Here is a 51,033-nt window from a genome sequence, read left to right as displayed (position 1 = left end):
TGTAGTGTTTTGTTTCGGGTTGGTTTATAGATTGTGTTTTGGTCAACTACATGTTGTGAATGAGTATGTTTATGGCGTGGTGTTATTCTAGGGGCGCGGCGGCCACCGACAGCTACACGCGGAAGGTCGTCGGCCGCGGCAGATGGGTATAAGAGACCGGCACGAGCGTGACGCTCGCGCTAGCGGGGCATCTAACTAAATTAAATCAGTTTCTTCTTTCTCAAAAATATGAAGAGTTCCACCTGCTGTTAACACAGCAATCATACTATCATTTACCTTAATTTTATCTATATGATACCAGTTATCTTCATTAGAAATTTTTTTGTAATATTTTTAGTCATCAATAAAAATTTTTTAAAAATTATTATTTGTAAATTCTATCACAGCATTTATCATTTTATTTTTTTGAAAGTTTGTGATATCATTCAAATCTGTACGGTTTAAGAGAGAGAGTTTACTTTATCTGCACCTAATTCTTCTATTGCTTTTCTTGTAGACAGTATATTTTTTAATTCCCAACGTTAGCGCAAGCATCTTGCTTGTGCTGTTAAACGCATCTAACTAAATTAAATTACTTTCTCTTTTTCAAAAATGTGCAACGTATAATCATAATCGTGAATAAAAAGCTTGTCTTTATAAAACTGAAAAGAAAATATACCAGTTTTAATACCTAAACTTTCTAAAGGAATAACTTTTTTAAAGTAAGCAGTTTCTTTATCAATACAAACTAAAGATAAGGTGCCAAATTTAGTATAAGCCCATAGCTCATTTTTAAATACGGTCAATTCTTCTATGCCATAAAGAGTTATTAATTTTTTTAGCTGATATTCTTCTTGAAATCTTATGGCATACTCAACTTTACCAGATGCAATAGCTATTTTAGTAAGACTTGTGTTAGATGCTGTGTATAAATATTCGCCAGAAATAACTCCCATTCTTTTAGCTATCTCACTATTAAGAGACCAAACTACTTTACCTGTTTCAATATTTAAGCATATAACAGATGTGCCTTTTAAAATTAGTAAAAGTTGATCTTTAATAATTATTTCATATAGTGTTGTATTCTCAATAGTATCACTCCAAGTAATAAAAGGGATATTTTCATATGATTTTTGCTTGTGATTTATAATTAAATCGATATCAAAAATGAATATTTTGTTGCCTTCATTGCCGTAAAATATTAGCTTTGAATCTGTAATCGCTTTAAAAATTAGCTCTTTGTAAAATGTAAACTCTTTTATAGTGCTTTCAATTTTGTCATATATAAGTAAATTATTTATTGAATTTATAATTATATATCCTTGATTTTCATATGTTAATGCGAATGAGAGTTTTTCCTCAATTTTTACTTTATTATTAGTTTTCAAATTTATTATTTCCGTATATCCATTTTTAAATGATATCAATAAATAATTTCCAGTAAATTTATACCTATGAATTTCGTTAAAATTTAAAATAGTTGAATCTCTTAAGTCTTTGCTTAAAGAAATAATTTTAGATTCTCCATTTACTTTACTATGGTAATAACATTTACTTTCTTCGGAAATTGAAATTTTTCCGGTTTTTTTTATTTTATTTATAAGCTTATATCCTAAATTTCTATCAAACATAAAGCCTATCTCTAATACTTAGCAGCTTTACCATTAGCAGCACTTTTTTTAATAAATGCTCTTATGTCTTGGTTAGCAGATTGTAAATCTTCTTTACGCAAGTACATCATATGTCCGCTTCTGTAGCCTTTAAAAGTAAACCTGTCTTTTAGTTTTCCGCTTGGGTCTGTTTGCCACATACTATATTTAGAGGTAAAGTAGGTTGTAGCACCATCATAATACCCTGTTTGGTACAATACTTTTAGGTATGGGTTTTCTGCCATTGCTTTGCGTAAACCTTCTCTAACATTATTGTTGCTATTATCCCAAGGGTGTACACTACCAAACATATTGTATTTAAGGTCTGTTTTAAAGTTTAAGTGTTCTCTAAGGTAAAAGTTAATTGCAGGTGTAAAAGAGTGTAACCAAGAGGTTAGCTCTGCATTATAGTCGGGCTTTGTACCAGCAGCCATCTTGTCTATACCTAAATATCTAGAGTCTAAACGGCCAATAGTATGTCCGCTTTTATTGCGTAGTAAATCTTTCCAGAAAAAAGAAGTAGGCACCATTAAATTATGGTCTAAAATTGCTTTTTTAGACATACCAGAGTAGTACGCCATTTTTTCTGCAACTTCTTGCTTCTCGGCATCTGTTATAAATCCGCCTCTAGCAATGGCAGGCATAAGCTTGTCTATGGTGTATTGTTCTACTTCTGGTAATACCTCTAACAAGTCTTTTTGTTGTAAAGCAGCAGGTAACATTTTATGGTGCCAAGCAGCAGCAGCATAATAAGGTAAGTTTATACCAGAAGATAAAGGTCCGTCTGCGTTGTATATTTTATAATCTGCTGGTGATACCATAATAACACCATTTAAATACATCCATTGTGACTCTTGCAGTTCTAATGCTAAACCAGATACGCGCGTACCACCATAACTTTCACCAATAATATATTTAGGAGATTGCCACCTGTTGTTACGTGTAACAAAAGTATTTACCCAAGCTGCCAAGTATTTAATATCTGCATTAATACCAAAAAACTGTTTGCGGTCTGGCATTTTTCCGTCTTTTTGTGCTACCATTCTAGAGTAACCTGTATTAACAGGGTTTACGTAAACAATATCTGCTACGTCTAAAATAGAATACGGATTGTCTTTAATACCATAAGGTTGCACAGGGTAACCCTCGTCATCAATATTTAAAATTTTAGGTCCAGTATAAGCAATGTGCATCCAAACCGATGCCGAGCCAGGACCACCATTAAAAGAGATTACCAATGGGCGTTCTTCTCCTTTACTAACATTTGTTCTTTTATAATAGGTATAAAACAAAGTTGCAACTATATTATCTTGTTTATCCCAAACAGGTTGTGTACCAGTAGTGGCAGAATAGGTAAGCTTAGTGTTGTTAATTGTAGCAGTGTGGTTTGTTACTACCGTAGTATCTACAGCAATTTTTAAATCTTGAGCTTTTGTTTGTGTAGTAAAACTAAATACCGCTATAACGGTAACGACTTTTAGGTAAGCTAATTTTTTCATTTTTAAGTTGTAGTTGAGTTCAGATCTAAAAGTATAGAATTACAATAAAGTATAAAAATGTATTCTCTTTTTAACTTTTTTTAAAGGGATAAAAATGCTGTTAACCCTAGATAATCTGCACGTTTTTGGGATGAAATTTTTTGACTACTTTTTTTTAAAATGATTTAAAGGCACTTTTCTGCAGTTCACCGTTTAAAATAGTGCGTTCATTTGATAATTTTAAAAAAGGGTTTTAAGGCGTGGTAACTTTGTCTCAGATTTAACCTACAAATGTTTATTACTATGTCAAAATTTAAATTTTTACCATTAGGACTTTTAGCTTTATTTATTACTATGACATCTTGTACTGCAGAGAGCATTGAGCAAGAAGATGCTATTTATGCACAGGTAGATACGTCTAGTGAATTAGAGAAAGAAGTAATAGAATTGGTAAATGAGTACAGAGCTTCTCAGGGCTTAAATACTTTAGAATATGGTAAAGTAGCATATGGTTATGCTGCACAGCATAATGATTATATGATTGAGGCTGGAAAAATTAGCCACGATAATTTTGATTTACGTGCATCTAATTTAGCAGTAGAGGCAAAAGCAGATTTTGTTTCAGAAAACTTAGCTAAAGATTTTAAAACAGCAAACGGTGTAGTTAAAGCTTGGATTAATAGTCCAACTCACAAAAAAGTAATGGAAGGAGATTTTACATACACAGCTATAAATATTAAAGCTGATGAAAATGGAAAATTATACTTTACACAGTTATATTATAAGTAAGATATTTTTAGGTTAAAATTATCTTTTTTAATAACACTTTTAAGACAATTTAGATTGTTTTAAAAGTGTTTTTTTTGTTACAGTATTTTACAAATAGTTAATTTTTAGTAAATTGAGTTATTTTTAAAAATTACTGCAAACGTTTGCGTAATCTTCAATTTCTTAAAATTTTATGTATTTCATCGAAATGGGGTGTATTTCATCGAGTAAATACAATAAGTGGAGAATACATATACGCAAGGTTACGTTATGATTGTACCAAATTGAAACTTAACCAAAAACTTACTAAATGAAATTAATTTTACCCCAAAAAATTAGACTCATTTTTGTAACACTATTACTCACTAGTATTACAAATCTTAAATCACAAACAAAAAATTACGCTACAACAATTCCTATACAAGATAGGGTAGATAATGCCAATAACGCTGTGGATGGCAATTTGTTAACCAAAGCAGACATTAATGCCGGTTCTGGTGTATTAGTTGGTATTGGCGCTTACTCTGGTTATTTAGAACTTCAGTACCCAAGTAACTTACCAGCAAATACTACAAGTTTCACCAAAATAGAAACTCAAGACGATTTATTGCCTAGTTTGTTAGGAGGTAGCTTAGGAGGCTTATTATCAGATATTACAGGTGTTTTACTTATTGGTAATCAAGAGTTTACTGTAAAAGCGCAAAACAATGCTGTTACAGTATTAGAAAAACAATCTACAGAAGCAAACGGATTCTCTACAGAAGATTTACGTGTTGTAGTAGATAAAGATAACGACTACTTTTTGGCTGTTACACCAGACCAAGAGTACAATAGAATACGTATTGAAAATAGTATAGGATCTCTAATAGGGCTAAACAATACCAGACAGTTAGGTGTGTATGAATCTTATTACACAACAGGAACAGGAGATTGCGGATTACCAAGTTACACTTCTTTTAGCGGTAATGGTATTTCTTTAGACTTACTAAATTTAGGAGGCGCAGGAGTAACAAATCCAAATTTTGCTATAGACGGTGATACATCTACCTACGCAGAGTTAGGCTTAGGAGTTTTAGATGTTGCTGCAAGTATAGAGCAAACCATTTATTTTGACACAGATTCTGGTACAGATGATGTAATATATGTGCGTTTGGCAGTAGATCCTTCTCTAGTTAGCTTAGGGTTACTAAATAATATTAATATTACAGCAAACAATGGAGTACAAGAAGTGTACTCATCTAACATATCTAGTTTATTATCTTTAGATTTATTAGGACTCTTGCAAAATGGTAATAGTACAGTAGTAGCGTTTAAGCCTAGTGCTTCTGTTAATAGAGTTACTCTTAGTTTAGCTTCTTTGTTAAACGTTGCAGTTAGTCAGCAAATTAGACTTTATGACATTTACAGAGCACCAGAACAACCAGTATTTACAGACTCATCTACAAATATTAGTATATGTAGTGGTTCTACAGCAGAAATAACTGCAACCGCAAGTGGCACAGCTGTAGAATTACGTTGGTATGATGCAGAAACTGGTGGTAATTTGTTAGCAACAACCAATTCTGGAGATACATTTACTACACCAGTTTTAAATACAAGTACCACTTATTATGTAGCTTCTGCATATGTAGGTTGTACAGAAGAGTCTCCAAGAGTAGAGGTTCCGGTAACTGTAATGGAAATACCTACTGCAGCAGATATTACTGTAATTGGTAATGAAAACCCTATTTGCTCACAAAGTAGTGTGGTATTAGTACCTTCTAGTGCTATAGATGCAACATACAATTGGTTTTTAGACAGTGCAGAAACAATGCCAATTACTAACGGTATGGTTGTAAACGGAGCAACATACAATATAGATGAAAACGGAGTTTTAACCATTACAGGCTTAACAGATGTTAATAGTCCGTATACCTACTTTGTAGGTAGTACAGATAATATTGCAGGTTGTAAAAATCTAGATGGCGATTTAAAACCTGTAGAAGTAACTATTGTAGATTCTGCAAGTACAGCAGTAGATGTAACTTTAGATACAGATATTAGCTTAGCTAACTTAATTACTATTTTTCAGGTAAACCCAACCACAGACATTACAGGTTCTGTAACAGGAGACGTTAATGTAGGAGATGAAGTTACTGTAGCTATAAATGGTACAACTTATACAGGTATATTAGACGCTAACTTAGATTTTAGTATTACAGTAGACGGTACAGATCTTTTATCAGATATAGATAATTTATTAGAGATTTTTATATCTGGCGGTTTGTGTAGCATTACAGATGATGTTACCGTAACTATACCAGAGTTTATACTAGATAATTTAAATCAGGTTTTTTGTGCATCAGATAATGCAACTTTATTAGATTTAGATGTAAACGGCAACAATGTTGTATTTTTTGATAGTCTTTTAGGTAGTGCTACAGTAGATGCTAATGCAGCTCTAACAGATGGTGGCACATACTATGTAGGACTTTTAGATGTTCCTTTATCTGTATTACCACGTGTACAAATAACGGTTTCAATTTTAGATACTCCTGCACCAACCACAACAAGCACTACACAAGTTTTTTGTGAGGCAAATAATCCGGTAGTTGGAGATATTCAGGTAAATGAAACCGCTGTTGTTTTTTATGATGCGGAAACCGGAGGCACAATGTTAGACCCTTCTACAGCTTTAGTTGATGGTGCAACATACTATGTTGCTAATACAGAAAACGGTTGTGAAAGTAGCACAAGATTAGCAATAACAACTAATATTGAAGAAGCAGAGCAAGCTACGCTTACAGGTATTTTTGAAGATGCTTGTTTAGAAGATAGTTATATGTATACTACAGAAACAGATAAGCAAAATTATGTGTGGACAGTTACAGGAGGTACAATTACAGATGGCGGTACAAGTACAGATAGTTTTGTTACTGTTACTTGGGACGATTTAGATAACACAGAAATTACAGTTACTTATGATAGCGCAAGTGGTTGCACCTCAGAAGAAGCTATATTAAGCGTAGGTGTTATTAGTTGTGGTGAGGTTTTAGGTGAAGAGTTTTGCTTGTTTGTTTATAACGAGTTTTCACCAAACAACGATGGTTATAACGATTTCTTTAAAGTACAGTGTTTAGAAGATTATAGTTCTAATACATTACAAGTATTTAACAGAAACGGAAACCAAGTTTTTGAAGCAGTTAATTATAGTAATAACTGGGATGGTGTAGCAAATGTTAATGGTGTTTTACGTAAAGGAGAACATTTACCGTCTGGTACATACTACTATATTCTTTCTATTCCAGAATTAAACAGAACATTAAAAGGCTGGCTACAATTAGCAAGATAAAACCAAACCTACACAACAACCCCAAAAGAATACCAAAATGATATTAACCAAAAATATAAAATATACATTACTGCTAGCGTTTAGCTTTTTAGGAATATATATATCTAGTGCACAACAGGCACCGCAGTATACACAATATATGCATAATACAATGGCACTTAACTCTGGTTACACTGGTACAAGTGGCAAGCTAGAGGCTACCTTTTTACATCGTTCCCAATGGGTAGGTTTAGAAGGCGCACCAAGTAACCAGTCTTTTTCCATACAAGGTAAGTTTGGAGAAAAAGTTGGTTTAGGACTAAGTGCAATTAATGATAAACTAGGGGCATCTAACAACATTACTGTAAATGGTAACTTTGCTTATGAACTGCCTTTAGGTTACGTAACCAAATTATCATTAGGTATAAACGCTGGTGTAGACATTTTAAACATAGATTGGTCTAAAGGATCTTATGAAGATAATCTGGATCCTGTTTTTAATGAAAATAATAAAGATGTACGTCCTGTTCTTGGAGTAGGAGCATTTATGTACGGTACAAAATGGTACGCAGGTGTATCTACCCAAAACCTTTTTAATTCATCTGTTTTAAAAGATAATGATGAGGTTGTTACAGACCGTAAAAGTCAGTACTACGTAATGGGTGGTTATGTGTTTGATTTGTCTGGTAACTTAAAATTTAAACCAACAGTTTTAACAAAACACGTATCTGGAGCACCAATAACTGTAGATGTATCTGGTAACTTTTTAATAAATGAAAAATTTAGCATAGGAGCAGCATACCGTTATGATGATGCCGTTAGTGCATTAGCAGGCTTTAACATAACAAAAGAGTTATTTGTTGGTTATGCGTATGATTATACGTTAACAGATTTAGGTGATTATAATAATGGTTCTCATGAAGTTATTTTAAAGTACAGTGTTTTTAATTCTAAAAAGAGAGCATTATCACCAAGATTCTTTTAAAAATATAGATATGAAAAAAAGTTTATTCATTTTAAGTATACTTTTTGCTTCATTATCTGTAGCACAAAGTAAAGAAGATAGAGCAGATGTATATTTTGAAGATTTTAAGTTTAGTGAAGCTATAAAATTATATTCAAGTGTAGCATCAGAAAAAAGAAAACCATCGTTACACGTTATACAACGTTTGGCAGATAGTTATTTTAATATAAACGATTACCAAAATGCAAAAAATTGGTATAGTAAGTTATATAGCATAAAAGGGAAAGAAGTAGGAGAGAGTAACTTGATAAAATTGGTACAAAGTTTAAAAGCTAGTATGCATATAGATAGGGCAGATGAACTTTTAAAAGAGTATTACACCAATCCTACCAAATTAAAAATGATTTTATTACAAAAGGCGTATTTAGATAGTATTTCTAAGACAAAACCAAAATACACTATTAAAAATATGCCTTTTAATAGCTCAAAGTCAGATTTTGCACCTGCTATGTACTCAAGAGGATTGGTATTTGCATCTGCCAGAGACACTGCTAAGTCTAATAAACTTTATCCTTGGAACAAACAACCGTATTTAGATTTGTATTTTACAAACCCTAAACAAGAAGATTTTGTGCCAGAAAAGTTTTTAGAAAATATGGAGTCTAGTTTTCATGACGCAACCATAGCAATTTCTAATAATGGAAGAACAGTATATTTTACGCGTAATTTTATTAAAAAAAATAAACTTAATGCCAATGCAGATGGGTTGTCTAATATGCAAATATTAAAGGGTACAATTGCAGATAATAAGTTGGTAAACGTCATGTCTTTAAGTTTTAATAGTAAAAAATATTCTTGTGGCCACCCAGCATTAAGTGCAGATGGGCAGCACTTGTATTTTACATCTAATATGGAAGGCGGTTATGGTTCTAGTGATATTTATGTTGTAGAGCTATCTGCATCTGGAGACGTAGTTGGTAAACCTGTTAATTTAGGGCCAACTATAAATACAAGGGGTAGAGAAATGTTTCCTTTTGTAGATAAGGATGAGTTGTATTTTTCATCAGACGGGCATTATGGTTTAGGCGGCTTAGATATTTTTGCGTCTAAAATACTACCAAATAGTGAGTACTCACTACCTTTAAATATGGGGAAACCTATAAACAGTAATATGGACGATTTTTCTTTTATTAGAGAAATGGCTTCAAACAGCGGCTACATAGCATCTAACCGGTATGGAGGTATGGGAGACGATGATGTTTATCATTTTGAAGGTGCAAAACCTATAAACTGTTTAGAGTATTCTGGCAATGTATATAATAAGCTAACCAAACAACCATTAGAGCGGGTATCAGTTGCTATTTATGATGAAGATGACAGGCTACTACAAAATAGTAAAACAGATGTTAATGGGTATTATAATTTTATTTTACCTTGCAACCAAACAAGTAAAATTGTATTTGCAAAGGATAAGTATTCTAAAAAAACAATAACAATAGAAACTCAAGAAAACCCAGAAGAACCATCATTAAATAATAAAGTATATTTAACACCTTTTGAGAGCTTAGTAGTTAAAGAAGATAATGTAGAAAAAATAAAAGTTGATCCTATTTATTTTGATTACGATAAGTATGATATTACGCCAAGAGCAGAAATAGAATTACAAAAAGTACTTTTTGTATTAAATGAATTTCCAAAAACTAAAATAAAAATAGAATCGCATACAGACTCTAGAGGTAAGGATGCTTATAACTTAGAGTTGTCGGACAACAGAGCAAAATCTACCCGAAGATATTTAGTATCTAAAGGAATAGATATAGACCGAATAGAAAGTGCCAATGGTTTTGGCGAATTAAAACTTAAAAATAAATGTAGCAACGGTGTAAAATGTTCAGAGCAAGAGCATTTAACAAACAGAAGGTCTGACTTTATAATTGTAGCTAAATAACAATACGACTAGTTTTCCCCAAATCTTGAACAAAAGCACCGTTTTTACGGTGCTTTTGTTTTTTGTTAAAGTATATTTAAAATACTGGCTTAATATTGCGTCATTAATTATTTTTAGGGTTAAAAATTAAGAAATATGAAAAAAGTTATAACATTAGTAATGAGTTTGTGTTTGGTTGTAGCGTTACACGCAAACACAACACCTTTAAATTCAGAGATTAAAGTAGGAACAGAACTTAAAATAGGAGCGGCATCATCTGGCACCTATCAGCATTTAGTTTTACCAAGAAAAAACTTTATTATTAAACGTGGTGGACTTGCAAATTACAAAAGCCTAAAAAACCTTAATGTTGTGGTTACTGCTGTAACTACCAACAAAAATGGTGATGTTGAGGTTACATTAAAACGTAAAAACAGTAAAAAGTTTTTTAATAGTCACCCAACAATAAAAGCAAATTATACTAAAGCAATAGCAGAAGAAGAGCTAATAAAGTAGTATAATATATAGTACACTGCCTAAATTATTGGTAAATTTGTATTGTTTTTTAATATTTATTAATAATTTAATTACACTTAATGAGGTTTAAGAGTCTGTTGTTTGTTTTTTATTTGTGTTTTGTAACCGCAACCGGACAAATATCAGATTTTGCTAGATTAGAATATAAGGTTTTACCAAGAGGAAACTCTAATTTTGGGTATAGCAGAGCGCGTGCAGCTGTTAATTACCCAATAGAACTTAAAAATAGCAATTACCTTTTATTGGGGTTAGATTATAGCAATATAGAAATGTCTTTTGACCCTGAAATTGCCAAGTTTAATAGAGATATTATTCAGGATTTTCAGATGTTAGAGTTTAACCTAGCTTATATTAAAAAACTAAAGAATGATTGGCGTTTGGGTGTGCGTTTTACACCCGGATTTAGCTCTAATTTAGGCAGTAAAATAACTTTTGAAGACGCTGTTTTTGCTGGTGACGTTGTTTTTATTAATGACAAAAGAGACGACACAACAATTGATAAGCCTTACCGATTAATTGTAGGAGTATCTTATTCTCAAAACAGAGGTATTTCTTTTCCTTTACCATTTATTAGTTATTACCGTAAATTTCACCCAAAATGGTCTTATAATTTAGGTGTGCCTAAGTCTAATATACAATACCATATCTCTAAAAAATCTAGGCTTAAGTTAGTAACAGAATTAGACGGTTTTACAGCCAACATACAAGAAGGCTTACCTGTTAATAACGAAGAAGATTTGGCAAAAAAAATAAACGTATCTCTTATTTTAGGTGGTTTACGCTACGAGTTTAAAATAAAAGAACACCTAGAACTTTTTTGTAATTTTTCTGGCGTTCTTATGGAAACAGCTGAGTTAAGAAATAAAGACAACGATAAGGTTTCTACTGTAGATAAAAAAAACACCATCTATTTTGGTACGGGAATACGCATAAAAAAATAGCTTAAGATATATCTTTAATTTATCCCTATAAACCGTGACAATTTTATTGTAATGGTTTACTACTTTTACTTTTATGATTAAAGAAATTGCATCTGTAATTATTGTGCTATTAGTGGTTATATTTTTTATAACAAAATCTAAGTATATGCTGTCTAAGAAAAGGGCAGCCAAAAATTTAAATGCTTTTTTAAAGGCAAATTATGGTACTACTTTAAAACACACAGATTTACACAGGTTTTTTAATACGGCAACAATGAATCCTAATTGTTTTAAAGCTGTAATTTATGAAGTTGAAAATCCAAAAATAGAAATGTATTTAACTTTTGATGCAAGTAAAATTGCAGATCAAAAAGATGTTAAATCTATGTATCCAGACGGGTTATCTTTTCATCAATCTTATATACAAAAACAAGAAGTAGTAGCATCACAAGCTATAATAGATGATAAAATGATAGCTCTAGGAGTAAGTTTAGAGTGGGGTTATGATGTTATTAAACTAACTTTTAACAAAGAATATACAGAAACAGAGATAGCACAAAAAGAGCAGTTTTTTTTGGACTTGTTTTGTAAAGAAGACACCGATAAATTTGGTTATTATCACAGTTTTAAATTAGAACTAATTTTTTGTGAAACCCAATATCCAAGCCTATTACATTTTGTAGAAAAAGACAACGGTGTTTGGTTTTTAAAAGACATTAGTTTAAATGAAAATGATGCAACTTTTAAAGAAACTAGAGATGCTATTATTCTTAAAACTCAACATTATTTAAAAACATTAAATCCTAAATTAAAATTACACAACTACTATGGTACATATGTAAATAAAACAGATTTTAACAGGGTTATTTATGTAGAATATACAGAGAATATTAGAACCGAAAAAGAACTTAAAGAAGCAGAAAAAGGAGTCTACATATCACCAGTAAATGGCTATGTTGTTGTGTATTGGAACTTATTTAAAAAGCAAGCACAGCATATTGCTTTTGTTGCATTAAAAGAACATTTATCTTTGAAAGAAATTTTAGTGTACCAAAAAGAAAATTTACTATCAAAATAGTCTAATTTGGTTGCTTTTTAGCGCAATAAGTATATAAAATTGTATATTGTAACTTACAATTTTTATAATACTTTCCAAACCATATATGTTGTTAAAAAAAATAGCAGCCTTTTCATTTTTTTTATTGTGTTTTGTTTTAAAAGCACAGGAGTTTCCTCCAATAAGCATTATAACACCACAAGAATACGCCGCAGAGAATCAAAACTGGGACATTTCTCAAAATCAAGATAATTTAATTTATTTAGCCAATAATGGCGGTTTGCTAGAATATAATGGCGCAGATTGGAAACTTTATGCCGTGCCTAACAACTCCATTGTACGCTCTGTAAAAGCTATTGGAAGTAAGATTTTTACTGGTAGTTTTATGGATTTTGGATATTGGCAGAAAAATGCTTTAGGAGTTTTAGAATATTATTCATTAAAGGAAAGTTTAAATCTTCAGTTATTAGACGGTGAACAGTTTTGGAACATAGAAAAAGTAGATGGTTGGATGATTTTTCAATCGCTCTCAAGAATATATTTAATCAACTTAGAAAAAAAAGAAGTAAAATGTATAAATGCCAAAGGTACTATTGGCAAAATGATATATGTAAACAATACATTATATTATCAAGAATTGGGTGTTGGTTTGTTTAAAATAGAAAATGAAAAAAGGAAACTAGTTAACAACAGTAATTTTTTTAAAGAGAATAAAATAATTACCATTTTTAAACAAAATAACCAATTACTTTATCTTACTGAAAACAATGGTTTTTTTACTATTACCAATAATTTACCTGTAAAATGGCAATCTATATTAGATACAGAGAAATTAAGTATTTACAATGCTATAAAACTACAAGATAATAGTATTGTGTTGGGAACAATATCTAATGGAGTATATTTTTTAAATAAAGATGGTTCATTTAATTACAAGTTAACAAGACAAAAGGGTATTAGTAATAACACAGTACTTTCTTTATTTCAGGATAGTTATAAAAATATATGGTTGGGTTTAGATAATGGTATAAATTTTATAAATAACTCGTCCAGGTTTAACGTATTTACGGATAATGATGGTCAGTTAGGAACGGTGTATACATCTATTGTACATAATGGATATATGTATTTAGGAACAAATCAGGGTTTATTTTATAAAGATGTAACCAAACAAACTAATTTTAGTTTCATACAAGGTACAAAAGGGCAAGTTTGGATGTTAAAAACTATAGATAACACCCTTTTTTGTGGGCACGATAAGGGAACATTAATTATAGATAATAATACGGTTATAAAACAGATAAGTAATTCTCCGGGTACTTGGGATTTTAAACCCATTAATAAAGATAAAAGCCTTGTTTTACAAGGTAATTATAATGGCCTGCACGTACTAAAGAAACAAAACGGAAGTTGGGAGTATAAAAACCGGTTAGAAGGTTTAAATATGTCTAGCCGTTTTTTTGAAAACATAGGGAATACCATATACGTAAATCACGAGTTAAAGGGACTTTATAAATTAAAGGTAGATGCAGATTATAAAAAAGTGCTTTATAAAGAATATTTATCTGTTTCTAAAGAGGGTAGTGGTTCTAATATTATAAAGTTTAACGGCAATTTACTTTACTCATCTTCTCAGGGTATATTTACATTAAAAAATAATGAGTTTGTTAAAGACTCTATTTACACTAATCTTTTTAAGGATTATAGTAGTTTAACTACATTAATGAAAATAAAGGAAGATAGTACCAAATTATGGCGCTTTGCAGATGATAATATTTCTATTTTAAACTTTGGAAGCATAAGCAATGAACCTAAACTTACAAACATACCTGTAGCTCGTAATTTAGTGAATAGCGTAGCTGGTTTTGAAAATATGACTCAGGTAGGAGGTATTGGTTATTTAGTGGGTACATCTAACGGTTACTTACTTTTAAATAATTTAAATACAGCAAATACAGAAAACCTAAATATAAATATAAATGCAGTAGAGGTTTATAAAAGAGATGAACCTAAAATTAGGATAAACTTACAAAAGAATAGTGCACTTAAAAACAAGCAAAACAATATCGTTTTTTATTATAGTTTTCCTTTTTTTAATACAATTGTAAAAAATGAGTATCAATATCAATTAAAAGGCTTGTCTAACAAATGGTCTAATTGGTCACAAAATACGTCTCAACTTTTTGAAAACTTACCTTACGGAGAATATACATTTAACGTTAGGGGAAAATCTGGTAACAACATAACAAACACGGTCAGTTACACTTTTACTATAGATCGTCCTTTTTACCTTTCTAATTTAGCAATTGCAATATACATTTTTGCTTGTGTTTTACTTTTTAAGCTAATAGATGTGTATTATAAAAACAAACAAAAAAGAGCATTGTTAAAAACGCAACAAAAACTCTCCAGAAAAGAGTTAGAAAACAAGCAGCAACTTACCCAGCTAAATAACGAAAAGTTAAAGCTAGATATTGAGAATAAAAATAGAGAATTGGCTATCTCTACAATGAGTATTATTAGAAAGAATGAATTTTTAAATACGATTAAAAAAGAACTTATAAAAGCTAATTTAGGTAACAAAGTATCTTCTGTAATTAAAATAATTGATAAAAATATTAACAATACAGATGATTGGAAACTATTTCAAGAAGCATTTAATAACGCAGACAAGGATTTTTTAAATAAAATAAAAGCAAAGCACAGTGCACTTACTCCTAACGATTTAAAACTATGCGCGTATTTACGTTTAAATTTGTCATCTAAAGAAATTGCCCCTTTATTAAATATATCTCCTAGAAGTGTAGAGGTTAAACGATATCGTTTGCGTAAAAAAATGAATTTACCCCATGAAACTAGTTTAACTAGTTATATTTTGGAATTATAATACTACTACATTTTTAAATTTCACCAATACATTACCACAACATTAACAATTTTAGCTAATATCTAGTTTTAATTTTGTGTTATTTTCTTACAAGCCAAAACACCAGTAAAATCAAGGTGTATATTATGATATCAACATTTTTTACTGTGTTTTTTTGCGGTGTATGTTTTTTGTAGTGTCTCAAATTAAGAATTTCTTAACATTACTTTTTAAATTTGAGAGTACAACAAAAACTATTTTATGAAAACAAAACTTAGCTTATTATTTACCTTTTGTTTTTGTCTCGTATCCTTTGCACAACAAAACAATGTTTCGGGTACAATTACAGAACAAGGAACAGGTTTCCCCATTCCTGGAGTAAGTATAATTATTAAAAATACTATTAAGGGAGTGGTATCAGATTTTGATGGAAATTACACCATTACTAATGTGCCAGAAAATGCAATTCTTCAGTTTAGTTATTTGGGGTATGTTACCCAAGAAATTAAAATAACTAACCAACAAACGTTAAATGTTGTTTTAACAGAAGACGTTTCTAAGTTAGATGAAGTTGTTGTTATTGGTTATGGAGGCCAAAAAAAGAAAGACATTACAGGAGCCGTTTCTATTGTAAGTTCAGAAACAATAGAAGAACTTAGACCTGTAGATGCAGCACAAGCATTACAAGGTACATCTGCTGGTGTATCTGTAACGGCACCATCTGGTTCTCCTGGTGGGCAATTTAATATTACTATTAGAGGTGTAAACTCTAACGGAGACAATGGTCCTTTGGTAATTATAGATGGTTATAAAGGAGATTTAAACAGTATTAATCCAAGTGATATTGAGTCTTTTTCAATATTAAAAGATGCACAAGCTGCCATTTATGGTATAGAAGGTGCAAACGGAGTTGTACTTGTTACTACTAAAAGTGGTAGAAAAAACTCTGCGCTTAAAATTAGTTACAACGGTTATACTGGTATACAACAAACTACCAGACAATTACCGTATTTAAATGCAACAGAATACGCATTGTTATTAAATGAGAGCTATGCTGCAAATGGTCAAGATTTGCCGTATGCAGATGTAAGTAATTTAGGCACTGGTACAGATTGGCAAGATGAGTTGTTTGAGTCTGCACCAATTACCAACCATAACATATCACTTACAGGTGGTGGCGAAAAAAACACCTATTATTTTGGTGGTTCTATTTTAGAGCAAGATGGTATTATTGCTAGTGATAAATCTAATTTTACTAGAGCAAACGTTAAAGTTAAATTGGGTTTTGATGTTACAGATAAATTAAAATTTACCACATCTGCTAACTATTTTAATAATGTTAGAAAAACAATAGGAGAAAATGCATTAGGGTCTCCTTTATTTAACGCGCTTAACTATGCACCAACGTACACTTTAGATCAAGAAGATGCATCAGGCTTTTTAGGTAATGAGGTTATAAACCCTTTATCACAAATAGCAAATACCTACAACAAGTATAACGGTAATTCTATAGAAGGTACTTTTCAGTTAGATTATGAACCTTTAGACGGATTAAAAATTACTTCTCGTATAGGTTTAAAATCATATAATGATACGCAAAAATCATTTGCACCAATTGTAAACTATGGTTCTGGTAAAGTTTTTAATACAGACCGTAGTAGTGTTACACAAACAAAAAACACCAACAACTCATACACTTGGGACACTTTTATTACTTACAACAGGACTTTTGCAGAAAATCATAACGCTACAGTTACTTTGGGTACAAGTGCACAAAGAGCTTGGGGAGATAATTTACAAGGTACCGGTTTTGATGTGCCTAACAACTCTTGGGAGTTTGCAGACATATCATTAGCAAATGGTTTAAGCGAAGCAAAATCTACAAGTTCTTATATTTATGATTCTAGATTATCATCATTCTTTACAAGGTTACAGTATGATTATAAAGGAAAATATTTACTTTCTGCAATGGTGCGTAGAGATGGTACATCAGACTTTTCACCAAGTAACAGAATAGATTATTTTTCTTCTGCTACAGCAGGTTGGATAGTTTCAGATGAAGCTTTCTTAGAAGATTCAGACGTTATAAACTTTTTAAAGCTTAGAGCTAGTTATGGCTCTTTGGGTAACAATGTGGGAGTAGATCTTTATAGAGCATTACTTAGTGGTGAGGCTACTTATGTTTTAAATAATGGTTTAGTAACTGGTACAGCAAACGGAAGAATTCCTAACCCTGAAGCTACTTGGGAAACTGCAGATAAATTAGATATTGGTTTAGATTTAAACTTGTTTAACAATAAATTACAGTTTACTGCAGATTATTTTGTAGAAGACCGTAATGATTTATTAATAGCAAACTTTCCTGTGTCTGGTATATTGGGAGCTTCTGCTCCTGGTGCAGGTTTACCAACGGTTAATGCTGGTACTACACGTACAAAAGGTGTTGAGTTTTTTGTAAACTACAAAGAGAGTTTTTCAGATAACCTATCTGTAGACCTTAGTTATAATGTTACTAAAGTAAATGGCGAGGTAACATCTGTAAACAATGATATTGTATCAGAAGGTGGTTCTTTTAGTGTTGGCCAGCCTGCAATTACACGTATGGAAGTTGGCCAGCCTATTGGTTATTTTTATGGACTTAAAACAGATGGTGTTTTTCAAAACCAGGCAGAGGTAAATGCAGCACCATCACAAGAAGGTTTAGGTTCTGCTGCTGCTCCTGGAGATTTAAAATATGTAGATACCAATAATGATGGTGAAATTACCATTGCAGACAGAACATATTTAGGAAAAGCACAGGCAGATTACATAATGGGACTAAATTTAAGAGTTAACTACAAAAATTTAGATTTTGGAACCTATATGTATGCAGAGTTAGGTAAAGAAATGGTTCGTAATTATGAAAGAGATCAACCTAACATAAACAGATCTAGTCTTTATTTAAATAGATGGACAGGAGAAGGCACTAGTAATACAGTACCAAGAGCAACCATAGGAGCAACTACTAACAGGTTATTCTCAGACTTTTTTGTTGAAGATGCATCTTTTTTAAGAATACAAAATATACAATTAGGCTACACATTACCAGATGAGTTTTTACAAAAAATAGGTGTTAGCAAATTACGTATATATGGTTCTGTTAACAATGCATTTACGTTTACAAAGTACAATGGTTATGACCCTGCTGCGCAAGGCGTTAATCAAAACGGAAATTTAGATGTATTCTCTAGCGGAATTGATTACGGATTTTACCCAGTTTCAAGACAGTTTATTTTAGGTTTAAATCTTTCTATATAAAACAAAAAATATGAAAACATATATAAATAAAACCATCACTAGTTTGTTTGTAATACTATGTGTAATTACAAACAATGCTTGTAGCGATTCTTATTTAGAAGAAGTAGATAGGTATAGTATAGATTCGGAAAATTATTTTAATTCTGAAGAAGATTATTACAATGCTTTAATTGGTGCGTATGACTTATTACAGTCTACGTATGTAAATGTAATTTTAGGCGAAATTGCATCAGACAATACATTAGCAGGAGGAGAAAGCGCTACAGATGTAGTTGGTTTTCAGCAAATAGATGATATGATACATACGCCAGTAAATAGTAATTTAAGAGACATTTGGAACTGGATGTTTGCAGGCGTTAGTAGAGCAAACTTTATACTAGAATTTCAAGATAAAACCGAGTTTGAAGGTAAAAATGTAATAATTGCAGAGGCTAGTTTCTTAAGGGCATATTACTATTTTGAGCTGGTAAAATGGTTTGGTCCTGTGCCTGTTAAAGAAACTCGTTTTGAGTTAGGTGAAGAAACAACGTTACCAAGATCTTCTGTTACAGAGGTATATGCTTTAATAGAAAAAGACCTAAAATTTGCAATAGATAATTTAGAGTATACAGCGCCAGAAGTTGGTAGGGTCACCAAAGGTGCAGCACAAGCGTTGTTAGGCAAAGCTTTTTTGTATCAAGAAAAATTTTCTGAAGCAGCTATTATTCTAGATAATTTAATACAAAACGGGCCATATGACCTAGTAACAGATTACAATACTATTTTTGAAAACAATGGAGAAAACGGAGTAGAATCAGTTTTTGAAGTCCAGTACTCAGATGCAGAAGGTGCAGGTTTTGGTTGTTTACAATGTAGTGAAGGCAATGTAGCTGTAGGTTTTAACGGTATTAGAAATTACTCTGGACCAGAGTTTGACTCTGGGTTTAGCTTTAATGTTCCAACGCAAGAAGTGGTAGATGCTTTTGAAGACGGAGATTTACGTAAAGAAGTTGCTATTTTAGATATAAACGCTTGGGCTGCACAAACAGGTGCTACTTTTAGTACTGGTAATGAACATACAGGGTATTACAACCGAAAATATATTGCTAGAAAAGGAGATTTAAATACCGGAGATCAAAATCTTACAAATCCTAATAATTACAGAGCAATACGTTTTGCAGATGTTTTATTAATGGCAGCAGAGGCCTACAATAGAGGCGGAATTAGTGATACTAAAGCACAGACTTATTTAAACAGAGTTAGGGAAAGAGCCTTTGGAGCACCAAATGATGTTACAGCAACTGGTGTAGCGCTAACAGATGCTATTGCACACGAAAGAAGAGTAGAACTGGTAGGAGAAGGCCACCGCTTTTTTGATTTAGTTAGAACCGGTAAGGCTGCGCAAGAAATTGATGGTTTTACTGAAGGAAAAAATGAAATCTTTCCAATTCCTATTGAAGAAATACAGTTTTCTAATGGTAATTGGCAACAAAATCCTAATTATTAAAAACCATAACTATGAAAATATTTAAATATACATTGCTTCTTTTCAGCTTATTTTTTATAAGCTGTTCAGAAGATGATAATACAGATTACGTAAACAGTATTGCAGCACCAACAAATGTGTCTGCAAAAGTGAGCGTAACACAAGATAATACAGGTGTTGTGAACATTACACCTATAGCAGAAGGCGCTACTACTTATACGGTAGATTTTGGAGATGGCTCAGAAATTATAGAAGCCGTTAAACCAGGTAATACTATAGCGCATACGTATGCAGAAGGTAGTTATGATGTTGTTATCACAGCTATTGGTTTAAATGGTAAAAAAACTACAGTTACACAAACTATAGAAGTTTCTTTTAAATCACCAGAAAATTTAGTGGTAACTATAGAAAATGATGAGGCAGTATCTAAACAAGTAAATGTAACTGCTAATGCAGATTTTGCATTGTCATATAAAGTATATTTTGGTGAAACAGAAGCAGAAGAACCTGTAGAAGCCGCAATAGGAGAATCAATTTCTTATACCTATCAAGAAGCAGGCACGTATACCATTAAAGTTGTTGCAATGAGTGCTGCAATTGCTACTACAGATTATGAAGAAGAGTTTGTAGTTACAGCAATTGTACAACCACTTAGTTCTGCAGTTACACCACCAAGCAGAAACCCAGAAGATGTTATATCTATCTATAGTGCTGCTTATGAAGATGTTGCAGGTACAAATTACTTTCCAGATTGGGGACAAGGTGGCCAAGGTAGCGGATGGACAGAGTTTGATCTTAACGGTGATACAATGTTACAGTACATTAATTTAAGTTACCAAGGTATTGCTTTAGCAGATGGTACTACTATAGATGTGTCACAAATGGAATATTTACATTTAGATGTTTGGACATCTGGTGATGCTACAGATTTAGAAACATCATTAATTAACAATGCGTCTGGTGTAGTTACAGAAGCTCCAGTAACATCTAGTTTATCTGCAGGCGAGTGGACAACTATAGATATTCCTTTGTCAGATTATACAGATCAGGGTTTAACAGTCTCAGAAATTTTTCAGTTAAAATTTGTAGGTACACCGTGGGCAGAAGGTACAGTGTTTATAGATAACATATACTTCTACAAAGCACCATCTAACATACCAACAGGTTTAGTAGGTACTTGGAGACTTGCAGAAGAGGCTGGTTCTTTAGGAGTTGGACCATCTCCAGGAGATATTAGTTGGTTTAATTGTGATGCAGAATGTGTAGCTCTTAGAGCTTGTTATTATGATGATACTTATGTTTTTGGAGCAGATGGTTCTTTTACAAATAATTTAGGGTCTGAGTCTTGGATTGAAGGCTGGCAAGGCGGTTCTGATGCTTGTGGCGCTCCAGTAGCTCCGCATGATGGTTCGTCTGCAGCTACATACACGTATAATGAGGCAGCAGGTACAGTTACTGTAAATGGTACAGGCGCTTACATTGGTTTAGCAAAGGCTAATAACCAAGGAGAATTGCCAAACGTTGCGGTACCAAGTGCTATAACCTATAATGTTTCATTTTTAGATGCTAACACTATTTCTGTATACGTAGAGGCTGGTTCTGGTGTTTTTTGGCAGTATAAATTAGTAAGAGACGGTGCTGTTGTTTCACCAATTGCAGGTACCTGGAAATTAGCAGAAGAGGCAGGTTCTTTAGGTGTTGGTCCTGCTCCAGGTGACATTAGCTGGTTTAATTGTGATGCTGACTGTGTAGGTTTAAGAGCTTGTTATTATGATGATACATATGTATTTGGTACAGATGGTTCTTTTGTAAACAACTTAGGAGCTCAGACTTGGGTAGAAGGATGGCAAGGTGGTTCTGATGCTTGTGGTACTCCAGTAGCTCCGCATGATGGTTCTGCAACAGCAACATACAATTATGATGCAGCATTGGGCACTGTAACAATAAGTGGTACAGGTGCTTATATTGGTTTAGCAAAGGCTAATAACCAAGGAGAATTACCTAATGTAGCTGTGCCTAGCGAAATTATTTATACAGTTTCCTTTATAGATGCAAATACAATGTCTGTTTACGTAGAAGCTGGTTCTGGTGTTTTTTGGCAATATAAATTAGTAAGAATATAAAAAGATAAAAAAATGAAAACAATAAAATATAATATGATTTTCTTTCTGTCGGTATTGCTACTATTTTCTTGTCAGGAAGATGATGCAACTATAGGAGGCATAATTGCTCCGTCTAACGTAACACTAGAGGCGGTTGTTGTTGGTGCAGATGACGCTAATCCTAATGGAGATGGTAGCGGATTTGTAACACTTAAAGCAAATGCAGTTAATGCAATTAGTTATAAGTTTGATTTTGGAGACGGCATAAGTGAAGTGTCTCCTTCTGGAGAAATTACACACAGGTTTAGCGTTGTAGGTGTAAATACATTTACAGTGGTTGTAAATGCTATTGGTACAGGAGGTTTGTCTTCTAGCACATCTGTAGATGTAGAGGTTTTTAGTTCTTTTGATGACCCAGAAGTAAAACAGTTTTTAACAGGAGGTTCTACCAGAACTTGGTATTTAGCAGCATCAGAAGTTGCACATTTAGGCGTTGGTGGTAATGCAGATATAGCTCCAGATGCTTTTTGGTTTCCTTCTTTTTTTGCTGCACAACCGTTTGAAAAATGTGGCATTGAAATTAGCAATTGTTTGTGTGATGATGAGCTAATATTTTCACTAACTGCAGACGGACAATTAACCTATCAATTAAACAATAATAGTGGTACTTTTTTTAATGCTAGTCACCAAGATATAGTAGGGCAAAATGCAGGTGAAGATGCTTGTTTTGAGTTTGATACTTCTGGTACAAGTATAGTTTCTTTAGCACCAACTAGTATAGACTGGGAAACTGTTCCAGATCCGGATTTTAGACCAAGAGGTACGGTGATGAACTTTTCTAATAATGCTTTTATGGGATATTATGTTAGCTCTTCTTCTTATGAAATTTTAGAGATATCTGATACAGAAATGTATGTAAGAACACAAGATGGTTTAAGCCCAGAATTGTATTGGTATCATAAATTTCAAACTAGTCCAGCAGAAGACTCTTTTCAGTCGGTTTTTACAAACTTAGTTTGGTCTGATGAGTTTAATGATGATGGTGCACCAGATGCAACTAAGTGGGGTTATGACTTAGGTGCTGGTGGTTGGGGAAACCAAGAACTGCAAACATATACTAACGACCCTAAAAATGTTATTGTAGAAGACGGGTTATTAAAAATTACTGCAATTGCAGAAAATGGTGGCTATACTTCTGCTAGATTAAAGTCTGAAAACCTAAGTGAGTTTACATATGGTAGAGTAGAGGTAAGAGCTAAATTGCCTGCTGCACAGGGTACTTGGCCAGCAATATGGATGCTAGGAGCTAATTTTGATGAAGTAGGATGGCCAAATTGCGGAGAAATTGATATTATGGAGCAAACCGGCCAGGATAAATCTAAAACTTCTGGAGCGCTGCACCAACCTGATGCTTTTGCTGGTAATGCGTTTACAAATGAAATAGCCAATGAAACATCTACAACAGAATTTCATAATTATAGTGTAGAGTGGACAACAGCCGAAATAAAAATATTAGTAGATGACACTGTATTTTTAACGTATGCAAACACAAATAGTACACCATTTAATCTAGACTTTTTTATGATTTTAAATGTAGCAATGGGCGGTACATTAGGTGGTACAGTAGATCCTGGTTTTGTTCAGGACTCTATGGAAATAGATTATGTTAGAGTTTATCAATAAAAAATAATATGAAAAAAGTAATTATATATAGTATACCAATTGTTATGGCAATTGGTATACTATCTTGTAAAAACTCAACGCCAAATAATTTTTCTAATAGTTTAAATATAGATCAAAAAGTAGATTCTTTACTTTCTATAATGACTTTAGAAGAAAAAATTGGACAAATGAACCAATACAATGGCTTTTGGGATGTAACTGGTCCTACTCCAAAGGATGGCGATGCAGCTAAAAAATATGAACATTTACGTAAAGGTTATGTAGGTTCTATGCTAAATGTAACAGGTGTTAAAGATGTTAGAGCAGTACAAAAAATAGCAGTAGAGGAAACTAGACTAGGTATTCCTTTAATTATTGGTTTTGATGTTATACACGGATACAAAACAATAAGTCCAATACCGTTAGCTGAAGCAGCAAGCTGGGATTTAGATGCAATTAAAAAATCGTCAGAAATAGCAGCATTAGAATCTTCTGCAGCAGGTATAAATTGGACATTTGCGCCAATGGTAGATATCTCTAGAGATGCTCGTTGGGGACGTGTTATGGAAGGTGCAGGTGAAGATACATACCTAGGATCTAAAATTGCTGTGGCTCGGGTGCAGGGTTTTCAAGGTAGTAATTTAGCAGATAAGGCTACAATTGTGGCTTGTGCTAAGCATTTTGCTGGTTACGGTTTTTCAGAGTCTGGTAGAGATTACAATACGGTTGATGTAGGTACATCTACCTTAAATAATATAATTTTTCCTCCCTTTAAGGCAACTGTAGATGCTGGTGTAAAAACATTTATGAATTCTTTTAATGAGTTAAATGGAGTACCTGCAACAGGAAATGCATTTTTACAAAGAGAGGTTTTAAAAGATAAATGGAATTTTGATGGTTTTGTGGTTTCAGACTGGGGATCTATTAAAGAAATGATTGCTCACGGATATGCAAAAGACTTAAATGCAGCAGCAGAGTTAGCAGCAAATGCTGGTTCTGATATGGATATGGAATCTTATGCCTACGTAGAAGAATTGAGTAAGTTAGTAAAGGAAAACAAAGTTTCTGCAAATTTTATTGATGATGCTGTAAAGCGAATTTTAAAAGTAAAGTACGAACTAGGACTTTTTGATGATCCTTACAAGTATTGTAATGAAGAAAGGGAAAAAGAAGTAACCGGAAGCAAAGCAATTAACGATGCTGTTTTAGATGTAGCAAAAAAATCTATTGTGCTGCTTAAAAACGAAAACAATTTATTGCCTTTAAAGAAAAACGGACAAAAAATTGCTTTAATTGGTGCCTTAGCAGCAGATAAAACTAGTCCGTTAGGTAGTTGGAGAATTGCTGCCGAAGATAGTACTGCAGTATCTGTTTTGGAAGGGATGAAAAACTATACAAACAATACACTTACCTATGCAAAGGGAGCAGATGTTGCTGTAGGTAAAACAGAGTTTGCTTTTGAATTAAAAATAAACACTACAGATAAAAGTGAATTTTCTAAAGCTATAAACACAGCTAAAAATGCAGACGTAGTAGTTATGGTATTGGGAGAGCACGGTTACCAAAGTGGTGAAGCTCGTAGCAGAACAAGTTTAGATTTGCCTGGGGTACAACAAGAACTTTTAGAAGCTGTTTACGCAGTTAATAAAAATATAGTTTTGGTTTTAAATAACGGAAGACCTTTAGCTATTACATGGGCAGATGAGCATATACCTGCAATAGTAGAAGCTTGGCACTTAGGTACACAAACTGGTAATGCTGTAGCACAAGTTTTGTATGGAGATTATAACCCCAGCGGTAAATTGCCAATGACTTTTCCTAGAAATGTAGGACAAGTACCAATTTATTACAACTATAAAAATACAGGTAGGCCATCTACAGACAATCCTGATATTGTTTTTTGGTCTCACTATATAGATGAAAGTAACAAGCCATTATACCCCTTTGGTCACGGCTTAAGTTATACCAAATTTAAATATCGTAATTTAAAGGTAGTTAAGTTGCCTAATAACGAAGTAGAGGTTTCTGTAGAGGTAACTAATATAGGTAGTGTAACGGGAAAAGAAGTTGTGCAATTGTATATTAGAGATTTATTTGCCAGCGTAACAAGACCAGTTAAAGAATTAAAAGGGTTTAAAATGGTAGAATTAGAGCCAAATACAACCAAAAATATTACATTAAAACTAACAAGTAAGGAACTAGGCTTTTTTAACAATAAAGGAGAATTTGTAATAGAGCCGGGTGATTTTAAAGTTTTTGTGGGCGGAAGCTCTTATACCAGTTTAGAAGCAGATTTTACATTGTAAAGTTATAGTTTATAATTATTTTTTAATACCTAAAAAAGCCTCAGTTTATAATAATTGAGGCTTTTTGCTTAAGTAATTAGTAGTGTCTTAGTTAAAAACTATAGCTGTTTTATTTTTTATACTGTAGTTGGCAGCTTCAAATAGTGTTAACCAAACTATTTTCTCTATCCAAAAATCTCCTTGGTTGTCAATGGTACTGTATAGGGTATTTGCATTTAACACCTCTAAATTTTCATTTAGTTCTACACCTAACTTTTTTGCAACGCTTTTTAAATCTGTTAGTAAGCCATAAGTAGAACCAACCATAGCTCCTTGTACAGGATACTCTTCTGTATCAAAAATAACGTCTTCAAAATCTATAGGAATATAATAACCAGCACAATCTGAGTGTACTAAAAGGTGACTATAAAACATAGATGATTCTTCTTCTACAATAGCATCTGTTGCAGGATCTAAATTTTCATCAAAAGGAATAGGAGTCCAATTTTCATCATTCATATGATATGCAAAAAATCGTCTTAAATAATGTAGAAAAGAATACGGAAATCCACCAACCTGTAACGGATCTACATCTAATTTATTAGGTTCTAAATGTGGTTTGTAGCCATTTAATTCTAATAACTTATTTACTTGATCAAATTCAGCTTTGTAAGCCTCATAGCCCTCAGGCTCATTATTTATAAAGTCGGCTAAAATACCGCTGGTAATACTTAATCCCATTTTCTATTTTTTATAACTTATTTTAATCGCAAATTGTATAAATTATAGACTTTTTATCTATTTTAAATTGCTTTTGTTCTTGGGTTACTTCCTGTAACATTTCATATTTATTTACTTGTAAAAAGTTGTGATAATCACTTGTTTCTTCTTCGTAAGTAGCCGCAACTTTTCTTTTGTATTTATAATTATTTAGTTTTTTATTGTATTTATAGTTTTTAGAATTTATTTCATCACTCTTAAATTCTTTATAACCAAAGTTGTAATAAACAGTTTTGGGAGTAAAGTTAATGGCAGACATTTCTTTTATAAATGTGTCATTTTCTGAGCCTGGTTTTGGCAAAGGAGATTTTTCTGTTATTTGATGCTCACTAAAAACTAATTGGTTACCATCTATTAAAACTCTAATAGGCATTTTATTTTCTTCTCTTGTATACTCAAAAATAATAAAGTCATTAAAACTAGTAGTGTTTTTAAAATTGTATAGTGTTATTTTTTGATCTTCAGATTCCTCATAAGACTGGTTAAATGCTAAGGATATTTGTTGGGGCACACTAGCTGTTTTATGCACGTAGGGAAAATCAAAACAATTGGCATCTTTATTAAAAATAGGAGTTAGGTTTATAGGGCTTTTAGTAGTCTTATTGTATGTAATTAATGTTCTATAACTAAACCTATCCCCTAAAAAAGAGGTTTTACTAGAGTCTCCAATACTAGGGTTGTAACGACCGTATACGCTAAAAGGATATTTAGTTTTATTAGGGTTTAGATGTAAATATTTTTCTTTTACAACACGCCAAGTACCTACTTGTACTTCTCCAAAAGAAGCTATTACATATTTGTTATTATGGTAAAGAAATAGGGTTGGACTACCCTCTGGAGACCTATTACCAAAAGATAAACCATAACTACCAAGTAAACCTTCTTCTATGTTTTTATATTGTTTTTCTGTGCTGTATAAAGAGTCCATATTAGTAATTAAGTAACTTTCTCTAAGCTTTGTTAATTTAGTTTCTATAGCAGTGCAATTTTCAAATAATTTAGATTGTAAAAGTTTATTATACTCATTAAAAGTAGTTTGTTTAAGTACTTTAGTAGAGTCTTTTGCATTAAGCGCTGTACAAGATTTTAGTTTTATTTCAAAATCTGCTTGGCTGTCTATATAATCTATATTATCTATACAATTACAACTTGCAGAAGCTTTATTAGTTACAATTTCTTCAATACTTTGTGCACTACTCGTAAATATGGTTGTAAAAAAAAGGAGAATAAATAGTTTTATGTTTTTCATAGAAATTTGGTTAGTGAAGTTATTAGTTGTTATAATTGGTATTGTTTGCTAATTTTTTGTTCTGGATTAACACAGAATAAGTATAAGGTTACTAAAAAAATCCACTCTAAAGGTTTCATTAAAATATAGGTGATATTAGAGCCTATTTTGGAGTTAATTTTTAATGATAAATTATAGCCATACTTATCATAATTTCGTCTAATAAATGAGTGTAAACCAGGAGACATATCTGTAATCATTTCTTCAAAAGCATTTGCAACTTGTAATTGTCTATTTACAATTATTATCCTATTATGTCTTTTTCCTAAACAAATAGGTTTTACAATTTTAGGATTTCCTTTAGCGGCTACAGTGCATAAATAATGACCTTTGTGGTCTAGAATAGGAGGGTGCATTTTTTGTGAAAAAGCCCAAGTTGTAGTTTCTGTAAACACCTTGGTAATAGAGTTCACGTCTTGTCCAAATAGCATTAAAATAATTGTAATTAAGGTAAAAACAGGAATAAACAATAGTAATGCCCAAACGGACTCGTTAAACCTACTAGCTAAAAAGGTATTACAACTATTAAGAAATTTATTTTTATAAGCTTTGTCTTTTGCTTGAATTTTTTCTTCTTTAATTATTTTAAAAAGAAGTCCTACAGCAATAATTAAACTTATAGCAGGTGTAAATACAAATAAGAATGTACCAGAGTTTTCTTTATACATACCTAAAGTTTCCAGGTTATGAGTTGTAATTTGTATGAGTATAGCAGTATTAATAAATAATCCTATTACTAAAAAAACTAAGAAAAAAACAAGGGATAAAGGAGGCAGTTTACGGCCTTTAATCCATATAAAACCAGCAGAGATGTTAAAGAAAATAAAATAAACAATAAGTGTTAATATGTGTTTGCCGCCAAACGGTATGTAACATTCAGAATCTACTGGGTCTATGGCTTCTGTATGCTGGTGTATGTGTGTAAGTAAACCAAGTCCAAAAAGAAGAAAAGAAAGTATGTAGAAAACAAATACAGTAACCTCTAAATTACTTATGCCTTTTTTGTTTTTCTTTATTGCTTTAACAGTAAAAAATATTAGTACAAAAAATAAAACGAGTAATAAAGGGATAATCATTGACATTAGCTTTTCTTTTTAATTAAACACAATACTTGTTTCTTAGTTCTTTTGCTTCTTTATCTGTTTTATAACCGTGTAATAGTAGTCCTTCTGTACAATTAATTTTTTTAGAGGTTATTTGCTTAATAACAAATGCTTTATAATCTTCGGTTTTGTTAAAATCTGAAGGTATTAGCTTAATCAATTTTTTAACATTTTTAATACCTAATTTTTCACTTAAGACTAAATTAAAAATTGTTTTTTTTAGTTCTATTGTATGTATAGAGTGTTCTAATTTAAAGTTATATGTAAAAGATTTATCCCAGGTAGTTATAACTATTGTGTTTTTAATGCCTAAGCTTTTCTTATGTATAGGGTTTCTGTAATACTGGTCTATAGTTTGTCCGTAATAGGCATCTATATTAATTTTTAAGTCAGTAACATCTTCATAGTTAATTTTGTTATTGTAATCAATAATAAATTCATTAGTACTAAACTCTATATGTCCTTCCTTTACACAGTTAATTAATTCATAATCATAAAATTGATATATATGTGCCACACCAAAAAATAGCATAGAAATTATAAATATGGGAACAATTATTGGCAGAATATTATCGGTTAATGGAAATTTAGTATTTAAAAAAAGTATTATAAATCCAAAAACAAAAAGAGCAAAACTAGAATAAACTATTTGTTTTGTTATAGAAAGTTTTTCTTTAATAATTCTGTATTTATAAGCAGTAAATTTCAAATTACATTAGGTATTTATTTAAATTCTATCTTTGTTCTTTAATAATATCTGCTACAGCTTGTTTGTACTTAAATTGGTTACCAGCCTTTTTTATTGCTTTGTATGTTTTTTTTGGGTTGTTAGTTGCTAATGAAAAGAACTCCCAAAATCCTAACATTTTCATTTTTATTGGTGTTGGCCCAGACAATAATTCATCATACTGATGGTAAATAGTATCGTGAAATTCTTTAAAAATCTGCCATCTACCTTTAGGATATTCTGTTGTGTTGTTTTTTATCATATTTGGTAAAAACGGATCTGAAATTAATCCACGTCCAATCATAAAATGTTGTATGCTAGGAAACTGCTCTTTCATTTTTTTAAATTGAGCAACAGTTGTTATATCGCCATTATAATACAATGTATGTTTGGCAACATCCACACATTTTTGAAAACCTTCTAAATCTACACCGCCTTTATACAATTGTTTGCCTAGTCTGGCGTGTATAGCAATACTTTTTAAAGGATATTTATCTAATACAGAAAAGGATTCTAGTATTTCATTACTATTCTCGTATCCTAATCTCATTTTCATAGACACGGTAACATCTGTTTCGCTATGTGCACGGTCTAAAATATGGTCTATTTTCTCTGGGTTACAAATAAGTCCAGATCCCATACCACTATTTGTAACCATAGGATAGGGGCAACCTAAATTCCAATTAAGTTCTTTATACCCCAAAGACTGTATGTATTTTATTGCAAATATAAATTGGTCTGCATCTGCCGTCATTACCTGTGGTATAAGGTTTAAAGATGTATTTACCTCTGGGTTTAAATCTCTTTGGTAAGAGCCCTTTATAATCATTTTTTTATTAAACCTAATATAAGGCGCATAATAGGTATCTATACCACCAAAAAACTTTTGATGCGCATTTCTAAAGTTATAATCTGTAAAGCCTTGTAAAGGGGATGATAATAGTTGGTATGACATTAATTATTTTTAAGCAGCAAATATAAACTTTTGCATTCCTCTTTTATTGGTTATACGTTTATTTAGAAATTACTTTATTATTTTAATATTCAACTTCATTAGAAATTGTACCATCTAGTTTATAATATTTCCAAGTACCAGTTTTTTTGTCATTACTGTAGTAGCCTTCGGATTTTAGTTTTCCTGAAATGGAGTATTGTTGGTACAAGCCATCTAACACGCTGTAGGAGTTATAATTATTTTTCTTTTTTGATATAACCTCACTTAAGTTTCCATTTTCAGAATACTTCTTTTGAACTAATCTACCAAAGTAGCTTTCATTTTCATTAGAAGGATTCTTTTTATGATCAAATTGTTTAATTATTGATGATAAATTACCATCGTTATGATAGTAATAATCTATCATTTCACTAGGAGCACAACAATGATCTGTTTCGTATTTATGGTTATGCATTATTTTGCCATCTTCTTTATACTCTTTCCAATATCCAATTTTTTTTCCTTCTTTTCTTTGTCCTTCCTCTTTTAATTGTCCGTTATTAAAATACTCTTTATACGCACCGTTTAAAGCTTGGTTTTTATAAGTAGCTAATAATCTTAACTGTCCATTTTCATAATAAACCTTTCTTGTACCTTCTTCTTTTTCATTATCGTATTCTACTATAGACTTCAAAGTTTTGTTGTCATTAAAATACTCTTTCTTAACATAATTGTCTTTTGCCTTTGCAGAAAAATTAATTTCTTTTGTGAGGTTACCTGTTTCATCATACGTTTTCCAAACACCTATTTTATTATGGTTTTTATAAGCACCAGATTCAATAACAATTTTAGCATCACTCATTTTACCTAAACGTATTACATCTTGTTTGTTTTGTAAATAACGAGTAAAATTTCCTGTAAATTTTTCATTTTCATCATAATAACCTTCATCTAATACATAAAAATTATCTTTAAAACCTTCTGGAGTATATTTGTATGCGCCTAATTTTTTATTATTAACATAGTTGTACTCAAAAAATAAAGTGCCATCATCATTAAACTTTGTATGCTTGCCATTTTTTACTCCGTTGGTGTAATTTATGGTTTCTTTTAATTTTCCGTTATAATTATAATACTCTTGTGTGCCTTCTAAAATACCATTAATTGCTCTGGTAATTTTATCTGTACTACCATCTCTGTTTTTATATTTTTTTTCTATGATATTACCGTTAGGTGTTTTTACAACCTTAGTGTCTATTATGTTTAAAAGTCCATCTTCTAAAGTGTAAGTGTTTTTTAGTTTACCCGTTTCTAAATCATAATCATTCATTGTTCCGTTACCATCTTTTAAAGTGCCGTACTCAATGTTATTACCTTGCTTATTTTTAAGTGAAATTATGTTATGTATTAAGCCATTTTTATACTCAGTAGACTTATGCAATTTTCCATTATCAAAAAATATGTTTTGTATACCCACATTTTTACCATTAGAAAAAGTTCCAGTTTGACCAATTTTTCCGTTTTTATGATAATAAATATATGGACCATTTTCTCTATCATCTAGGTAGTTAATTTCGGCTATCAAATTTTCTGTTTCATTATATAATAACCATTTACCATTTTTTTTTCTGTATGCTCCAAATAAACTAGCAACAGCATCTTTTTTAACAATAAAATTACCTTTAGCTTTTAATTTTTTGTTTTCATAGAAGTAACTTATTTCACCTATTTCTTTATGGTTCTTAGTTACCGCAGTATCTCTAGTATATGTAATTTGTTCTACTAAAATATTATCTTTATTATATTTACTTTCTACTATGGCATTGCCGTACACTTTATGTTTTATATTATTTCTGGTAGTGCGTTGTGCTGTTATGCATAAAACACTTAATAATGTACATATTAGAACTATACTTTTTTTCATTTGTAGTTATATTAGCGACTTTTTTTACTATAATATTTTATAAATTACTAGTTGTAGGTTTTTTCAGAAATTACTTTACCATTTTTGTATTCTACCTCTTTAGAAATTTTACCGTTTAGTTTAAAAAATTTCCAAACACCAGTTTTTTCATCATTCTTATACTGTCCTTCGCTTTCTATTTTAGCAGCTTCATTATACGTTTTAGATATTCCGTTTTTTCTTCCATCTGCATATATATAGGTAGTTTCTAGCATATCATCACTGTTGTAGTGTTTCCACTCGCCAGATTTATAACCTATTTTAAAATGACCTTCTGTAACGAGGTTACCGGTTTTAGAATATTTTTGGTACAAACCATCTTTATAACCGTCTTTGGAGTTTACTACTTCTTTTTTGTTTCCGTTGTCATAAAAACTGGTTTCTGTTATTGGGTAACTATCAGCATATGTTCTTTCACTTAGTAAAAGTCCGGCAGAGTTATAATATTTACTACTACCATCTTTTTTATTGTTTACATACGTTTCTACAGAAGTTAGTTTACCATTTGGGTAATATTCTTTTTTAATATAATTTTTTGGTGCACTATACTCTTTTTCCCAAATTAAACGGTTGTCTTCTGTTTTTTGTGACCATTTACCTGTTGGTTTATTTTCGCTATAAAATGATGTTTCTACCAAGTTAGTGCCCGTACGAGCATCTTTTAAATAAGAAACCCATTGACCTTCTTTTAAATCGTTTTTATAGTTTTCTAAACGTTGTATTTTTCCTTTTTTGTCAAAGGTTTTCCACTCACCATTTTTAAGACCATTTTTATAGTTAAATTCCTCAAAAATATCACCATTACTGTAGTATGATGTACTTTTGCCATTGGCTTTTCCGTTTTTATCAAAAACCATTTCTTGCTCTAAATTACCAGAAAAATCATAGTTTTTTTTAGTGCCAACCATTTTACCGTTTGCAAAAGTTACCTCTGTATAAGCACCACTGTTTTCTGCAATTTTGTAACTTCCGTTTAAAAGCTTGTTGTCAGTCTTAAATAGTGTTTCTTTACCAAAACGTTGTGTATCTACGTTTTCCCACATTAAGTAGTTTACTTGAGCGTTTGCATTAGTAGCAAGTAAAATGGTTAGTATTAGTATAATTTTTCTCATAATAAATATAGATTTTATGCTAAATGTTATTGTGTTTTTTTGTCAAAGTTTTTATTTAATTAGCTAAATTTTCTAGGTTTAGTTCATCTACATCTAATTCTTCTGGTCCTGGTTGTTCTGTAGTTACATTATTATGAAACTCTTTTAATAGCTCATAAACATACGCTGCATTTCCTTCATTATATCTTCTAGCCCAAAATGTGTATAAATAAGTTAATCTGTCTTCTGTTGTTAACTCAGTTACTTTTTCATAAGTAGAGTAGTTTTCATACTTTAAAATAGTTTTCAATTCTTTTAAAATACTATCATCAATAGTACTGGAAATATAATCTTCAACTTCATTATAATTATCTTGGCTAGCCAAAGAATATATTTCTCTAGATATATATGCATCTTGGCCTGTATCATTATAAATTATTAGTGAAGCTTTTAACAAAGCCTCTGCACCAGAATTTTTATAAATTTTATTATTTTTAAAAAGCTTGTATATATTCTTTTTAACTTGTGGAGTAAATATTTTTTTTAAATTTTCAGGACTTCTGTCAATTTTAGAAGTTATATAGGAGTAATACTCATTTTTTGTGTCAAAATCAGAAAATCCATCATAAGATTGTAAAAAATAACTAGTTGCAATACCTCTACTGGCATCACTATTATCAAGATCAAAACTATTAAATAGGTTCTGAATCATTATTTTTTTATCAGTTAAAATGTCAATTGATTCTGCTATTATAGAATTTCTATTCTCTTTAGTTTCTTTATTTTCAGTTATTTTATCTCTTAGATTTTCAATAGTATTTTTTAATCGTTCATTTTGTCTTTCTTTGGTACTACTTCTTATTTTTTCTTTTTCAATTATTTTTTCTAATTCAGCTATTTTAGTATTCGTGTTAGTTTTTTTACAAGAAATAACCAGAGTAATACTAATAGCAAGTATAATTTTTTTTATCATTGGGTTTAATTTTGATAGTTATTTTAGTTCTAAGGTTTTTTTCTAATGGAAGAACTGTTACAACTATCAATATTAAGTATAATACCCAGAGCAGTAATTAGTCAATTAATATTCGTAAGGTATTATTGTATTTTTGGATGATTTTTATGCTTTGAATTATAAAATTCTATTATTGTTAGTTATTGCTTCTTTATAAATTTTAGACTCTCTTACCTGTAAATCTGTTGCTAATGCTTTTATGTAGGTAATGCCTAATTCTTCATACTCACTAATTTGTTTAGCATTCAACTTTATTTCTCTAACCTGGTTTGTAATACCACCAAGAAAAACCCATAAATGATAATTGTTAGTACTTGTTTTGCTAAATATGTAAAACCAATCTTCCCAATGTATAAGCGTATTTTTAGATTTTAATAATTGTAAGTGTATTTGTTTAATACTTATACTGTTGTTAAGCACAGATAACTCAAAAAAATCTTGATCACTATTATTTACATAGTTATATATTTCTGATTTGTTTTTATCCGATATTTTAAAATCATCTTTTAAAAAACAAACAAAATCTTTAGTGTTTATAAAGTTTAAATGTGCAGTATAGTAAAACAGTTTGCTTTGCCAAACTTTATAACTAGCAGTAATTTTAGATAAAATAAACTTGTCGGTTTTTGTATAAATTAAATCTAATTGCATTTGTAATTATTGTCCTTTTTTAACTAATGTATGTTTAATTTGGTATAAACACACCCATTTTCTCTTTTTTTTGTTTAGCTAAACATCCTGCAAAAGTTTTTTTAGTGATTTATATATAAATACAAAATAAACGCAACTATGTTGCATTAATAATTCGTTTGTATATATTTGCGCTTCAATAATTAAAAACACACAAATGAAAAAGACTTATTTATTACCACTTTTAGCTGTATCTACTTTATTTATGGCCTGTTCTAAGGATGATGATGCACCTGTAAATGATGAACATCACGAAGATCATGAAAATGTTTCATTATTAGTTTCTGATGCAAATTCTGCTTCATTAAATTTTATTAATGTAGATAATGAAGAGGTTACAGCTTACCAAGCATCATATGCAAAAGGTAGTATATATGCTACAGAATCTGGTAGATACGCTGTTATAACACACAGAGACAATAATTTTACAGAAACGTTTAATATAGGTGGAGAAATAGATCACGGAGACCATAGTCATGATTTAGGTGAAACAGGTTTTGGTGCTATAAAATTTGAAAGTTTAAAGCCAACACACTTTAAATCAGAACAAGATTATGTGGCTGTTTATAACGATGGCGATGCAACTCTTACTATTTTTGATGAAAAAACTATAGCCAATAATACAACTGCTAAAAATATAACAACTGGGACAACTGCACACCACGGTGCAATGGTAATTTTTAAAAACGGAAATATTGCAGTTACTAAATTAGGAAATGGTGCTGTATTACCAGAAAAAGTACATATTATAAACCAAGACGGTGAAGTTGTATCTGAAGAAGAGCAAAGTTTAAGTACATCTGGTATACACGGTAGTGCCGGTAACAACACAACGGCGCTTTTTGGATCTAATACTGGTGTATTGGTTGTTAAAGATAATGGAGAACAAAAAATTATAAATTACCCAACAAGTTTTGAAGAAAACGTGTGGTTTGGAAGTATACTTGCTACAACTTCAGACGTTATTTTTGTTGGATATACCTCTAGTAAAGGAGCTTACTTTATTAATATAAATAGTGAAGAAATTACACCAATACATGAAACAGCAGAATTATTTAAATGTATGGTTTCTAGAGATAAAAAAGAAATTTTAAGTATAACCAAGAGTGGAGATATTAAAGTTACCAATGTAATATCTAATTCTGTTGTATATGAAGGTAAATTATCTATTACAATGGATACAGAATCTGATGGCCACGGATCTGTTACTACTAATATAGATTATTTTGATGATTTTTTATACCTATCTATTCCGTCAGAAGAAAAAATTATACAGTATAACTTAGAAAAAATGGAAGTTGTTAAAGAATTTAATTTAGGTATTACACCATATCAATTTAAAATATTGGCATACGATATAGAACACTAGAAATAACTTACTTTATAAAAGAAAACCGAGTCTTTGGCTCGGTTTTTTTATTGTTTTTGTAAAAACAATCTAATTTCTTTACGTAAAGATATTTCTGGCTTTGGTAAAGGTATGGTCTGCCCAAACCTTTTACTTTTATTAAATTTAGAATAAGCTATTTTGTGATTTTTCCAAGCGTCTGGATACAACTCTATAAATGTATTAAAAAAACTCTGTTCGTTAATTTTACCTTCTATTTTAGAAAGTACTACTTTAAATTTTTCTTCTTGTTTTATAATCATTGTATTTTTAAGTTAAAGTACCAATTAAAGCAATATTTTACCCCACATTTTTGCCTAATCTCATCGCCTACAGGTATAGGAGTTAATGTGTAAAAATATATAGGACTTGGTTTAACATATTTTACTTTAGCTAAAGTAATATAAGGTACAATTTAGGTACAAAAAATTGTAAAAATTACTAAGTCTATGCTTTTTTATTAGAATTTAGAACACTAGTATGTAATGTTTTAACAGATTACTTTCCAATACAGAAATTAGCAAAAATATTACCAAGTAGTTCATCATTAGATACTTGCCCTGTAATTTCACCCAAATGGTATAGCGCTTCTTTAAGGTCTATAGCTAGTAAGTCTCCAGATATGCCACCGTCCATACCAAGTTGTACTTTTTCTATACCTTCTAAAGATTTTAATAAAGCATCATAATGTCTGGTATTGGTAACAATAGTTTCATTATTGCGTAAAGCTCCTGTGTTTACAAAACCAAGTAATTTATCTTTTAAAGTTTCTAAACCATCACCTTTTTTAGCGGATAAAAATAAAATAGACGGAATTTCCTCTTCAATACTTGCTATTTGTTCTGGTGCATATAAGTCTTTTTTATTAGCAATAGTAACTAAAGTTTTTAACGGAAACTGATTTTTTATTTTTTCAATTTCTATTTTAACAGCGTCTAAATTTTCTACAGCAGGTGTAAGCGGACTTAAATATAAAACAACCTGTGCTTGTTCAATTTTTTCAAACGTTTTTTTAATACCAATACTTTCTACAACATCTAAAGTTTCTCGTATTCCAGCAGTATCAATAAATCTAAAACCTATGCCACCAATAGATATTTCGTCTTCTATAGTGTCTCTAGTGGTACCAGCAATATCACTCACAATAGCGCGGTCTTCATTTAACAGCGCATTTAACAGCGTAGATTTACCAACATTTGGTTCGCCAACAATAGCTACAGGAATTCCGTTTTTTAGCACGTTACCAACAGCAAAAGAATCTATTAATCGTTTTAATACTTCTTGTATTCTTGCAAGTAAGGTTTTAAACTGCGTACGATCTGCAAACTCCACATCTTCTTCAGCAAAATCTAACTCTAGCTCTATTAATGATGCAAAATTTAAAAGTTCTTCACGTAGCTTCTTTATTTCTGATGAAAAACCGCCACGCATTTGTTGCATCGCTATTTGGTGACTAGCCTCATTATCAGACGCAATTAAATCTGCAACTGCTTCAGCCTGACTCAAGTCTAACTTGCCATTTAAAAATGCACGTAATGTAAATTCACCAGCATCTGCCATACGGCAACCATTACGTAAAAACAACTGTATAATTTGTTGCTGTATGTATTGTGATCCGTGACAAGATATTTCTATAACATTTTCACCAGTATAGGAGTTTGGCCCTTTAAAAAGCGATACCAAAACTTCATCATAAACCTTAGCGCCATCTACAATATGACCCAAATGTATGGTATGTGTTTTTTGTTTTGTTAAATCTTTATTACGAACAGATTTAAATTTAGCATTTGCCAACGTAATTGCGTTTGGCCCAGAAAGCCTTATAACTGCTATGGCACCAGCGCCAGATGGTGTTGCTAATGCAACTATAGTATCTTGTGAAAACATAAATGCAAAAATACAAATTATTAAAGTTGCTGTGTATTCATTTTACATTAAATAAATACTGTAGCTAACAGGGAAGCGTAAGGTGTAACGTGTTAAAAAGGTAAGAGATGCTTAAAAATGCAACTATGCATCTTAACAAAACGTTAAATGTAAGTATGTTATACTGGGTAATGATATTTTTGTTAGCAACGAAAAGAAACCTAACTAACTCAAAAATCTAAAAATGATTAAAAAAATTGCCTTGTTGCTATTGTTTGTTGTATCTAGTACAATAACTTTTGCCCAAGAAGAAACCAGTAATGTACCAACGCCAAATTATAGGCAAGCTGCAAAATTTTCTCCAGATAATTTAAAAAAAATTGTACATTCTACTAATGTACGTCCTAATTGGTTAAAAAATGGAAACCGCTTTTGGTACCAATACAAAACAACAGAAGGTGCAAACTTTTATTTGGTAGATGCAGACCGTGGCACAAAAACAAAATTGTTTGACAATGCTAAAATGGCTCAATGGTTAACTTTAATAACTAAAGATCCTTACGATGCAAAACATTTACCACGCTTTAATTTTAAGTTTGTAAAAAATGAAACAGCAATACGTTTTAGAGTAACATCTAAAGAAAAAGTAGATGTTGTTGATGATAAAAAAGACGATAAAAAAAATGATACCATTTCTAAAGACTCTAGTAAAGCCAAGGGAGCTAAAAAAGCACCTAAAAAAGAGAACAAAGTATATTATTTAGAATACAAATTAGGAGGTAATGGTTTAACTGTTATTAACAATATAAAAGAAGACGAAAATAAAAAACGATGGGCTAATATAGCTCCAGATAGCAGTATTGTATTGTTTTCTAAACAGCACAATTTATATTGGATGGATAAAGCCAACTATTTAAAAGCTGTAAAAGATGAAAAAGATTCTACCATTGTAGAACACCAATGGACTAAAGATGGTGTAGAAAACTACAGTTACGGTGGTGGATCTTGGGGAGAGAATAACGAGACTAAAGAAGAGAATAAAGACAAGCGTAAGGGAATAAGAGGGTATTGGTCTCACGACTCTAAAAAGTTTGTGTACCAACGATCTGATTCTAGAGATTTAAAAGATTTATGGGTTATAAATTCTGTGGCTAAAAAAAGACCAACTTTAGAAACATATAAATACCATATGCCAGGAGAAAAAGAGTTTTCTAAACCAGAAATTTTGGTTTTTGATATTCCTTCTAAAGAAATGCTTACTGTAAAGTTAGACACTACAATACAGCAAAGTATTGATATTTATAGCGCACCTACTAAAAAAATGAATTTTAGTGATGATTTTAGACCAACGTTATTGCTTTCTAAAAAAGGTAAAATATATTTTAGTAGCACAAGCAGAGACCGAAAAAAAGTACATGTTAATGTTGCTGATATTATTACAGGAGAAGTAAAAACGCTAATTAAAGAGGAACTTAATACCTATGTAGAGGCCAAGGACATTGTGTTATTTAATAATGAGCAAGAAATTATTCAATGGTCAGAGAGAGACGGTTGGGCACATTTTTATTTGTATGATGCAAACGGTAATTTAAAAAACCAGATTACAAAAGGTAGTTACCACTCTAATAGTTTTGTGGGTGTTAATGAAAAAGAGCGTACATTATTTTTTACTGCTAATGGTGTTACTAAAGAGCAAGATCCGTATTACGAGCATCTTTTTAAAATTAACCTAAATGGTACAGGATTAAAAAACTTAAATAAAGGAGACTATAATACTAGTACTAGTATGGCAGACTCTAATAGATTTTTTGTAAACAACTACTCTAGGGTAAATACGGTTCCTAAATCAGAGCTTAGATCTAGTAACGGTAATGTAATTTTAAAGTTAGAGGAGGCAGATTTATCTGCGCTTATGGCAACAGGTTACAAATTTCCAGAACCGTTTAAAGTAAAGGCAGACGATGGTATTACAGACCTTTACGGCGTAATGTATAAGCCTTTTAATTTTGATGAAACTAAGAGTTACCCATTAATAGAGTATGTGTATCCTGGTCCACAAACAGAGGCTGTAAACAAGTCTTTTTCTGTTTCTATGAATAGATTAGATAGGCTCGCACAAGTTGGTTTTGTAGTAGTTAGTTTAGGGAACAGAGGTGGCCACCCAAACAGGTCTAAATGGTACCACAATTACGGTTATGGTAACTTAAGAGATTATGGTTTAGCAGATAAAAAGTATGTTGCAGAACAATTAGCAGATAAACATAGTTTTATAGATATAAACAAAGTGGGAATTTTTGGTCACTCTGGAGGCGGATTTATGTCTACGGCGGCAATGCTAGTATACCCAGACTTTTTTAAGGTAGCGGTTTCTTCTGCAGGTAATCATGATAACTCTATGTACAATAGTTGGTGGAGTGAAACGCACCACGGAGTAGAAGAGGTAAAAGATGCTAATGGCGTTATTACATATAAATACGATATTGATAAAAACCAGACTTTAGCAGCTAACTTAAAAGGAAAATTAATGTTGGTAACGGGAGATGTAGATAACAATGTGCACCCAGGAGCTACAATTAGAATGGCAAATGCATTAATTAAAGCAAACAAGAGATTCGATTTTATGATGATGCCTGGTCAAAGACACGGTTTTGGTAGTATGACAGAGTATTTCTTTTGGTTAAAAGCAGATTATTTTAGCAAACACTTTTTAGGTGTAGAAGCTACCAATGTAGATATGTTAGAAATGAATAGAGCTAAACCAAAGCACTAATTATATAAAAGCACAATAGCTTATTTAAGCGCCTGTATTGTAACAAATACAGGCGTTTTTTTGGTTTTTATGTTGATGATTTTTTAGATTTAAAATAAAATTTTGAGTTTTTAATGTAACATTATAAACAATTGTGCTACTGATAAAGTAATAACATCAAAATCAATCAAAAAATGGAAATTATTAATCAACAACAAGCAACAACAAGGTCTGATAACGGATTGTTAGCAGTTACACATTTAACACAATTATTACATTATTGTACAGGAGTAGGAGGTTTTATAGTGCCTTTGGTATTATGGTTAACTACAAAGGATAGTGTAGAGGGGATGAACGAGCACGGAAAGTCTATAGTAAACTTTCAGCTAAGCTTACTTTTATATATTATAATTAGCGTACCAGGAATTTTATTGTTTGGTTTAGGGCTTTTAGGATTTTTATTTGTAGGTATTATAGGCTTTGTTATGCCAATAGTAAATGCTGTGAGAGCTGCAAACGGAGAGTCGCCTAGTAAATTTATGACAATATCTTTTATATCATAACATATTAATACTAAATAGTTTAAACAATCTGTCTCTTATATTTAATTAGAGACAGATTTTTTTTTTGATTTTATATCAAAATTATAGTCTAATTTTGCAGTACACACATTAACTATAATTTAAATTATGAAGAAGATTGTATTAGCAGGAATGCTATTAGCGTTTAGCGCAACAAGTTTATTTGCACAAGAGCAAGAAACAGAGAAAGTAGAAAATGCAAAAACTACAGAAGAGGTATTAAAAGCAGAAGAGAACGCTAAATTAGAAGCAGCAGCCAAAGCAGAGGAAGCAGCTAAATTAGCAGAAAAAGAAGCTAAAAAATTAGAAAAAGAGCAAAAAGCAGCAGAGAAAAAAGCTAAAAAAGAAGCCAAAGAAATTAAAAAGAAAGAAAAAGAGGCTAAAAAAGCAGCAAAACTTAAAAGCGCTATTGCAAAGCAAGAAAGAAACGTTTCTAAAGTAGAGAGAAAAATTACGAAGCTAGAAAATAAATTGTCATTAGACACAGCTGCTGGTAAATTATCTCCTGTAGCAACAGAAAAGCTTAAATCTTCTATTGCAAAGCAAAAGCTTAAGTTGGTAAAAGAAAATGTAAAACTTAATAAATTAGAGCGTAAGCAATAGTTAAGTTTTAATTTTAAGAATAAAAAAAGAGGACATTACGTCCTCTTTTTTGGTTTTTTGTGTTGGGTATTTTAAATTATGCGTTATTAAGCATAACAGGCATTACTAACATTGTTACGTGTTCACCTTCATCTACACCATCAATAGGAGTTAAAATACCAGCTCTATTTGGTAAACTCATTTCTAAAGAAACATCATCAGAACTTAAGTTACCTAGCATTTCTACTAAAAATCTAGAGTTAAATCCTATTTGCATATCATCTCCTTGGTAAGAACATGTTAAGCGTTCTTCTGCTTTGTTACTGTAATCTATATCTTCTGCAGATATATTTAACTCTGCACCAGCTACTTTTAAACGTATTTGGTGCGTAGTTTTGTTAGAGAAAATAGATACACGCCTTACAGAACTTAAAAGCTGAGTTCTAGAAATACTTAATACATTTGGATTCTCTTTTGGTATTACCGCTTCATAGTTAGGGTATTTACCATCTATTAGTCTACATATTAGTTCTGTATTGTCAAAAGTAAATTTAGCATTACTCTCGTTGTATTCTATAGTAACATCATTTTCACTACCACCAAGTATACCTTTTAATAAAGTTAAAGGTTTTTTAGGCATTATAAATTCTGCTACCTGAGATGCAGTAACATCTGTACGTTGGTATTTTACAAGTTTGTGAGCATCTGTAGCTACAAACGTTAAATTTTCTGGAGAAAATTGAAAAAATACACCACTCATAACTGGTCTTAGGTCGTCATTACCAGCAGCAAAAATTGTTTTGTTAATTGCAGTAGCTAAAATATCACCTAAAATAGTTGTAGTACTTGGGTTAGATAATTCTACAGCGTTAGGAAATTCTGCGCCATCTACGTATGCTAATGCATATTTACCGTGGTTACTACTAATTTCTACTGTATTATTTTCCTCAACAACAAAAGTTAATGGTTGTTCAGGAAAGGTTTTAAGCGTTTCTAATAATAATTTTGCTGGCAAAGCAATTGTACCTTCATTATCAGAATCTACCTCTAATACAGAACTCATTGTGGTTTCTAAATCTGAGGCAGAAACAGTAAGACTGTTTTGCTTTAATTCAAACAAAAAATTATCTAAAATTGGCAATGTGTTACTGTTATTAATAACACCGCCTAAAACTTGTAATTGCTTTAGCAAATAAGTACTAGATACTATAAATTTCATCAGCTATATAATTTTCTTCATTTATGGTTAGGCTCTCAAATGCCTTTAAGTATTTTTCAATAAAATTTAAAAAATCCTTGAAACAAAGATATTTTAATTGTGCTTTTAACGAAAACAAACTTATTAACACTTATTTACCGTATTTATGTTTTCTGTAATAATTAAAAAGCAAACCAAATAGTAGTGTTAAAACCACTGGTAATGCTATGTTTATAAGTTGCCACTTGGTTTTTTGAGCTACAATTTTTTCTTTATCTAAGAAAGGAATTGCAACTTTTTTTGTTCGGATGTTTATAAGTCCACTATCATCTAACAAGTAATTTATGCTGTTTACCATAAAATCTTTGTTCCCGTAAGCATTATTTGTCCACTTATCATAACCAAGTTGTAAAGGCTTTCCTTTGCTTATTTGGTTTTTTACTACATCACCATCTGCAATAACCAACATTTTATTGTTTGTACCAACTTCTTTGTTGTTTTTTAGCGCAAATGGTTTTACGCGGTTGTTATAAACAGATTTAAATTTGCCTTCTACCAGCACAGCTAAAGGCTTGTTACCATTGTTATATTCTTCCTTGTTTGGAGCTTTGTTAACCAAATCTAAGCTAATAATATTTGGAGCGCCAACAACTGTAGATAAGGGAGAACTATAGTATAAAATATGTTTTTTATAATTGTTATTATTTAAAACATCTATACTGTTTGCAAACTGAAAACGTAAAGCTTCTAAATTGTTGTTAATTGGGTGGTCGTTTCTAGAAAATACCATAGGATTAAATGGCCACGGCACTGGGTTGTATTGGGAGTTATTGCCATCTCCTTGGGCTAAAACAATTTGTGTAGCATATATATCTTTTATTAAAACAGGATTTACACGTAAACCATATTTAAAAAAGAAATCTTTTAAGTTTAAATCTCTAGGAAAAGCTAAAGATTTACCTTCATTATTAAACAAACTATCTAGCTCCATACTAACATTATCTATAAGCCACATAGATTTTCCGCCATTTACAATATATTGGTCTAACACATATTTTTCTTTATCTGTAAATGGTTCTGTTGGTTTAGCAATTAAAGCAAGGTCATATTCCTGTAATTGGGCTAATGTTTTCTCTGGATTGGTAGCAACAGAATCTAAGGTAAAAGCTCCAATGTTATAATATTCTTTAATGGTAGACAGGTAGTCTGCAAGGTAAATATCTTGCAACTCACCATTACCTTTTAATACTGCTATTCTCTTTTTTTGCTTAATACTTAACTTACTAAAAGCATCTGCAAAAGAATACTCTAAATGTTGTATAGAGTTGGTTACGCGTTCTTCTGTTGTAGCACCTAGCTTATTTTTAAGCAGGGCAACCTTTACAGTTTTATTGTTGTAGTTAACCATAGCCCAAGGAAAAACAAATTCCTGAGACACTTTACCGTTTTCCTCTACAGTAACATTGGCAGGTGTTAAGCCCAGTTTTTGCATTTCTGCAATAGCATTTTCAGAAGTGCCTGTAGTTTCTAAAGGATTAATAAAGTTAAATTTAATATTGCTATTTTCAGCTTTAAATTCTTCTAAAATTTGTTTTGTTTCAGACTGTAGTTTTACAAATTCACCTGGCAATTGTCCCTCTAAAAGAACATCAATAATAACTGGGTTGGTAAAATCTTGTACAGTTTGTAGTGCTGCATTAGATAAGGTGTATCTGCTATCTTCAGTAACATCTATTCTTGAATAAACATAGTTAGATATTGTATTAAGTATTATTAGGGCAATAAAACCAATAGCTACGGAGGTAAGTATCTTTTTCATTATTGGTTTAAATTTTTAAGTTGAACAACAGTTAAAAACAAAAAAAACACGGTTACACTAATAAAATATACCAAATCTCTTGTGTCTATAACACCGCGTGCTATACTTTCAAAATGTGCTTTCATTCCTAAAGACGCTATTGTAACAGCTGTGCTACCGTCTGTAAACAATGTACTAATACCTTGAAAACCGTAAAAGCAGGCAAAACAAAGAATTAAAGCCAGTAAAAATGCTACAATTTGGTTTTGTGATAAGGTAGATGCAAAAATACCAATAGCAGTGTAGCTTGCCATTAAAAATAAGAGTCCAAAATAAGAGCCAAAAACTACTCCCATATCTATATTTCCTATAGTTTGCCCAAGCTGAGACAAGGAGTAAACATATAAAAAGGTAGGTATAATAGCTATAATTACAAGGGTAAGTGTACCTAAAAACTTACCAATAACGGTTTGCCATAAAGATATTGGTTTAATAAATAGTAGTTCTAAGGTTCCTGTTTTACGTTCCTCAGAAAAACTTTTCATAGTTATAGCTGGTATTAAAAATAAAAATATCCAAGGAACAAGAAAAAAGAAGTTACTTAGGTCTGCAAAACCATAATCAAAAATATTGTATTCTCCTTTAAAAACCCATAAAAATAGGCCGCAAAATATTAAAAATAAGCCAATGACCATATAGCCAATTGGCGACGTAAAAAACGATTGAATTTCTCGTTTGTAAATGGCGTACATCTAATTAATTTAAAGTTTCGTTTTTATTTACAGTCCAAGCTTGTGGTTTAGCTGCAAATAGTATTTTAGTTTTTGCCCAAACACCTGTAAATAAATCTGAGTGTCTGTAAGCTTCTAAAGCATCTTCATTATCCCAATAACTATAGGTAAAAAATATAGCAGGATTATTTTTGTCTTGGTATAGCTCTAAAAAGTTACAACCATCAAAATTTCTAATTAAATGTTTAGACTGGTTAAATATATCTTCAAAGCTAACAATATTTTCAGTTTTAAACGTCAATTTTACAATGCGTACTATCATTTATAAAAAATTAATGGTTATGGTATCTCTATAATCTAGTCCTAATAAGGTAGATGCACCACCAACAGTTGTTAAATTACTTTTGTAAATAGCTAATTCTAAAAACTGAGATGAGTTAAATAACGCCAATAAATCTCCAGGCCCATTTCGTTTATTTTTTTCTGCATCAAAATTAATAATATCACTATACTTGTTATGTATGGTTTTTAGTACTTTACCACGTACCCTAACTTCATAATCTCTTCCATTTTTATAAGCTTCAAACAAGTTTTTTTGAATATTACTAACAACATTACCGTAATTATCTATATAAACAATGTTGCCAATTATGGTTTTACCACCATCTATAAGTTGCGGCACAAAATCTTTAAAAGTTTTTAAATTGTTAAAGGGTCTGCCAACAACTTCCATTTTACCGCCACGAACCAAATGGCAAGCAGCTTTTATAAAAACATCATAAGTAGGGAAAGACCCATCTTTGGTATCTGGTATATTAATTGAAACTATTTTTTCTGGCTTAACCTCAGAAGTTATTAAACAAACAACGCCGTTGTTAGCACTTATAAAATAATGCCCATCAACATAAGTAATAATATGTTCATTTTCTTTGGTAAGCTCGGCATCTACACCTACAATATGCACTGTGCCCTTAGGAAACGTTTTGTATGAGTTTTTAAGAATATAGGCACATTCCTGTATGTTAAACGGATTTATGCTGTGTGATATATCAACAATAGTTGCATTTTCAATTTCGCTGAAGATTGCTCCTTTTAGTGCGCCAACAAAATGGTCTTTGTATCCAAAATCAGTAGTTAGTGTTAGTATTGTCATTTATGACTGTTGATATGTTTTTTGCCGTGGTGAAGTGATTTTGATTAAATTTGTTATACAAAATTACATAAAAAAATAGCCAACTAAAATTTATATTTACGTCCTAACCTTTTAATACATTTTTTCATTTGAACGAAATCATAATTGAACTCACAGAAATAAGTCCTAGAGAATTTTTTGGGCATCAAAATGCGCATATAGATTTATTGAAAAAATACTTTCCAAAACTAAAAATTGTTGCTCGTGGCAGCAAAATTAAAGCTTACGGAGATGATGAGCATTTAGAAGAATTTGATAAGCGTTTAGATATGCTTATGACCCATTTTGCTAAGTACAATAAAATAGACGAAAATGTAATTGAAAGGGTTTTTACTAGTAATAGCCAAGAAGATTACGCTACAAAACAGAGTAGTGGAGACGTTTTAGTACACGGTGTTAGTGGTAGGCTTATTAAAGCACAAACAGCTAACCAACGTAAATTGGTAGAGGCGGCAACCAATAATGATATGGTTTTTGCTATTGGCCCTGCAGGTACAGGTAAAACATATACTGGTGTTGCTTTGGCTGTAAAAGCTTTAAAAGAAAAGCAGGTAAGACGTATTATTTTAACTAGACCAGCGGTAGAAGCAGGAGAAAATTTAGGTTTTTTACCAGGAGATTTAAAAGAAAAACTAGATCCTTATATGCAACCGTTGTATGATGCTTTGCGTGATATGATTCCCGCTGAAAAATTAGCACATTACATAGAAAACGGAACCATACAAATTGCACCAATGGCATTTATGCGTGGTAGAACGTTAGATAATGCTTTTGTTATTTTAGATGAAGCACAAAATACTACGCATGCCCAAATGAAAATGTTTTTAACACGTATGGGTAAAAACGCAAAATTTTTATTAACAGGAGATCCAGGACAAATAGATTTACCACGAAGGGTAATTTCTGGTTTAAAAGAAGCTCTTTTAGTGCTTGCTAATGTAGATGGTATAAAAATTATTTATCTAGATGATAAAGATGTTGTAAGACACAAATTAGTTAAAAAGGTAATAGAAGCATATAAAAATATAGAGCATCAAAATTAAAATGTACTAATGAATACAATTACAGATACCAATTTTAAATTTCCTAAACAAGTAGACGTTTACAAAGGTAAGGTTAGAGAAGTATATCGTTTAGAGGATGATATTATGGTAATGGTAGCAACAGACAGACTTTCTGCTTTTGACGTAGTTATGCCTAAAGGAATACCATACAAAGGGCAAATACTAAACCAGATAGCTACAAAAATGATGAATGATACTGCGGATATTGTTCCTAATTGGTTATTAAAAACACCAGATGCAAACGTAGCTATTGGTCACGCTTGTGAGCCTTTTAAGGTAGAAATGGTGATACGTGGGTATATGTCTGGACACGCAGCTAGAGAATACAAAGCAGGAAAAAGAATGCTTTGTGGTGTGCCTATGCCAGGAGGTTTAAAGGAGAATGATAAGTTTCCTACGCCTATTATAACACCAGCTACTAAAGCTGAAATGGGAGACCACGACGAGGATATTTCTAGAGAAGATATTATAAAACGAGGTATAGTTTCTGAAACCGATTATAAGCAGTTAGAAGATTACACTTTTGCTTTATTTAAAAGAGGAACAGAAATTGCAGCTAAACGTGGTTTAATTTTAGTAGATACTAAGTATGAATTTGGTAAAACTAAAGACGGTAAAATTGTATTAATTGATGAAATACACACACCAGATTCTTCACGTTACTTTTATGCAGATGGTTATGAAGAGCGACAAGAAAAAGGAGAGCCACAAAAACAATTATCTAAAGAGTTTGTGCGCCAATGGCTAATAAGCAACAATTTTCAGGGGTTAGAAGGGCAAACACTACCAGAAATGACAGATGAGTATATTGCATCTGTATCTGAAAGATATATAGAGTTGTATGAAAATATTACAGGAGAAACTTTTGTAAAAGCAGATATAACCAATATACAAGCAAGAATAGAGAACAATGTTTTACATTGTTTACAAACACTTTAATTTAAGTAACAAGTTTAAAAAGACCGCTATTTTGCGGTCTTTTTTCTTTTTAAGCATTTAAATTTTCTATAATAGACTTTAATTGTCCGGGTTTTATTGGTTTAATTATATAACCATTAATTTCTGATACATTATTAGCACGCTCTATATCTACAGGGTCTACAGATGAAGATACCATATAAACCGTTATTTTTTTATCTAACTGAGGTTTAAACTTTGTATATTCTTCCATAAATTGAAAACCATCCATAATAGGCATATTGTTATCTAAGAAAATAACATCGGGTAGTTCATAATTATTTTTAATATTATCTAACATAAAATCCTTTGCTTCTTCACCATCAGAAAAAACCATAATTTTTTTTGCTAAGCCTAGGGCTTTTATTGTTTTTACTATTGTAAACTGATAGATATCATCATCATCAATAATACATACGTTAAAATGGTTTTTCATAATTTTTAGTTTAGGGTTACTATAAAGGTCGTTCCTTCATTTACTTGGCTTTTGGCACTAATTGTGCCTCCAAGAGATTCTATTTGTACTTTGGTCATAAATAAACCTATACCTTTTGCTTGTGGGTGTCTATGAAAAACTTTGTTTAAACCAAAAAGCTTATGTCCGTGTTTTTCCAAGTCTATCCCTAAGCCATTATCCTTTACGGTTAAGGTTATTCTGTTTTTTATTAATGTTGTTTTTAGCTCTATAACAGGGTCTCTGTCTGGAGATTTGTATTTAAGAGCATTACTCATTAAATTTAAAAAAATACTCTCTAAATATAATTTACTGTACAATACACTATCTACCAATGAAAAATCGCTAATTATTGTTGCATTTGTCGCTTCTATTTCACCAGTTAAAATTTCTTTAGTTTTATTTAAAATATCTTCAAAATTTAATTTTTTTAATTCTGTAGGAGCTCCATTAGAGGTTTTTAATGCCTCTACAAGTGTGTCTAAAGTTTCAGTTAAATGACCAATAACAATTTCAAACTTGCCAAATATTTCAGCTTTATCCTCCTCATCAGTAGCACTATTATAAAAACCTAAAAGTGAATTTAAATTGCTAACAGGAGCTCTTAAATTATGAGATGT

At 31.3% G+C, this 51,033-nt stretch carries 39 protein-coding genes (1 of these 39 cut by a window edge); 19 read left to right on the top strand and 20 right to left on the bottom strand.

All coding sequences use genetic code 11. The features are described 5' to 3' along the window. Window positions 1-566: 566 nt before the first annotated feature. Together BFJ87_RS11875 and BFJ87_RS11870 are read right to left on the bottom strand one after the other, a co-directional pair. Complete coding sequence (locus BFJ87_RS11875; RefSeq protein ID WP_077404715.1) at window positions 567-1,610, bottom strand: hypothetical protein; 1,044 nt, start codon at window positions 1,608-1,610, stop codon at window positions 567-569. Between the two features lie 11 nt (window positions 1,611-1,621). Further along, window positions 1,622-3,127: a S10 family peptidase gene (locus BFJ87_RS11870; RefSeq protein WP_077404712.1), complete on the bottom strand. Its 1,506-nt coding sequence runs from the start codon at window positions 3,125-3,127 to the stop codon at window positions 1,622-1,624. 282 nt (window positions 3,128-3,409) lie between these two features. On the opposite strand from BFJ87_RS11870, the gene BFJ87_RS11865 reads away from it, so the two are divergent. The 13 genes from BFJ87_RS11865 (at window position 3,410) to bglX (ending at window position 26,287) form a co-directional block, all read left to right on the top strand. Beyond that, entirely contained in the window at window positions 3,410-3,895 is a 486-nt protein-coding gene (locus BFJ87_RS11865; RefSeq protein ID WP_077404709.1) for a CAP domain-containing protein, read from the top strand. A gap of 289 nt (window positions 3,896-4,184) precedes the next feature. After that, window positions 4,185-7,205 (top strand): Ig-like domain-containing protein, encoded by a 3,021-nt coding sequence (locus BFJ87_RS11860; RefSeq protein WP_077404706.1) that lies wholly within the window; start codon window positions 4,185-4,187, stop codon window positions 7,203-7,205. Between the two features lie 37 nt (window positions 7,206-7,242). Further along, window positions 7,243-8,169, top strand: coding sequence for a PorP/SprF family type IX secretion system membrane protein (locus BFJ87_RS11855; RefSeq protein WP_077404703.1), 927 nt, complete (start codon window positions 7,243-7,245; stop codon window positions 8,167-8,169). Between the two features lie 10 nt (window positions 8,170-8,179). Continuing rightward, entirely contained in the window at window positions 8,180-10,096 is a 1,917-nt protein-coding gene (locus tag BFJ87_RS11850) for an OmpA family protein (RefSeq protein WP_077404721.1), read from the top strand. Between the two features lie 135 nt (window positions 10,097-10,231). Continuing rightward, entirely contained in the window at window positions 10,232-10,591 is a 360-nt protein-coding gene (locus BFJ87_RS11845) for a hypothetical protein (RefSeq protein ID WP_077404700.1), read from the top strand. Between the two features lie 80 nt (window positions 10,592-10,671). After that, window positions 10,672-11,553 carry a DUF6268 family outer membrane beta-barrel protein gene (locus tag BFJ87_RS11840; RefSeq protein ID WP_139344239.1) on the top strand — a complete coding sequence of 294 codons (882 nt, stop codon included), beginning with the start codon at window positions 10,672-10,674 and terminating at the stop codon, window positions 11,551-11,553. Window positions 11,554-11,626: 73 nt separating this feature from the next. Continuing rightward, entirely contained in the window at window positions 11,627-12,610 is a 984-nt protein-coding gene (locus BFJ87_RS11835) for a hypothetical protein (RefSeq protein ID WP_077404694.1), read from the top strand. A gap of 85 nt (window positions 12,611-12,695) precedes the next feature. Then, entirely contained in the window at window positions 12,696-15,476 is a 2,781-nt protein-coding gene (locus BFJ87_RS11830; RefSeq protein WP_077404691.1) for a helix-turn-helix and ligand-binding sensor domain-containing protein, read from the top strand. A 240-nt stretch (window positions 15,477-15,716) separates the two neighbouring features. Further along, the gene (locus BFJ87_RS11825; RefSeq protein WP_077404688.1) at window positions 15,717-18,752 is read left to right on the top strand and encodes a SusC/RagA family TonB-linked outer membrane protein; all 3,036 of its coding nucleotides are present in this window, start codon (window positions 15,717-15,719) and stop codon (window positions 18,750-18,752) included. Between the two features lie 10 nt (window positions 18,753-18,762). Further along, the gene (locus BFJ87_RS11820) at window positions 18,763-20,238 is read left to right on the top strand and encodes a RagB/SusD family nutrient uptake outer membrane protein (protein WP_077404684.1); all 1,476 of its coding nucleotides are present in this window, start codon (window positions 18,763-18,765) and stop codon (window positions 20,236-20,238) included. A gap of 11 nt (window positions 20,239-20,249) precedes the next feature. Further along, on the top strand, window positions 20,250-22,340 hold the full coding sequence (locus BFJ87_RS11815) for a PKD domain-containing protein (protein ID WP_077404681.1): 2,091 nt from the start codon (window positions 20,250-20,252) through the stop codon (window positions 22,338-22,340). 12 nt (window positions 22,341-22,352) lie between these two features. Next, window positions 22,353-24,002 (top strand): family 16 glycosylhydrolase, encoded by a 1,650-nt coding sequence (locus BFJ87_RS11810; RefSeq protein WP_077404679.1) that lies wholly within the window; start codon window positions 22,353-22,355, stop codon window positions 24,000-24,002. Between the two features lie 8 nt (window positions 24,003-24,010). Continuing rightward, window positions 24,011-26,287: a beta-glucosidase BglX gene (gene bglX / locus BFJ87_RS11805; RefSeq protein ID WP_077404676.1), complete on the top strand. Its 2,277-nt coding sequence runs from the start codon at window positions 24,011-24,013 to the stop codon at window positions 26,285-26,287. Between the two features lie 87 nt (window positions 26,288-26,374). Here the strand turns inward: bglX and BFJ87_RS11800 are convergent, their stop codons facing one another. The 9 genes from BFJ87_RS11800 to BFJ87_RS11760 all read right to left on the bottom strand — a co-directional run bounded on the left by BFJ87_RS11800 (window position 26,375) and on the right by BFJ87_RS11760 (window position 35,815). After that, complete coding sequence (locus BFJ87_RS11800) at window positions 26,375-27,007, bottom strand: hypothetical protein (RefSeq protein WP_077404673.1); 633 nt, start codon at window positions 27,005-27,007, stop codon at window positions 26,375-26,377. Between the two features lie 22 nt (window positions 27,008-27,029). Then, the gene (locus tag BFJ87_RS11795; RefSeq protein ID WP_077404670.1) at window positions 27,030-28,295 is read right to left on the bottom strand and encodes a hypothetical protein; all 1,266 of its coding nucleotides are present in this window, start codon (window positions 28,293-28,295) and stop codon (window positions 27,030-27,032) included. Window positions 28,296-28,324: 29 nt separating this feature from the next. Then, window positions 28,325-29,416: a DUF6688 domain-containing protein gene (locus BFJ87_RS11790; RefSeq protein WP_077404667.1), complete on the bottom strand. Its 1,092-nt coding sequence runs from the start codon at window positions 29,414-29,416 to the stop codon at window positions 28,325-28,327. A gap of 16 nt (window positions 29,417-29,432) precedes the next feature. After that, a complete protein-coding gene (locus tag BFJ87_RS11785; RefSeq protein ID WP_077404664.1) occupies window positions 29,433-30,146 on the bottom strand; it encodes a hypothetical protein in 714 nt (237 codons plus the stop codon). A 25-nt stretch (window positions 30,147-30,171) separates the two neighbouring features. Beyond that, window positions 30,172-31,119 (bottom strand): tRNA dihydrouridine synthase, encoded by a 948-nt coding sequence (locus BFJ87_RS11780; protein WP_077404661.1) that lies wholly within the window; start codon window positions 31,117-31,119, stop codon window positions 30,172-30,174. 82 nt (window positions 31,120-31,201) lie between these two features. After that, window positions 31,202-33,022, bottom strand: a complete 1,821-nt coding sequence (locus BFJ87_RS11775; RefSeq protein ID WP_077404658.1) for a toxin-antitoxin system YwqK family antitoxin — start codon at window positions 33,020-33,022, stop codon at window positions 31,202-31,204. 47 nt (window positions 33,023-33,069) lie between these two features. Beyond that, entirely contained in the window at window positions 33,070-34,173 is a 1,104-nt protein-coding gene (locus BFJ87_RS11770; protein ID WP_077404655.1) for a toxin-antitoxin system YwqK family antitoxin, read from the bottom strand. Between the two features lie 55 nt (window positions 34,174-34,228). Beyond that, on the bottom strand, window positions 34,229-35,125 hold the full coding sequence (locus tag BFJ87_RS11765; RefSeq protein ID WP_077404652.1) for a hypothetical protein: 897 nt from the start codon (window positions 35,123-35,125) through the stop codon (window positions 34,229-34,231). Between the two features lie 156 nt (window positions 35,126-35,281). Then, a complete protein-coding gene (locus BFJ87_RS11760) occupies window positions 35,282-35,815 on the bottom strand; it encodes a hypothetical protein (RefSeq protein WP_077404649.1) in 534 nt (177 codons plus the stop codon). A gap of 196 nt (window positions 35,816-36,011) precedes the next feature. Between BFJ87_RS11760 and BFJ87_RS11755 the strand changes: the two genes are divergently transcribed. After that, on the top strand, window positions 36,012-37,223 hold the full coding sequence (locus tag BFJ87_RS11755) for a hypothetical protein (protein WP_077404646.1): 1,212 nt from the start codon (window positions 36,012-36,014) through the stop codon (window positions 37,221-37,223). Window positions 37,224-37,270: 47 nt separating this feature from the next. On the opposite strand, the gene BFJ87_RS11750 is transcribed toward BFJ87_RS11755, so the two are convergent. Further along, a complete protein-coding gene (locus BFJ87_RS11750; protein WP_077404643.1) occupies window positions 37,271-37,504 on the bottom strand; it encodes a hypothetical protein in 234 nt (77 codons plus the stop codon). A 235-nt stretch (window positions 37,505-37,739) separates the two neighbouring features. Beyond that, window positions 37,740-39,128, bottom strand: a complete 1,389-nt coding sequence (mnmE, locus tag BFJ87_RS11745) for a tRNA uridine-5-carboxymethylaminomethyl(34) synthesis GTPase MnmE (RefSeq protein ID WP_077404640.1) — start codon at window positions 39,126-39,128, stop codon at window positions 37,740-37,742. A 223-nt stretch (window positions 39,129-39,351) separates the two neighbouring features. Here mnmE and BFJ87_RS11740 point away from each other — a divergent pair, with 223 nt between their 5' ends. The 3 genes from BFJ87_RS11740 to BFJ87_RS16905 all read left to right on the top strand — a co-directional run bounded on the left by BFJ87_RS11740 (window position 39,352) and on the right by BFJ87_RS16905 (window position 43,040). Then, window positions 39,352-41,877, top strand: a complete 2,526-nt coding sequence (locus tag BFJ87_RS11740) for a S9 family peptidase (protein WP_077404637.1) — start codon at window positions 39,352-39,354, stop codon at window positions 41,875-41,877. Between the two features lie 173 nt (window positions 41,878-42,050). Then, window positions 42,051-42,419, top strand: a complete 369-nt coding sequence (locus tag BFJ87_RS11735) for a DUF4870 domain-containing protein (RefSeq protein WP_075695738.1) — start codon at window positions 42,051-42,053, stop codon at window positions 42,417-42,419. Window positions 42,420-42,545: 126 nt separating this feature from the next. Next, window positions 42,546-43,040, top strand: coding sequence for a hypothetical protein (locus tag BFJ87_RS16905; RefSeq protein WP_077404634.1), 495 nt, complete (start codon window positions 42,546-42,548; stop codon window positions 43,038-43,040). Between the two features lie 76 nt (window positions 43,041-43,116). Here the strand turns inward: BFJ87_RS16905 and dnaN are convergent, their stop codons facing one another. The 5 genes from dnaN to BFJ87_RS11705 all read right to left on the bottom strand — a co-directional run bounded on the left by dnaN (window position 43,117) and on the right by BFJ87_RS11705 (window position 47,899). Then, window positions 43,117-44,238, bottom strand: a complete 1,122-nt coding sequence (gene dnaN, locus BFJ87_RS11725; protein WP_013622762.1) for a DNA polymerase III subunit beta — start codon at window positions 44,236-44,238, stop codon at window positions 43,117-43,119. 130 nt (window positions 44,239-44,368) lie between these two features. Then, complete coding sequence (gene gldG, locus BFJ87_RS11720) at window positions 44,369-46,036, bottom strand: gliding motility-associated ABC transporter substrate-binding protein GldG (RefSeq protein ID WP_077404631.1); 1,668 nt, start codon at window positions 46,034-46,036, stop codon at window positions 44,369-44,371. Then, window positions 46,036-46,767: a gliding motility-associated ABC transporter permease subunit GldF gene (gene gldF, locus BFJ87_RS11715; RefSeq protein ID WP_077404628.1), complete on the bottom strand. Its 732-nt coding sequence runs from the start codon at window positions 46,765-46,767 to the stop codon at window positions 46,036-46,038. Before gldF ends, gldG begins: the two co-directional genes overlap by 1 nt. A gap of 4 nt (window positions 46,768-46,771) precedes the next feature. Next, window positions 46,772-47,068 (bottom strand): putative quinol monooxygenase, encoded by a 297-nt coding sequence (locus tag BFJ87_RS11710; RefSeq protein WP_077404625.1) that lies wholly within the window; start codon window positions 47,066-47,068, stop codon window positions 46,772-46,774. Then, window positions 47,069-47,899, bottom strand: coding sequence for an SAM hydrolase/SAM-dependent halogenase family protein (locus tag BFJ87_RS11705; RefSeq protein ID WP_077404622.1), 831 nt, complete (start codon window positions 47,897-47,899; stop codon window positions 47,069-47,071). A 128-nt stretch (window positions 47,900-48,027) separates the two neighbouring features. On the opposite strand from BFJ87_RS11705, the gene BFJ87_RS11700 reads away from it, so the two are divergent. Both BFJ87_RS11700 and BFJ87_RS11695 read left to right on the top strand, forming a co-directional pair. Further along, a complete protein-coding gene (locus tag BFJ87_RS11700) occupies window positions 48,028-48,981 on the top strand; it encodes a PhoH family protein (protein WP_077404619.1) in 954 nt (317 codons plus the stop codon). A gap of 9 nt (window positions 48,982-48,990) precedes the next feature. Continuing rightward, window positions 48,991-49,941 carry a phosphoribosylaminoimidazolesuccinocarboxamide synthase gene (locus BFJ87_RS11695; protein WP_077404616.1) on the top strand — a complete coding sequence of 317 codons (951 nt, stop codon included), beginning with the start codon at window positions 48,991-48,993 and terminating at the stop codon, window positions 49,939-49,941. A gap of 49 nt (window positions 49,942-49,990) precedes the next feature. On the opposite strand, the gene BFJ87_RS11690 is transcribed toward BFJ87_RS11695, so the two are convergent. Together BFJ87_RS11690 and BFJ87_RS11685 are read right to left on the bottom strand one after the other, a co-directional pair. After that, window positions 49,991-50,395, bottom strand: coding sequence for a response regulator (locus tag BFJ87_RS11690; RefSeq protein WP_077404613.1), 405 nt, complete (start codon window positions 50,393-50,395; stop codon window positions 49,991-49,993). A 5-nt stretch (window positions 50,396-50,400) separates the two neighbouring features. Further along, window positions 50,401-51,033, bottom strand: partial view of a PAS domain-containing sensor histidine kinase gene (locus BFJ87_RS11685; protein ID WP_077404610.1) — the 3' portion only. The gene runs 1,662 nt beyond the window's last position; only the last 633 of its 2,295 coding nucleotides appear in the window; the start codon falls outside the window, past its right edge; it ends in the stop codon at window positions 50,401-50,403.

The sequence above is a fragment of the Cellulophaga omnivescoria genome (assembly GCF_001999725.1).
Classification (GTDB): domain Bacteria; phylum Bacteroidota; class Bacteroidia; order Flavobacteriales; family Flavobacteriaceae; genus Cellulophaga; species Cellulophaga omnivescoria.
The sequence above is the reverse complement of the archived record's forward strand: the minus strand, read 5'-3'. Positions and strand labels throughout refer to the sequence as shown.

Bases quoted from the DNA above. Each gene is read 5' to 3' on its own strand.
- BFJ87_RS11755 (WP_077404646.1), top strand. From the start codon at position 36,012: ATGAAAAAGACTTATTTATTACCACTTTTAGCTGTATCTACTTTATTT.
- BFJ87_RS11775 (WP_077404658.1), bottom strand. From the start codon at position 33,022: ATGAAAAAAAGTATAGTTCTAATATGTACATTATTAAGTGTTTTATGC.
- BFJ87_RS11840 (WP_139344239.1), top strand. From the start codon at position 10,672: ATGAGGTTTAAGAGTCTGTTGTTTGTTTTTTATTTGTGTTTTGTAACC.
- BFJ87_RS11790 (WP_077404667.1), bottom strand. From the start codon at position 29,416: ATGTCAATGATTATCCCTTTATTACTCGTTTTATTTTTTGTACTAATA.
- BFJ87_RS11845 (WP_077404700.1), top strand. From the start codon at position 10,232: ATGAAAAAAGTTATAACATTAGTAATGAGTTTGTGTTTGGTTGTAGCG.
- BFJ87_RS11865 (WP_077404709.1), top strand. From the start codon at position 3,410: ATGTCAAAATTTAAATTTTTACCATTAGGACTTTTAGCTTTATTTATT.
- BFJ87_RS11705 (WP_077404622.1), bottom strand. From the start codon at position 47,899: ATGACAATACTAACACTAACTACTGATTTTGGATACAAAGACCATTTT.
- bglX (WP_077404676.1), top strand. From the start codon at position 24,011: ATGAAAAAAGTAATTATATATAGTATACCAATTGTTATGGCAATTGGT.
- BFJ87_RS11850 (WP_077404721.1), top strand. From the start codon at position 8,180: ATGAAAAAAAGTTTATTCATTTTAAGTATACTTTTTGCTTCATTATCT.
- BFJ87_RS11795 (WP_077404670.1), bottom strand. From the start codon at position 28,295: ATGAAAAACATAAAACTATTTATTCTCCTTTTTTTTACAACCATATTT.
- BFJ87_RS11690 (WP_077404613.1), bottom strand. From the start codon at position 50,395: ATGAAAAACCATTTTAACGTATGTATTATTGATGATGATGATATCTAT.
- BFJ87_RS11710 (WP_077404625.1), bottom strand. From the start codon at position 47,068: ATGATAGTACGCATTGTAAAATTGACGTTTAAAACTGAAAATATTGTT.
- BFJ87_RS11855 (WP_077404703.1), top strand. From the start codon at position 7,243: ATGATATTAACCAAAAATATAAAATATACATTACTGCTAGCGTTTAGC.
- BFJ87_RS11760 (WP_077404649.1), bottom strand. From the start codon at position 35,815: ATGCAATTAGATTTAATTTATACAAAAACCGACAAGTTTATTTTATCT.
- BFJ87_RS11870 (WP_077404712.1), bottom strand. From the start codon at position 3,127: ATGAAAAAATTAGCTTACCTAAAAGTCGTTACCGTTATAGCGGTATTT.
- BFJ87_RS11765 (WP_077404652.1), bottom strand. From the start codon at position 35,125: ATGATAAAAAAAATTATACTTGCTATTAGTATTACTCTGGTTATTTCT.
- BFJ87_RS11740 (WP_077404637.1), top strand. From the start codon at position 39,352: ATGATTAAAAAAATTGCCTTGTTGCTATTGTTTGTTGTATCTAGTACA.
- BFJ87_RS11820 (WP_077404684.1), top strand. From the start codon at position 18,763: ATGAAAACATATATAAATAAAACCATCACTAGTTTGTTTGTAATACTA.
- BFJ87_RS11800 (WP_077404673.1), bottom strand. From the start codon at position 27,007: ATGGGATTAAGTATTACCAGCGGTATTTTAGCCGACTTTATAAATAAT.
- BFJ87_RS11860 (WP_077404706.1), top strand. From the start codon at position 4,185: ATGAAATTAATTTTACCCCAAAAAATTAGACTCATTTTTGTAACACTA.
- BFJ87_RS11835 (WP_077404694.1), top strand. From the start codon at position 11,627: ATGATTAAAGAAATTGCATCTGTAATTATTGTGCTATTAGTGGTTATA.
- BFJ87_RS11830 (WP_077404691.1), top strand. From the start codon at position 12,696: ATGTTGTTAAAAAAAATAGCAGCCTTTTCATTTTTTTTATTGTGTTTT.
- BFJ87_RS11695 (WP_077404616.1), top strand. From the start codon at position 48,991: ATGAATACAATTACAGATACCAATTTTAAATTTCCTAAACAAGTAGAC.
- BFJ87_RS11780 (WP_077404661.1), bottom strand. From the start codon at position 31,119: ATGTCATACCAACTATTATCATCCCCTTTACAAGGCTTTACAGATTAT.
- BFJ87_RS11735 (WP_075695738.1), top strand. From the start codon at position 42,051: ATGGAAATTATTAATCAACAACAAGCAACAACAAGGTCTGATAACGGA.
- dnaN (WP_013622762.1), bottom strand. From the start codon at position 44,238: ATGAAATTTATAGTATCTAGTACTTATTTGCTAAAGCAATTACAAGTT.
- BFJ87_RS11815 (WP_077404681.1), top strand. From the start codon at position 20,250: ATGAAAATATTTAAATATACATTGCTTCTTTTCAGCTTATTTTTTATA.
- mnmE (WP_077404640.1), bottom strand. From the start codon at position 39,128: ATGTTTTCACAAGATACTATAGTTGCATTAGCAACACCATCTGGCGCT.
- BFJ87_RS11825 (WP_077404688.1), top strand. From the start codon at position 15,717: ATGAAAACAAAACTTAGCTTATTATTTACCTTTTGTTTTTGTCTCGTA.
- gldF (WP_077404628.1), bottom strand. From the start codon at position 46,767: ATGTACGCCATTTACAAACGAGAAATTCAATCGTTTTTTACGTCGCCA.
- gldG (WP_077404631.1), bottom strand. From the start codon at position 46,036: ATGAAAAAGATACTTACCTCCGTAGCTATTGGTTTTATTGCCCTAATA.
- BFJ87_RS11875 (WP_077404715.1), bottom strand. From the start codon at position 1,610: ATGTTTGATAGAAATTTAGGATATAAGCTTATAAATAAAATAAAAAAA.
- BFJ87_RS11750 (WP_077404643.1), bottom strand. From the start codon at position 37,504: ATGATTATAAAACAAGAAGAAAAATTTAAAGTAGTACTTTCTAAAATA.
- BFJ87_RS11810 (WP_077404679.1), top strand. From the start codon at position 22,353: ATGAAAACAATAAAATATAATATGATTTTCTTTCTGTCGGTATTGCTA.
- BFJ87_RS11770 (WP_077404655.1), bottom strand. From the start codon at position 34,173: ATGAGAAAAATTATACTAATACTAACCATTTTACTTGCTACTAATGCA.
- BFJ87_RS16905 (WP_077404634.1), top strand. From the start codon at position 42,546: ATGAAGAAGATTGTATTAGCAGGAATGCTATTAGCGTTTAGCGCAACA.